Origin of the sequence: Azospirillum sp. RU38E (genome assembly GCF_900188385.1) — a bacterium.
In the GTDB taxonomy this organism is placed as follows: Bacteria; Pseudomonadota; Alphaproteobacteria; order Azospirillales; family Azospirillaceae; genus Niveispirillum.
Genome location: NZ_FZOI01000001.1, coordinates 743,401 through 801,071, shown reverse-complemented (window position 1 = coordinate 801,071; position 57,671 = coordinate 743,401). Strand labels below are relative to the sequence as shown.

General features: G+C 63.5%; 45 protein-coding genes and 1 other RNA gene (2 of these 46 only partly in view). 16 read left to right on the top strand and 30 right to left on the bottom strand.

Annotated features, from left to right (window positions below):
* The 4 genes in view from CHB97_RS03425 to zwf are tightly spaced (at most 55 nt apart) and all read right to left on the bottom strand, a layout consistent with a single transcriptional unit that may run on beyond the window.
* A protein-coding gene (locus CHB97_RS03425; protein ID WP_089286505.1) for a bifunctional 4-hydroxy-2-oxoglutarate aldolase/2-dehydro-3-deoxy-phosphogluconate aldolase crosses the window boundary here: on the bottom strand, positions 1-348 show its 5' portion. 285 nt of this gene lie to the left of the window's left edge; 348 of the gene's 633 nt are visible here — the first part of the coding sequence; its start codon is at positions 346-348; the stop codon falls past the left edge of the window.
* 26 nt (positions 349-374) lie between these two features.
* A complete protein-coding gene (edd, locus tag CHB97_RS03420) occupies positions 375-2,204 on the bottom strand; it encodes a phosphogluconate dehydratase (RefSeq protein ID WP_089286504.1) in 1,830 nt (609 codons plus the stop codon).
* A 55-nt stretch (positions 2,205-2,259) separates the two neighbouring features.
* Positions 2,260-2,964, bottom strand: a complete 705-nt coding sequence (gene pgl, locus CHB97_RS03415) for a 6-phosphogluconolactonase (RefSeq protein ID WP_160105516.1) — start codon at positions 2,962-2,964, stop codon at positions 2,260-2,262.
* Complete coding sequence (gene zwf / locus CHB97_RS03410) at positions 2,951-4,429, bottom strand: glucose-6-phosphate dehydrogenase (RefSeq protein WP_200819817.1); 1,479 nt, start codon at positions 4,427-4,429, stop codon at positions 2,951-2,953. The genes pgl and zwf overlap by 14 nt, the downstream gene beginning before the upstream one ends.
* Positions 4,430-4,860: 431 nt before the next feature.
* Here zwf and hexR point away from each other — a divergent pair, with 431 nt between their 5' ends.
* Together hexR and glgB are read left to right on the top strand one after the other, a co-directional pair.
* Positions 4,861-5,703 (top strand): transcriptional regulator HexR, encoded by an 843-nt coding sequence (gene hexR, locus CHB97_RS03405; RefSeq protein ID WP_089286502.1) that lies wholly within the window; start codon positions 4,861-4,863, stop codon positions 5,701-5,703.
* Positions 5,704-5,777: 74 nt separating this feature from the next.
* The gene (gene glgB, locus CHB97_RS03400; protein ID WP_089286501.1) at positions 5,778-7,994 is read left to right on the top strand and encodes a 1,4-alpha-glucan branching protein GlgB; all 2,217 of its coding nucleotides are present in this window, start codon (positions 5,778-5,780) and stop codon (positions 7,992-7,994) included.
* 63 nt (positions 7,995-8,057) lie between these two features.
* On the opposite strand, the gene CHB97_RS03395 is transcribed toward glgB, so the two are convergent.
* Positions 8,058-9,935 (bottom strand): ABC transporter ATP-binding protein, encoded by a 1,878-nt coding sequence (locus CHB97_RS03395; protein ID WP_160105514.1) that lies wholly within the window; start codon positions 9,933-9,935, stop codon positions 8,058-8,060.
* Between the two features lie 345 nt (positions 9,936-10,280).
* On the opposite strand from CHB97_RS03395, the gene CHB97_RS03390 reads away from it, so the two are divergent.
* From CHB97_RS03390 to CHB97_RS03380, 3 genes are all read left to right on the top strand, one after another.
* Positions 10,281-11,138 carry an MBL fold metallo-hydrolase gene (locus CHB97_RS03390; protein WP_089286499.1) on the top strand — a complete coding sequence of 286 codons (858 nt, stop codon included), beginning with the start codon at positions 10,281-10,283 and terminating at the stop codon, positions 11,136-11,138.
* A 185-nt stretch (positions 11,139-11,323) separates the two neighbouring features.
* A complete protein-coding gene (locus tag CHB97_RS03385; RefSeq protein WP_244559362.1) occupies positions 11,324-13,501 on the top strand; it encodes a TonB-dependent receptor in 2,178 nt (725 codons plus the stop codon).
* Positions 13,502-13,791: 290 nt separating this feature from the next.
* The gene (locus tag CHB97_RS03380; protein WP_244559361.1) at positions 13,792-14,505 is read left to right on the top strand and encodes an EAL domain-containing protein; all 714 of its coding nucleotides are present in this window, start codon (positions 13,792-13,794) and stop codon (positions 14,503-14,505) included.
* A 41-nt stretch (positions 14,506-14,546) separates the two neighbouring features.
* Here the strand turns inward: CHB97_RS03380 and CHB97_RS03375 are convergent, their stop codons facing one another.
* Positions 14,547-15,407, bottom strand: a complete 861-nt coding sequence (locus CHB97_RS03375; RefSeq protein WP_143270685.1) for a tetratricopeptide repeat protein — start codon at positions 15,405-15,407, stop codon at positions 14,547-14,549.
* 484 nt (positions 15,408-15,891) lie between these two features.
* Here CHB97_RS03375 and CHB97_RS03370 point away from each other — a divergent pair, with 484 nt between their 5' ends.
* From CHB97_RS03370 to CHB97_RS03360, 3 genes are all read left to right on the top strand, one after another.
* Entirely contained in the window at positions 15,892-16,455 is a 564-nt protein-coding gene (locus CHB97_RS03370) for a hypothetical protein (protein WP_143270683.1), read from the top strand.
* Complete coding sequence (locus CHB97_RS03365; RefSeq protein ID WP_089286494.1) at positions 16,455-17,954, top strand: PepSY domain-containing protein; 1,500 nt, start codon at positions 16,455-16,457, stop codon at positions 17,952-17,954. The genes CHB97_RS03370 and CHB97_RS03365 overlap by 1 nt, the downstream gene beginning before the upstream one ends.
* A gap of 100 nt (positions 17,955-18,054) precedes the next feature.
* On the top strand, positions 18,055-20,352 hold the full coding sequence (locus CHB97_RS03360; RefSeq protein WP_089286493.1) for a TonB-dependent receptor: 2,298 nt from the start codon (positions 18,055-18,057) through the stop codon (positions 20,350-20,352).
* Positions 20,353-20,515: 163 nt separating this feature from the next.
* On the opposite strand, the gene CHB97_RS03355 is transcribed toward CHB97_RS03360, so the two are convergent.
* Entirely contained in the window at positions 20,516-21,754 is a 1,239-nt protein-coding gene (locus tag CHB97_RS03355) for a pyridoxal phosphate-dependent aminotransferase (RefSeq protein WP_089286492.1), read from the bottom strand.
* Here CHB97_RS03355 and CHB97_RS03350 point away from each other — a divergent pair.
* A complete protein-coding gene (locus CHB97_RS03350; protein ID WP_089286491.1) occupies positions 21,753-23,114 on the top strand; it encodes a M48 family metalloprotease in 1,362 nt (453 codons plus the stop codon). The two genes, CHB97_RS03355 and CHB97_RS03350, sit on opposite strands and share 2 nt — an antisense overlap.
* A gap of 443 nt (positions 23,115-23,557) precedes the next feature.
* A complete protein-coding gene (locus CHB97_RS03345; RefSeq protein WP_089286490.1) occupies positions 23,558-25,633 on the top strand; it encodes a methyl-accepting chemotaxis protein in 2,076 nt (691 codons plus the stop codon).
* A gap of 40 nt (positions 25,634-25,673) precedes the next feature.
* On the opposite strand, the gene CHB97_RS03340 is transcribed toward CHB97_RS03345, so the two are convergent.
* The 3 genes from CHB97_RS03340 to recO form a co-directional block, all read right to left on the bottom strand.
* Entirely contained in the window at positions 25,674-26,933 is a 1,260-nt protein-coding gene (locus CHB97_RS03340) for an ABC transporter substrate-binding protein (RefSeq protein ID WP_089286489.1), read from the bottom strand.
* A 118-nt stretch (positions 26,934-27,051) separates the two neighbouring features.
* On the bottom strand, positions 27,052-29,316 hold the full coding sequence (gene parC / locus CHB97_RS03335) for a DNA topoisomerase IV subunit A (protein ID WP_089286488.1): 2,265 nt from the start codon (positions 29,314-29,316) through the stop codon (positions 27,052-27,054).
* Positions 29,313-30,074: a DNA repair protein RecO gene (gene recO / locus CHB97_RS03330; RefSeq protein WP_089286878.1), complete on the bottom strand. Its 762-nt coding sequence runs from the start codon at positions 30,072-30,074 to the stop codon at positions 29,313-29,315. The genes parC and recO overlap by 4 nt, the downstream gene beginning before the upstream one ends.
* A gap of 129 nt (positions 30,075-30,203) precedes the next feature.
* Between recO and CHB97_RS03325 the strand changes: the two genes are divergently transcribed.
* Positions 30,204-32,672, top strand: coding sequence for a GGDEF domain-containing phosphodiesterase (locus CHB97_RS03325; protein ID WP_089286487.1), 2,469 nt, complete (start codon positions 30,204-30,206; stop codon positions 32,670-32,672).
* 7 nt (positions 32,673-32,679) lie between these two features.
* Here the strand turns inward: CHB97_RS03325 and bluB are convergent, their stop codons facing one another.
* From bluB to CHB97_RS03305, 4 genes are read right to left on the bottom strand one after another with little or no spacing between them, the layout of a single operon-like run.
* The gene (bluB, locus tag CHB97_RS03320; protein ID WP_089286486.1) at positions 32,680-33,315 is read right to left on the bottom strand and encodes a 5,6-dimethylbenzimidazole synthase; all 636 of its coding nucleotides are present in this window, start codon (positions 33,313-33,315) and stop codon (positions 32,680-32,682) included.
* A gap of 14 nt (positions 33,316-33,329) precedes the next feature.
* Positions 33,330-33,761: a type II toxin-antitoxin system RatA family toxin gene (locus CHB97_RS03315; RefSeq protein WP_089286485.1), complete on the bottom strand. Its 432-nt coding sequence runs from the start codon at positions 33,759-33,761 to the stop codon at positions 33,330-33,332.
* 27 nt (positions 33,762-33,788) lie between these two features.
* Entirely contained in the window at positions 33,789-34,781 is a 993-nt protein-coding gene (gene lipA / locus CHB97_RS03310; RefSeq protein WP_089286484.1) for a lipoyl synthase, read from the bottom strand.
* Positions 34,782-34,824: 43 nt separating this feature from the next.
* Entirely contained in the window at positions 34,825-35,835 is a 1,011-nt protein-coding gene (locus CHB97_RS03305; RefSeq protein WP_160105512.1) for an endonuclease/exonuclease/phosphatase family protein, read from the bottom strand.
* Between the two features lie 182 nt (positions 35,836-36,017).
* Between CHB97_RS03305 and CHB97_RS03300 the strand changes: the two genes are divergently transcribed.
* Positions 36,018-37,373 (top strand): hypothetical protein, encoded by a 1,356-nt coding sequence (locus CHB97_RS03300; protein ID WP_143270680.1) that lies wholly within the window; start codon positions 36,018-36,020, stop codon positions 37,371-37,373.
* A 267-nt stretch (positions 37,374-37,640) separates the two neighbouring features.
* Positions 37,641-37,769, top strand: a complete 129-nt coding sequence (locus CHB97_RS26950) for a hypothetical protein (protein ID WP_256387113.1) — start codon at positions 37,641-37,643, stop codon at positions 37,767-37,769.
* A gap of 68 nt (positions 37,770-37,837) precedes the next feature.
* On the opposite strand, the gene lpdA is transcribed toward CHB97_RS26950, so the two are convergent.
* The 11 genes from lpdA to tpiA form a co-directional block, all read right to left on the bottom strand.
* A complete protein-coding gene (lpdA, locus tag CHB97_RS03290) occupies positions 37,838-39,238 on the bottom strand; it encodes a dihydrolipoyl dehydrogenase (RefSeq protein ID WP_089286480.1) in 1,401 nt (466 codons plus the stop codon).
* A 248-nt stretch (positions 39,239-39,486) separates the two neighbouring features.
* Positions 39,487-40,800 carry a pyruvate dehydrogenase complex dihydrolipoamide acetyltransferase gene (locus CHB97_RS03285; protein ID WP_089286479.1) on the bottom strand — a complete coding sequence of 438 codons (1,314 nt, stop codon included), beginning with the start codon at positions 40,798-40,800 and terminating at the stop codon, positions 39,487-39,489.
* 19 nt (positions 40,801-40,819) lie between these two features.
* Positions 40,820-42,190, bottom strand: a complete 1,371-nt coding sequence (locus CHB97_RS03280) for a pyruvate dehydrogenase complex E1 component subunit beta (protein WP_089286478.1) — start codon at positions 42,188-42,190, stop codon at positions 40,820-40,822.
* A 26-nt stretch (positions 42,191-42,216) separates the two neighbouring features.
* Positions 42,217-43,233, bottom strand: a complete 1,017-nt coding sequence (gene pdhA, locus CHB97_RS03275) for a pyruvate dehydrogenase (acetyl-transferring) E1 component subunit alpha (protein ID WP_244559360.1) — start codon at positions 43,231-43,233, stop codon at positions 42,217-42,219.
* 173 nt (positions 43,234-43,406) lie between these two features.
* Entirely contained in the window at positions 43,407-43,799 is a 393-nt protein-coding gene (locus CHB97_RS03270; protein ID WP_200819781.1) for a septum formation initiator family protein, read from the bottom strand.
* Positions 43,800-43,969: 170 nt separating this feature from the next.
* On the bottom strand, positions 43,970-45,250 hold the full coding sequence (gene eno, locus CHB97_RS03265; protein ID WP_089286476.1) for a phosphopyruvate hydratase: 1,281 nt from the start codon (positions 45,248-45,250) through the stop codon (positions 43,970-43,972).
* A 102-nt stretch (positions 45,251-45,352) separates the two neighbouring features.
* Positions 45,353-45,991, bottom strand: a complete 639-nt coding sequence (locus tag CHB97_RS03260) for a lysophospholipid acyltransferase family protein (protein ID WP_089286475.1) — start codon at positions 45,989-45,991, stop codon at positions 45,353-45,355.
* Between the two features lie 129 nt (positions 45,992-46,120).
* The gene (gene kdsA / locus CHB97_RS03255) at positions 46,121-46,957 is read right to left on the bottom strand and encodes a 3-deoxy-8-phosphooctulonate synthase (RefSeq protein ID WP_153202140.1); all 837 of its coding nucleotides are present in this window, start codon (positions 46,955-46,957) and stop codon (positions 46,121-46,123) included.
* A 107-nt stretch (positions 46,958-47,064) separates the two neighbouring features.
* Complete coding sequence (locus tag CHB97_RS03250) at positions 47,065-48,693, bottom strand: CTP synthase (RefSeq protein ID WP_089286473.1); 1,629 nt, start codon at positions 48,691-48,693, stop codon at positions 47,065-47,067.
* 207 nt (positions 48,694-48,900) lie between these two features.
* Entirely contained in the window at positions 48,901-49,233 is a 333-nt protein-coding gene (gene secG, locus CHB97_RS03245; protein ID WP_089286472.1) for a preprotein translocase subunit SecG, read from the bottom strand.
* 155 nt (positions 49,234-49,388) lie between these two features.
* Complete coding sequence (gene tpiA / locus CHB97_RS03240; RefSeq protein ID WP_089286471.1) at positions 49,389-50,141, bottom strand: triose-phosphate isomerase; 753 nt, start codon at positions 50,139-50,141, stop codon at positions 49,389-49,391.
* Positions 50,142-50,394: 253 nt separating this feature from the next.
* Between tpiA and CHB97_RS03235 the strand changes: the two genes are divergently transcribed.
* From CHB97_RS03235 to CHB97_RS03225, 3 genes are read left to right on the top strand one after another with little or no spacing between them, the layout of a single operon-like run.
* The gene (locus tag CHB97_RS03235; RefSeq protein ID WP_089286470.1) at positions 50,395-52,284 is read left to right on the top strand and encodes a peptidylprolyl isomerase; all 1,890 of its coding nucleotides are present in this window, start codon (positions 50,395-50,397) and stop codon (positions 52,282-52,284) included.
* A gap of 6 nt (positions 52,285-52,290) precedes the next feature.
* Positions 52,291-53,805 (top strand): anthranilate synthase component I, encoded by a 1,515-nt coding sequence (gene trpE / locus CHB97_RS03230; protein WP_089286469.1) that lies wholly within the window; start codon positions 52,291-52,293, stop codon positions 53,803-53,805.
* Entirely contained in the window at positions 53,805-54,794 is a 990-nt protein-coding gene (locus tag CHB97_RS03225) for a formyltransferase family protein (RefSeq protein ID WP_089286468.1), read from the top strand. Before trpE ends, CHB97_RS03225 begins: the two co-directional genes overlap by 1 nt.
* 49 nt (positions 54,795-54,843) lie before the next feature.
* On the opposite strand, the gene CHB97_RS03220 is transcribed toward CHB97_RS03225, so the two are convergent.
* From CHB97_RS03220 to CHB97_RS03200, 5 genes are all read right to left on the bottom strand, one after another.
* Positions 54,844-55,686 (bottom strand): TIGR00282 family metallophosphoesterase, encoded by an 843-nt coding sequence (locus tag CHB97_RS03220; protein ID WP_089286467.1) that lies wholly within the window; start codon positions 55,684-55,686, stop codon positions 54,844-54,846.
* Between the two features lie 32 nt (positions 55,687-55,718).
* The gene (locus CHB97_RS03215) at positions 55,719-56,363 is read right to left on the bottom strand and encodes a 5-formyltetrahydrofolate cyclo-ligase (protein ID WP_089286876.1); all 645 of its coding nucleotides are present in this window, start codon (positions 56,361-56,363) and stop codon (positions 55,719-55,721) included.
* Between the two features lie 67 nt (positions 56,364-56,430).
* Positions 56,431-56,589, bottom strand: a non-coding RNA gene (gene ssrS / locus CHB97_RS03210) — 6S RNA.
* A gap of 15 nt (positions 56,590-56,604) precedes the next feature.
* The gene (locus CHB97_RS03205; RefSeq protein ID WP_089286466.1) at positions 56,605-56,973 is read right to left on the bottom strand and encodes a cell division protein ZapA; all 369 of its coding nucleotides are present in this window, start codon (positions 56,971-56,973) and stop codon (positions 56,605-56,607) included.
* A gap of 1 nt (position 56,974) precedes the next feature.
* Positions 56,975-57,671, bottom strand: the 3' portion of a protein-coding gene (locus tag CHB97_RS03200; protein ID WP_089367391.1) for a hypothetical protein. Its footprint extends 107 nt past the window's final position; the window shows 697 of its 804 coding nt (coding positions 108-804); the start codon falls outside the window, past its right edge; it ends in the stop codon at positions 56,975-56,977.

Below are 57,671 nucleotides of genomic sequence, written 5' to 3'. Positions count from 1 at the left end.
TTCCGACGGGGTGGCAACACCCGGCAGATAGGGGATGCCGCTATCCTGCACCGCCGTCACCAGCTCCGGATAGGTGCCGGGGCTGACGATGAACTTGGCGCCGGCCTTGGCCACGGCATCCACCTGGGAGGGCTGCACCACCGTGCCGGCACCGACCACCGCACCCGGCACTTCCGCCATGGCCGCCAGCGCATCCAGCGCGACGGGGGAGCGCAAGGTGACTTCCAGCACCGGCAACCCGCCGGCCACCAGCGCCTTGGCCAGCGGCACGGCATCTTCCAGCCGGTCGATGATGATGACCGGAACGACGGGGGCAAGGCTGCAGATATGGGCGATATCGGTGGTCATTGAGGCTTTATCCAACTGCGTAGAGGTTATACCGGGTTGGCGGTGAAGCAGCTGCCGCCCTGTTCCGCCCCCGTGGCCACGCCACGGAAGGCACCGAACAGATTGCGGCCCATGCCCCATTCATTGCCGGACAGGTCGGGCACCACCACATCGCGGGCGGCAAATTCAGCGGCATCCACCAGCACGTCCAGCGTGCCGGCCTCGGCATCCAGGCGGATGATGTCGCCGTCGCGCACACGGGCCAGCGGGCCACCGGCCAGACATTCCGGGGTGACATGGATGGCCGCCGGCACCTTGCCGGAGGCGCCGGACATGCGGCCATCGGTGACCAGCGCCACCTTGAAACCCTTGTCCTGCAGAATGCCCAGCGAGGGGGTCAGCTTGTGCAGTTCCGGCATCCCGTTGGCGCGTGGCCCCTGATAACGGACCACCACCACCACGTCGCCGGTCAGCTTGCCAGCCTTGAAGGCGGCCAGCATGTCATCCTGGCCATCGAACACCAGGGCCGGCGCCTCAACGATGCGATGTTCCGGCTTCACCGCCGAAACCTTGATGACGCAACGGCCGAGGTTGCCGGTCAGCAGGCGGATGCCACCCGTGGTATCAAAGGCATCAGCCACCGGCCGCAGCACCTTGGTATCGGCGGAAACCTTCACGCCCGGGCGCCACGTGGCCGCCCCGTAATTATCCAGGAACGCCTCCTGGCGATAGGCATCCAGGCCGCCCTCACCCGCCACGGTCTTCACATCGCCATGCAACAGGCCATTATCCAGCAGTTCGGAGATGACGAACTGCATCCCGCCCGCCGCGTGGAAATGGTTCACATCGGCCACGCCATTGGGATAGACGCGGGACAGCAGCGGCACCACCGCCGACAGATCGTTGAAATCCTGCCAGTCGATGGTGATGCCAGCGGCGGCCGCCATCGCCACCAGATGGATCGTGTGGTTGGTCGATCCGCCGGTAGCCATCAGGCCGATCATGGCATTGACGATGGCCTTCTCATCAATGATGTCGGCCAGCGGCGTGTAATCATCGCCCAGCGCCGTGATCTTCGCCGCGCGTTCAGCGGCGGCAATGGTCAGCGCATCGCGCAAGGGCGTGTTGGGGTGGATGAAGCTGGAGCCGGGCAGATGCAGCCCCATGATCTCCATCATCATCTGGTTGGAATTGGCCGTACCATAAAATGTGCAGGTGCCCGGCCCGTGATAGCTCTGCGACTCCGCCTCCAGCAGCGCGTCGCGGCCGACCTTGCCCTCAGCGTACAACTGGCGAACCTTGGCCTTTTCCGGGTTGGACAGGCCGGACGTCATCGGCCCGGCCGGCACGAAGACTGCCGGCAGATGGCCAAAGGCCAGCGCGCCGATGAACAGGCCCGGTACGATCTTGTCGCAGACACCCAGATAGAGCGCGCCGTCGAACATATTGTGCGACAGGGCGATGGCCGTCGACATGGCGATAACGTCGCGGGAGAACAGCGACAGTTCCATCCCGGCCTGCCCCTGGGTCACGCCATCGCACATGGCCGGCACGCCACCGGCGAACTGGGCCACCGCGCCAGCCTTGCGCACCGCCTCCTTGATCAGGGCCGGATAGCGTTCCAGCGGCTGATGCGCCGACAGCATGTCATTATAGGCCGAGACGATGGCCAGGTTCGGCTCCGTCCCGGACTTCAGTTTGGCCTTGTCGTCGGCGGCACAGGCGGCGAAACCATGGGCCAGATTGCCACAGGCCAGCGTGCCGCGGCGCGGGCCGCGCTGCTGGGCAGCGCGCACCTGCGCCAGATAGGCGGCACGGCCGGCGGCACTGCGCTCGACGATACGGTCGGTGACGCGGCGGATGGCATCAATGGTCATGACGGAACTCTCCCCACCCCGGGGACATGGTCAGGTCAGGCAACCCCGCGGGGGTTCAGGGCGCCCACCAGATGGAAACCGGCACCAGATCCTGGTGCAGCACGGAACGCACGGGCAAAGCCTCCACCGGACCCGGCTCCAGCGCCTGATCCAGAACGCGGCGCTTGGCATCGCCGGTGATCAGCAGGGCGATGGCGCGGCTGTCCAGCAGGGCCGGGCGGGTGAGCGTTATGCGGGCGGGGCCGGGAATGGCCGGCACCACGCCAGCCACAGCCAGCCCGCCGGCACCGCTCAGCGCCTGTTCCAGCCCCTCGCCACCGGGGAAGAAGCTGGCGGTATGCCCATCTTCCCCCATGCCCAGCAGCACCAGATCGAAGGGGCAGGCCAGCGTGGCCACCCGCTCATTCGTCGCGTCCAGCCCGTCGGCCACGCTGGCACCGGGGCTTTTCAGCCCCACCAGCCGCGCACCCTTGGCCAATGCATTGGCCAGGGTGCGGCGCACCATCGCCTCATTGCTGGCCGGATCGTCCAGATCCACCCAGCGTTCATCCGACAGCGTCAGGCTCACCTTGTCCCAGGGCAGGTCCATCTGGTCCAGCACAGCGAACAGGTCGGCCGGCGTGGTGCCGCCAGACAGCACCAGCGTGGCCACGCCGCGCGCTGCCACTGCCTGGGTGATCACACCGGCCAGATGATCGGCCAGCGCCGCCACCAGGGCGGGACGGGCATCAAAGCCCTTCAGTTCATTAGAATTCGGCATCGTGCCACCGGCGATTGTCACGGGCCAGCAGCATGGCGGAGCTGATCGGGCCCCAGCTGCCGGCGGAATAGGGTTCGGGGCGCTGTTCGGCATCGTCCCAGCCCTTCAGGATGGTGTCGATCCAGGCCCAGGCGGCATCCACCTCATCCCGGCGCATGAACAAAGACGGGTTGCCCCGCACCGTATCCATCAGCAGCCGTTCATAGGCATCGGGATAGCGATCCTTGAACGTTTCCGCATAGGAAAGGTTCAGCGGTACCGAACGCAGGCGCAGGCCACCGGGGCCCGGCACCTTGGTCATGATGGACAGGTTCACGCCCTCATCGGGCTGCAGGCGGATGACCAGCTTGTTGGCGGTCAATTCACCGGCGCCCTTGCCGAAGACATTGTGCGGGATGGCCTTGAACTGGATGATGATTTCAGAGCAGCGCGTCGGCATCCGCTTGCCAGTGCGCAGGTAAAACGGCACCCCGCCCCAGCGCCAATTGTCGATCTCCGCCTTGATGGCGACCAGGGTTTCGGTGTTGCTGTTGCCATGGCCCAGCTCCTCCGGGTAACCCGGTACGGCCTTGCCGTCGATGACACCCTGGCGATACTGGCCGCGCACTGTCTTGGTCTTCACATCCTGCGCCGTGATCGGGCGCAGGGCGCGGAGAACCTTGATCTTTTCATTGCGGATCATGTCTTCCGTCAGGGACGAGGGCGGCTCCATCGCCACCAGACAGACCAGCTGCAGGAAATGGTTCTGCACCATGTCGCGCAGCGCGCCAGCACGATCGTAATAGTCGGCGCGGCCTTCCACGCCGACCTTTTCCGCCACCGTGATCTGCACATGGTCGATATAGCCGGCGTTCCACAGCGGCTCAAACAGGGCATTACCGAAGCGCAGCACCATCAGGTTCTGCACCGATTCCTTGCCCAGATAATGATCAATGCGGAAAATCTGGTCTTCGCGGAAAATCGCGCCGACCTCATCATTGATGGCGTTGGCCGAGGCGCGATCCTTGCCGATCGGCTTTTCCAGCACCACGCGGGTGCGCGGGCAGATCAGCCCGGCTTCCTTGATATTGCGGCAGATGGCACCGAACAGGGCCGGCGAGGTCGCCAGATAGAAGACGCGCGCCTTCTCCCCGCCATCCTTCAGCGCTTCGGCCAGATCGGCCCAGCCGCCACCGGCCTTGGTGGCGTCCAGCGTCACATAGGTGATGCGGTTCAAGAACCGGTGCAGCACCTCTGCATCAATATCTTCGACCGGGATGAACTTGTCCAAGGCGGCAGCGATCTGCTGGCGGAACTGCTCCGTCCCCTGATCGGTGCGCGAGACGCCGATGATGCGGCTGTCATCGGTCATCTGGTGATCGCGTTCACGGTAATAGAGTGCGGGCATCAGCTTACGCAGGGCCAGATCACCCGTGCCACCGAACACGACATAGTCGAAGGGGGGAACCTGCAGAATTTCAGCCATCATACCCTGCGTCCGCATACCGGATTGATTATAGGCTGCGGTAACCGCCCCATCAGCGCGGGCACCCCAACCTTTTCGTCGACGAATGTAGCAGAATTACAAAACGACACAAGAGGCAGTTACCCACATTGTGACATGTCCGCGTCAGCCTCTGGCGCTGCCGGGTAGAGAAGTTGCGATCTTGCTGCGATGCAGCGTAACTTTACTACGCTTTAGCCCCTTAAGCCCCGGCAGGAAAGCCCATCCTGCGGAACAGGGGAGCCTTTCCGTTACCAACGCAAAGGGGTGCTTGCCAAAAGGCGGGGGATTTCGTGTAATTCCCTTACAGGCGTTACCGAACAGGCAAACGCACAGGAAATGGACATCCAGCCGCCCTGGGGGATCGTGCCCCCCACTGGGCGGCGTCCGAATGGTTGGGGAGTGTACCGGCAGTGCTGGAACGTATTCGGGCCATGCAGGCGGGGTTACGGCGATCGGAACAGAAGATTGCCGAGGTGGTGTTGAAGCGCCCCCATTCCGTGGTCAATGCCTCGGTGGCGGAGGTGGCGCGCGAGGCGCAGGTGAGCCAGCCGACAGTGGTACGCTTCTGCCGCTCCATCGGCTGTGGCGGCTTCCAGGATTTCAAGCTGCGGCTGGCCCAGGATCTCGCCACCGGCACGCCCTATGTGCATGAGGAGGTGCGGCCCGATGATGCGGTGGTGGATATCGCCGCCAAGGTGCTGAACCGCTCCATCGCCTCGCTGACCCGCGTGCGCAACCACACCAATGCCGAGGCGCTGGATGCAGCCGTGACCATCCTGGCGGAGGCGTCACGGCTGGAATTCTATGGCTTCGGTGCGTCCGGCATCGTGGCGGCCGATGCGCAGAACAAGTTCTTCCGGCTGGGTATTCCCTGCGTGGCCTATACGGATTTCCATGTCCAGGCCATGTCGGCCACCCTGCTGGGACCGACGGCGGCCGCTCTGGTCATTTCCCATACCGGACGGACGCGGGAATTGCTGCGGTCGGTCGATCTGGCGCTGGATAGCGGGGCCAAGGTGGTGGCGCTGACCAGCGGCGGCTCCCCGCTGGCGGAACGGGCCAGCGTCGCCCTGCTGGTGGATGTGGTGGAAGATACCAGCATCTATACGCCCATGGTCAGCCGGCTGGCCCATCTGGCCATGCTGGATGTGCTGCAAGTGGCCGTGGCACTGCGGCGCGGGGTCAATCTGGCGGAAAGCCTGGCGCGCTCCAAACGGCCCATCCGTGAACGCCGACTGGTGCAACGCGGCTGAAAAGGCGCATCCTTTCCAGGCCGGCCGCGTTATAAAGCCCATCGCCCCCAACCGAATACCAATAAGGACCGCCGATGTCCCTGGCCCCCTCCCCCGCCATCATCGACTCGGTCATTCAGGCCCGGTGCGCGGATATTTTCGCCATGCTGGGGCCGCATCTGCTGGCCGATGATCCCGGCCGCGCCCGCTTGACCGTGTTCCGCCCGGATGTGGATCAGGTGGTGGTGATCGGGCCGGACGGGGTTGAACGCGCCACGCTGGAGCGGATCGACCCGGCGGGCCTGTTCAGCGCCGACCTGCCGGCGGCGATGCTGACGGGCTATCGCCTGCGCCTGCATCGGCTGGAATCGGTGTGGGAGATTGATGACCCCTACCGTTTCCCGCCCGTGCTGGGGGAGATGGATCGGTATCTGATCGGTGAAGGGCGGCATTGGCGGCTGTATGACCGGCTAGGCGCCCATCCTGATCAGGTGGAAGGGGTGGCGGGTGTGCGTTTTGCCGTCTGGGCGCCCAATGCCCAGCGCGCCTCCGTCGTGGGTGATTTCAACAATTGGGACGGGCGCATCCATATGATGCGCAAACATCCCGGCATCGGGGTGTGGGAAATCTTCATCCCCGGCGTGGCCGCCGGTGCCGCCTATAAATATGAATTCCTCTCCGCCGATGGCGCGCTGCTGCCGCTGAAGGCCGATCCGTTTGCCCAGGCCGCCGAGTTCCGGCCCAGCACCGCCTCCCTGGTGCCTGCCCCGCTGGCGGAGGGCTGGCAGGATCATGACTGGCTGGCCAAGCGCAAGGAACGCAATGCCCGCACCGCGCCCATGTCCATCTATGAGGTGCATCTGGGTTCCTGGCGGCGCGGGGCCGATGGCGGTTTCCCGACATATCGGGAACTGGCGGAAAAGCTGGTGCCCTATGTCAAAGACATGGGCTTCACCCATATTGAGGTGATGCCCGTGCATGAACATCCGTTCGATGGATCATGGGGTTATCAGGCACTGGGGCTCTATGCCCCCACCGCGCGTTTCGGCAGCCCGGCGGATTTCCAGTTCTTTGTCGATGCCTGCCATCAGGCCGGGATCGGGCTGATCATCGATTGGGTGCCGGGGCACTTCCCCACCGATGCACATGGGCTCTATCAGTTCGACGGCACACATCTTTACGACCATGCCGACCCGCGCCAGGGCTATCACCCGGATTGGAACACGGCGATCTATAATTTCGGTCGCAATGAGGTGACCAATTTCCTGATCGCCAATGCCCTGTTCTGGCTGCGCCGATACCATGTCGATGGCTTGCGGGTGGATGCCGTGGCCTCCATGCTGTACCTGGATTACAGCCGCAAGGAAGGCGAATGGATTCCCAACCGCTATGGCGGGCGGGAGAATCTGGAGGCCATTGATTTCATGCGCCGCATGAATGAACTGGTCTATGGCGAGGATGAGGGCCAGGGCGGCGGGGCCATCACCATTGCCGAGGAATCCACCGCCTGGCCCGGCGTGTCCCGCCCCGCCTATGTCGGCGGGCTGGGCTTTGGCTATAAATGGAACATGGGCTGGATGCATGACACGCTGCGCTATATGGCGCGCGACCCCATCCATCGCCGCTTCCACCATAATGACCTGACCTTCGGCCTGCTCTACGCCTTCTCCGAAAATTTCATCCTGCCGCTTTCCCATGATGAGGTGGTGCATGGCAAGGGCTCCCTGCTGGGGCGGATGCCGGGGGATGACTGGCAGAAATTTGCCAATCTGCGCGCCTATTTCGCCTTCATGTGGACCCATCCGGGCAAGAAACTGCTGTTCATGGGTGGGGAGTTCGGGCAGCGGCGCGAATGGAACCATGATGCGGAACTGGACTGGTTCCTGCTGGATGATGCCGCGACCGGCCATTGGCACCGGGGCTTGCGCGATCTGGTGCGCGACCTGAACCATCTCTACCGCGACACCCCCGCCCTGCATGAGCGCGATTGTGAGCCGGAAGGCTTCCGCTGGATCAAGGGGGCGGCCTCGGATGAATCCATCCTGGTCTATAGCCGCCATGGTGCCGCCCCGGACCGGGCGGCGGTGACGGTGGCCAGCTTCACACCCCTGGTGCGGGAGAAATACCGCATCGGCCTGCCCTTCCCCGGCCATTGGCGGGAAGCGCTGAACAGCGATGCCGAATGCTATGGTGGCAGCAATATCGGCAATGGCGGCGGCGTGCTGGCGGAGTCGGTGCCGTGGGACGGGCAGCCCTATAGTGCCGAAATCACCGTGCCGCCGCTGGCGACGCTGGTGTTGGTGCGGGGGTGAGTTTGCTTATCCCTTTCCGTCACCCCGGCCTTCGCCGGGGTGACGGTGGAGGGAGAGCCCCCCTTACTCCGCCGCCGCCAGGAACCCGCCTGACTGGCGGTGCCAGAGCTGGGCATAGCGGCCGCCCAGCGCCAGCAGTTCGGCGTGGCTGCCCTGTTCCACCACCTGACCGCCTTCCAGATAAAGGATGCGGTCCATCTCGGTGATGGTGGAAAGCCGGTGGGCAATGGCGATCACCGTGCGACCTTCCATCAGGGTCCAGAGTGCTTCCTGGATCAGATGTTCGGATTCGCTGTCCAGCGCGCTGGTCGCCTCATCCAGGATCAGGATGGGGCTGTCCTTCAGCAAGGCACGGGCGATGGCGACACGCTGGCGCTCCCCGCCCGACAGTTTCACCCCCTGTTCCCCCACAATCGTGTCATAGCCGGTGGAACGCCGGGCGATGAACTCATGCGCATGGGCCTTGCGGGCGGCTTCCTCCACCTCCTGCTGGCTGGCACCGGGGCGGCCATAGGCGATGTTCTCCCCGATGGTGCGGTGGAAGACGCCGGGCTGCTGCGGTACCTCGGCAATCGCCGCGTTCAGGCTTTCCCGCGCCACATGGGCGATATCCTGCCCATCGATCAGCACCCGGCCATATTGCGGGTCGAACTGACGACGGATCAGCTTCACCAGGGTGCTTTTCCCGGCACCGGAGCGGCCGACTAGCCCCACCTTTTCCCCCGGACGGATGGAAAGGTTCAGCCCGTCAAACACCTTGGTACCATCGGGGAAGCTGAAATGGATTTCCCGCAGTTCAATCCCCCCCGCCGGCACCCGCAGGGCCGGGGCCCCCGGCACATCGGTGATCTCATGCGGGGCCGACACCAGATCCAACGCCTCCGACAGGGTGCCCAACTCCTCAAAGAAGTTCAGCATCCGGTCGGACAGATGCCAGACCGTATTGGAAATCTGGAAGGCCAGCGTGAAGACCAGGGTGAATTCACCAACCGTCATCGCGCCTTGCAAGGTGCGGGCAATGGCCACCCAGACCAGCACCCCCAGCAGCCCCATGATGGACAACATCTGGAAGATGCGCATCACCACCAGGAACCAGCGCAGCCGGCGCGACCGGAACCGTTCCGCATTCAGGTAATGGCCCAGGAAGGTCCGTTCGAACGCCGTGCGGGCGAAACCCCGGATCAGGTCGGCATTGGTAACCGCATCAATGATGCGGCCGGAACTGGTGGAAACCGCATCGCTCATCGCCTCCGACAGGCGGAAGCAATGGCGCGACAGCCAGAAGGAGACGGCGACGTAGAGCACCATCCACCCCGCCAGCACGGCGGAGAATAAAGGTGATGCCGTCCAGAGCAGGCCCAGCGCCACCACCAGCAGCACAATGACCCGCAGCACATCCCACATCAGGATTTCCACCAGGGACAGCACGGCATTGGCGCCCTGCTTGATCTTCTGGCCCAGCTTGCCGGCGAAATTATCCTGGAAATAGCGCGGGCTGTGGCCCAGCAGCCAGCCGAACATCCGCTTCTGCGCCAGGGCCCGGATGGAAGGCGAGGTATAGATATCGACGATCTGATAGACGCGATACATGCCCATGCTGCCCAGCCAGATACCCAGCAGCACCAGGAACCAGCCGCCCACGCCCAGCCCCTGCACGCCCGTCGCCGGGTCGCCGCCGGTGGCCGCCGTCAGCGCATCCACCACTGCCTTCAGGGCATAGGGCTCGAACGCCTCAATCCCCTGCCCGATGCAGACGGCCAGAGCCAGCAGCAGCACACGGCCGCGAAACTTCTCCCGCAGCAGGCCAATGGCAAAGGCAAAGGGTTTGGAAGGCAGGGGCCGGGGCGGCTCGCTATCCTCCCAGGCGAAGTCACGGTCCTGCACGGACTGATCATCAATGCGGACAGCGCGCATGGAGGCGCGCAGCAGGGCGGAAAACATGTGGGAACGACTCCAGACGCGAAATCGGATGAGCAGCACCGGGGCGGGTGGCATCAATTCATCCGATATCGGATTAGATGACGGAACGTTAAGTTTCTGTCAACCGCGAAAAAACTTGTCCCATGCATCAGATGGCTTTGGGCATGGAAACGCGGCGGTTCTGTTTCAAAGGCATGACAGAACAGAGCCGGCATGAGCTTTTGCGCGCCGTTCCTGTGTTCCCCGTCACATGTACACAATGCTGGTCCGCTTATTTTTCTGGAACCTTTCCACTGAGTATCGGAATGTATCCGGTATCTGGATGGGTGAAGGCCCGGGCCCTTTGCCCGGCGCCAAGGGGCGGATATGGAGTTCAAGGTTAAATTCTGGGGCGTGCGCGGCACTTTCCCCTGCGCTTACGCTTCCCATCTCACCTATGGCGGCAATACCAGCTGCCTGGAGGTAACGGCCGGCGGCCAGACGCTGATCCTGGACGCGGGCACCGGTTTGCGCGCCCTGGGCAAACGGCTGAAGCGCGACCATGTACGCAATGCCACCTTGCTGCTGAGCCATGCGCATTGGGACCATATCAATGGTTTCCCTTTTTTTGAGGCTGGCTACTGCCCGGATTTCAGCCTGAATGTCTTCGCCCGCGATCTGACCGGTTGCGAATGCATCGGCGAAGTGTTCACCAGCTGCATGGAAAAGCCGCTTTTCCCCGTGCCGCTGAAGACCATGCGCGCCAAGATCGATTTCAACAACCTCCATGCCGGCGACCGGCTGGACCTCGCCCCCGGTCTGGTGGTGAAGACGGGGGAGCTGAACCATCCCGGCGGGGCCGTCGGCTACCGAATTGAGTTTGGCGGCAAGGCTTTCTGCTACATCACCGATACCGAACATGTCGCCGGCCAGATCGACCAGAACATTCTGGCCCTGATCGATGGCGCCGACATGGTGGTTTATGATGCCACCTACACGGATGAGGAATATGCCACCCGCCAGGGCTGGGGCCATTCCACCTGGAGTGAGGGCGTGAAGCTGGTGAAGGAGGCGGGGGCCAAGCATCTCTGCCTGTTCCACCATGACCCCGACCATGATGATACAGCCATCGCCGCCATTGAGCGCGATGCCGCCCGCGCCTTCAGCGGTGCTTTTGCGGCCCGCGAAGGCACCGAACTGGACATGCTGAACCTGTCCCTGCCCTTTGCGGTGGCGGCGGAATAAAGGCCGGTTTTCTGCGGGCTATCATACAGACGGCGCGGGCAAAACCCGCGCCGTTTTGCTGATCCCCCGCCCCGCCCATGGCGCAGGGCTGCCATCCGGGGGAGATGCCGTGCTTGCTTTAGCGAACGATTTCAAAGATTGAGGCGCGGAACCCAGATCGAACCCCATACATTGGTTCCGCAACCATGCAAAAACCCCAACGCCTTTACGCCCGTATTGCGTCGATGACCGCCCTGGTAGCGCTGTCACTCACCGCCCAGCCGGGCAAGGCGCAGGAGACGCAAGCCGCCTCCCCTATTGACGAGATCATCGTCACCGCCACCCGCCGCGCCACCGCCATCCGCGACATTCCCGCCTCGGTATCCCGCGTGGACCGGGCGGATTTCGAGCCCAAGGCCACCCGTTTCATCGGGGAAGAGCTGCGCGGCCTGCCCGGCATCAATGTGCGCACCAATGACCAGGGCACCTATACGGATATCAGCATCCGTGGCGTGCCCAACCGCATCCATAACGACACGGTTGTCGTGCTGCTGGATGGCGTGCCCTTCGTCACCGGCGATGACGAGGGCGATATGGAACAGCTTCCCTTTGGCGCTGTCGGCCAGGTGGAAGTGGTGCGTGGCCCCACCTCAGCCCTTTACGGCCGGGGCGCCATTGCCGGCACCATCAATTATGTCACCCGCGAAGTGACGAATGAACCGCAGGCGGCCGCCCAGGCCGGCATCGGTTCCGATGGCTGGCGGCAGGCCGCCGCCATGATCCAGCGCCCGACCGGCGATGTCGGCGCACTGCTGCTATCGGCCGAATTGCAGCGGTCCGACGGCTGGCGCGACCGCACCGGCCGGAATGAGGAGAATATCTTCGCCAAGCAGCGGCTGGACCTGAACGAACGGCTGCGCCTCAACCTCACCGGCACTTACGTCAACACCAAGCAGGATCTGGCAGGCGAGCTGCCGACCGATCAGCGCGGCACCCCGATTGCCCTGCCCGGCGGGCGGGATGGCAATTGGAACAATGACGGGGCCGGTTTCTACAAGCGCATGTGGACCAGCACCGCTGTGCTGGAGGCCGATGTCACCGATAGTGTGACATCCACCACCCGCCTGCATTACCGCCATGCCAATACCCGTGCGGTACAGGGTGCCTTCCAGCGCTTCACCCCCGGCGACAGCACGGTGAATTTCAGCGGCTTCCGCGTCGATGGCAGCACGGACACCTATTTCGCGGAACAGCAGGTCGATTGGCGGATCGATGATCATTGGCGGCTGCTGGCCGGCGGTTCGGCCGAACGCATCAACGCCAATCACATTGAAAGCTGGAGCGGGGAATTCGATTTCGGTCCCCTGTTCTATATCCGCCGCCGCGATGTGGCCACGGGCTCCTATATCAATCAGGGCGACTGGCTTTATAGCCGGCTGATGGATGCCCATGCCCGCAACGAAACCCAGGCCGGTTTCGCCCAGGCGGATTTCAGCTGGCAGGCCCTGACCCTGACGGCCGGCGCCCGCTATGACCGGTTCCAGCGCAAGGTCTTCTACGGTCCGTCGGGCAGCGGCTATGGCCCGGACCCGGAGGTAACCGTGAAGGACAGCGACAGCCGGCTCAGCCCCAAGCTGTCGGTGCGCTGGCAGGTGGCGGAAAACGTCACCGCCTATACCACCTATGGCGAAGGGTTCAGCCCGGGTTTCGGCCCGCTCTGGTCCTTCCGCAACCGCGACACCAATCTGGCGCCCGAACTGGCCAAGAATATCGAAGCCGGTATCAAGGCCACCCTGCTGGATAACCGCCTGACCGGCACCTTGAGCCTGTATCAGCTGAAACGCAGTGACCTGCTGCAGCTGCTGCCGGTGGGGGCATCCGCCCGCACCATCAATTCCGGTCGCCAGCGCTCACGCGGGGTGGAGCTGGAGGCCAATGCCGATCTGCGGGATATCAATCCCGGTCTGGCACTGGCGCTCAGCTATGGTTTCACCGATGCGGTCTGGACGCAGAACGCCTTCCTGGAGCCGGACACCAACATCCCCTATGATTTCACCGGCAAGGATGTGGCGGGCGTGCCGCGCCATAGCGGCCGGGTGGAAATCAGCCAGCGGCTGGATCAGCCGGCGCTGACCCTGCGCAGTTGGGTGGATGTGTCGGGCGATTATGCCTATGACGGGGCCAACAGCCGCAAGGCCGGCGGCTATGCCCTGGTGAATGCCGCCATCACCTGGGCCCCGATGGAGGCGCTGGAACTGACCCTGACCGGGCGCAACCTGTTCGACCGCAAGGTGAACAGCGTCGTCGCCAAGAGCGACGGGCCTTACGCCTATTATCCGCAGGCCCCCCTGCAATGGATGCTGAGCGGGACGGTGAAGTTCTAGAGCCGGGTGCGTTTAAACGGAAACGCACCCGGCTCTAAGTCCTTGTTCAGCGAGCGGATTCACGCTCCAAAGCGATTCCGCTTTTCCGCGATCCGCTCTAAGGTCGATGGAAAGACCTTAAGACGCGCTTGCCGACGGGCAAGCGCGTCAATAGAGTCCGGACAATCAAGGCTGGCGGGTTACCATAACCGCCAGCCACTCCCATCGTCTGGACCGGATGCGCCCCCATGGACAGCCCGCATGATCAACAACCCGATTTTGATCATTGTGGCGGCAAATGCCGGACACCCATGACAATACCCATCACCATGGCATTCCAGCCCATCGTCGATCTGGCGCAGGGGACGATCTTCGCCCATGAAGCCCTGGTGCGGGGGACGGAGGGCCAGTCGGCCCAATGGGTTTTGGATCAGGTCAATGATGATAACCGCTATAGTTTCGATCAGACCTGCCGGGTAAAGGCGATCGAAATGGCGGCAGCGCTGGGGATGCGGGAAAAACTGTCGGTCAATTTCCTGCCCAACGCCGTCTATCAGCCGGCCACCTGCATCCGCACCACGCTGGAAACGGCACGCCGCACCGGCTTTCCCATTTCACAGATCATGTTCGAAGCCACAGAGGCGGAACGGGTGGAAGATGCGCCGCATCTGCGCCGCATCCTGACCGAGTATAAGCGCCAGGGCTTCACCACCGCGATTGATGATTTCGGCGCTGGCTTTTCCGGGCTGAACCTGCTGGCGGAGTTTCAGCCGGATATTGTGAAGATCGACATGCAGCTGACGCGCGGCATCGAAGCTGACCGTATCCGCCGCGCCATCGTCGGCGGCATCCTGTTCGCCTGCCGGGAAATCGGCATCACCGTCATCGCCGAAGGGATCGAGACGGCGGAACAGGAAAAGGCACTACGGGAAATGGGCATCAGCCTGATGCAGGGCTATCGCTACGCCCGCCCCGCCTTTGCCGCCATGGCTGAGCGGATCGACCATCTCCACCCGCAGGATTGATACAGCCGGCGGGAAGCCCCCACCGGCTGCACCTTAAAGAATCAGGCCTCTGCCGGACCCTCTGCCGCCGGCGCGGCCAGCCGTTCGTCCAATTGCGGGGCCAGCGGGTGGCCGGGATGGGCCGCCTTCCAGCGATCCACCAGGGTCAGGGCCTTCGCCCGATCCTGTTCAGCAATCGCCAGCACCAGATTGGCGAACTGCACATGCGCCACCTGGGCCTGCGGGGCCAGCGTGGTGGAGGAGAGATAGCGTTCGGCCGCCCCTTCCAGATCGCCCAGCACTTCCAGCGTGCGACCCAGGGCGAAAATCGCCTCCGGGAAGGGCGGGCGCAGGGTCAGCACCTCAGTGAAGGCGACGCGCGCCTCTTCCACCTGGCCCAGCCGGAACAGCAGGTTGCCCAGGTTGAAGCGCGGATCGACGGCGCGCGGGTCGGCAGCGGCGGCACTGCGATAGGCTTCCACCGCCAGCGGCAGGTCGCCCATCTGTTCACGCACCAGGGCCAGACCGACCCAGGCATTGGTGAAAGCCGGGTCCAGTTCCACGGCGCGGGACAGGCTTTCCAGCGCCTCCTCGAACTTGCCCTGCTGGGCCAGCGCCATGCCGAGATTATGGTGCGGCGGCGGGTGATCCGGCTTCAGGGCGCGGGCCTTCTTCAGGGCCGGCACCGCCTCATCCAGCTTGCCCAGACCCTGCAGCGTGGCGCCCAGGTTGGACCAGGCGACGCGCACATCCGGATGGTCAGCATAGACCTTGGTGATCTTGCGATAGGTATCCGCCGCTTCCTTCAGCCGGCCCTGACGATGCAGTTCCGTCGCCGCGCGCATATCGGCGGGAAAGGCGGACCACATCGCATCGGTCTTGCTGATGTCGGCGATCTTGCGGCGGCGGTCGTGGCGGTTCATCGAAAGGGACACCCGGAATTCTTGGTTACGCACGGTGGCACTGCCGGCCTTGATAGCAGCGTCACGGACAAAACGGAACAAATTGCAGCGGTCTGGTCACAAGAGAGCGGACACAAGGCAGCAAAACAGAAAAGAACGGGGCCGGCCCCATCGCTGGTGCCGGCCCCGCCCCCTACGGTAGCCGTAGACGATCCGCTTGGCGGTTAAGAACCCGCCGGCGGACCCAATCCGTATCAGCCGAGGATAAGCCCGGTGACGGAGAGATCCGCACGGGTCCGCAAAGTGGAACGAGACATCGGATCACCTCCTTTCATTGGTTACAGGGACAAGGGAGAGTATGGGCATTTCCCTTCCCCCCGTCAAGGCAATTAATCCGAACCCGGATGCATTGCCGCAGATTCAAATGAGAATTGTTGTCATTCCTATTGCGTAAGCGCCCGGCTGGCGTATGTTTCCCGGCAATTCTGGTTGGGGAACCATTGCGATGACATGGATGGCGGGTCTGGGCTTTGTCCTGTCTGCGGCGGCATTGGCGGGCTTCCGCCTTGCCTGGGCGCGGCAGGATCAAGCCCGCTGGGCGGCGCTGGCGCTGGGGATTGCCCTGGTGCTGGCGACCCTGTGGGCATGGTCGATGGCGGCTGGGGCAGAGGTGGGGATTCCCCTGGGCATCACCTGCCTGTGTCTGGCCGGCTATCTCTTCGTTGGTGCCAATATGGAAATCCGGCCGGCGCGGGCCCGCCGGGTCACCGCCACGCCGGAGGAGCGCAAGCCGAAATTCGGCCGCGGTGTCGTGCGCTTCATCCTGGCGGGGCCGCTGGGGGCTGTCGCTTCCATCGGCATTGGCATTGCGGTCGCCATGCAGGCGCCGATGGTGGAACAGACGCGGCTGGTGATCGGCGCCACGCTGGTGCCGCTGGTCTGGGCTGGCTGCATGGCCTGGACCCTATGCGATGGCCGCGTCATCCGCTCTGCCATGGTGCTGAGCGGTACGGCCATTGCCGGCTATGCCGTCGCCCTGCTGCCGCTACTGTTTAAGGGAACCGTTTGATGAGCCGGATCACACAAAACCAGGAGGCCGGCAGCAGCTTCGTCCGCTCCATGCTGGCCGGCCATTCGGCCCTGGGCATCGCCTTTGCCGCCCTGATCCTGCTGGTCTGCTTCTCCGGCACGGTGGCCGTGTTCCATGAGGAATTGCTGCGCTGGGAGGAACCGGACGCCCCCCTGGTGACGAATGCCGACGACGTTGTCATCCAGCGAACGCTTGATCACATCGTGGCCAAGGCCCGTGAGGATCAGGCATTGCATGAAGTCACCCTGCGCCTGCCCAGGGCGGAGCTGCCCCGGCTGAGTGCCGAATATCACGATCATGATAGCGGCAAGGAAGCGCATTGGTATGCGGATGCCGACGGTAATCTGACCCGACCGCAGGTGGAGGGCTGGACGGAATTCATGCGCCGGCACCATTATTCCTTCCATGGCGGCAGCTGGGGCATCTATCTGGTCGGCATTTCCGGTGTGGCCCTGCTGTCACTGGTGATGTCCGGCATCATTTCGCATCCGCGCATTTTCCGCGATGCCTTCTCCCTGCGGCTGGGCGGCTCCCGCCGCCTGCAGGAAGCCGATATCCATAACCGCCTGTCGGTCTGGGGCCTGCCCTTTCACATCGCCATTTCCCTATCCGGTGCCTTTCTGGGACTGGCGGGGCTGGTAACGCTGGTGCTGGCCTATGCCGCCTATAATGGCGATACGGAGAAGGCCATTCTGGCGGTTTTGGGGCCGCAGGCGACGGAAGATGAACGCCCTGCCCCCATTCCCGCCGTGGCGCCGATGCTGGCCCAGATGTGGGAGCGCGCGCCCGATGCGCGACCGGTCTTCCTTCATATCGATCATGTCGGCACCGCCGGCCAGATGGCCATGATTGCCGCCCATGACCCACACCAGCTTGCCTATACCGACCGCTACCGCTTCGATGCGGCCGGCAAGCTGATCTGGGTTGGCGGCTATGACAAGGGGACGGTCGGGATGCAGACCCTGGCGGCGATGCAGCCGCTGCATTTCGGCAGTTTCGGTGGATTGCCGGTAAAGCTGGCCTATGGCGTGCTGGGCATCGCCATCTGTCTGGTCACCTCCACCGGCATCACCATCTGGCTGGCGCGCCGGCGCGACCGGGGCAATCCGGCCCCACATTGGGAACGGGTCTGGGCCGCCATCTTCTGGGGCCAGCCCATCGCCTTCACCGTTTCCGCCCTCACCGCGCTGGCGGCGGGCTGGCCGCCCATCCCGGTTTTCTGGGCCAGCACCCTGGCCGTGCTGGCCCTGGCCGCCCTGCGCTGGGAGGCGGCGCTGCTCTCCTTCCGGCTGCGGCTGGTCACCGCATTGCTGCTGGTCCTGCTGGCGGTCAGCCATGGGCTGCGCTGGCAGGGGGCCGGCGACCCGATGATGTGGTGGATCGATGGCGCCCTGCTGCTGGCCGCCGGTGCCATCGGCCTGACCCTGGCCTGGCAATGGAAGGGTGGCACGGCACTGGCCCAGACCGGCCGGGCCTGAGACGGCGAATAACCAAATAAACAGCGGGCCGGTGGCAGCGGCCCGCCTCAATCTCGCATGGCCGGAAATTGCGACTGACAATCAGAACAAGTCGCCCACCATGCACCTCATACAGGAGTGGGAATTGCAGAAGAACCTGATGCGGGCCGGTGCGGCCCTTGTCGCCCTGTTGGCCGGTGTGATCGCCCAGGCGCAGGAAACCCAGGTGGCTGAAGCCGGCGCCGTAGAAGAAATCATCGTCACCGGGGAAAAACAGGCCCGATCGGTGCAGGACACGCCCACCAGCGTGAAGGTCATCGGCAAGGAGCAGATCGAGAATGAGCTGCTGACCAGCCTGAACGACGTGCTGCTGCGCGCCGCCAATGTGGCCGGGCGCGAAGGGCGCGGCTTCTCCATCCGGGGCATGGATAGCTGGAACGTCTCCGGTGCCGGGTCGGGGTCGATGGCGACGGTCTATGTTGATGGGGCGGCAATGCCGCGCCGGGCCATCACCTTCAATTCCATCAATATGTGGGATGTGAAGCAGGTAGAAATCCTGCGCGGGCCGCAATCCACCATGCAGGGCCGCAACGCCCTGGCGGGGGCGATCATCGTCACCACCGAAGATCCCAACTTTGATTACAAGGGCAAGGCCCGGCTGATCGTTGGTGAAGGCGGCCGGCGGGAATATGCCGCTGCCGTTGGCGGCGGTCTGGTGGAAGATGTGCTGGCCTTCCGCCTGTCTGCCGAACGGGCGGACAGCGACGGCTATATCCGCAACGTCACCCGCAACGACCATGCCGATTACAAGCGGCTGGAAAATTACCGCGCCAAGCTGCTGTTCACCCCGGCGGGCCTGCCCGATCTGGTGGTGAAGCTCAATGCCAGCCACGCCAAGAATTTCCTGGGCGAGAATTACACTGATATCAGCACACCCAACCCGTTCAAGGACCGGCTGGCCTTTTTCGATGCCGAGACCCGCACCAAGGTCGGCACCGACATGGCCACGCTGGATGCCAGCTACAGCCTGTCCCCGGAAGTCAGCCTGACGGCGCTGACCACCTGGAGCCTGGTGAAATATAATTATGCCAGCGACAATGACCGCACGGCCAAGCCTGAGGCAACGGGCGTTCTGGGGGATCGTGCCCGCAGCCTGTCGCAGGAAGTACGGGCCAATCTGGATCTTGGCGGGTTAACCGGTGTGGCCGGGCTCTATTACGCCAAAAGCCGCAGCCATGATAAATCCGACACCGGCGTCGGGCTCAGCCTGGCCCGGGCCGGCCTTGCCGGCCTGCTGGTGGCCCCGCCGGCGCAGGGCGGCTATGGCCTGCCGCAGAGCTTGGCCAACAGCGTGATCGCGCTCTACCCCACCGATGTCCGGCTGCGCTCGCTGCAAGACACGCCCGAGGATGTGGAATCCTATGCCCTGTTTGCCGACGCCACCTATACGGTGACCGACAAGCTGAAGCTTCTGGGCGGCTTCCGCTGGGATAAGGAGAAGCAGACGCGCAGCGTGGATAACAGGGTCACCATCCTGTCCACCCTGCCCAACCCGGCCGGCTTCACCGCCCCGGTCAGCACCATCATTACTGGCATCAATGGCGAACTGGCACGCCAAGCCCGCGCCGCCAGTTCCACCCAGCCGGAAAAATCAGTGGATTTCGGGGCCTTCCTGCCCAAGGCCGGCGTCACCTATGAATGGACACCGGACCTGTCCACCAGCTTTGTCGCCCAGCGCGGCTATCGTTCCGGTGGCGTGATGATCAATACCGCCCGTGCTTCGGTGGTGGAGTATGATCCGGAATATGTCTGGAACTATGAATTGTCGCTGCGCAGCCAATGGCTGGACAAGCGGCTGACGGTGAATGCCAACGCCTTCTATATGGATTTCAAGGATCAGCAGGTCTCCATCCAGCTGTCCGGCAATGTTTATGACACGCAGACGGAAAATGCCGGTTCCTCCCACCTCTATGGGGCGGAGTTGGAGACCAATTACATCGTCTCCGATGCGCTGTCGGTCTATGGCTCGGTCGGCTATACCCGCACCAAGTTTGATGATTTCTCCTATGGCAGCGGGCTGACCGCCCGCAACTTGGCCGGATATGAATTCCGCTTTGCCCCACACTGGACGATTGCCGGTGGCGGCACCTGGCGGGATGAAAGCGGCCTCTATGTCAACGTGAACGCCAATTACACCACCGATTCCTATTCGGAAATCGCCATCCAGGATGACCGGCTGAACAGCGCCCGTCTGCTGGTGGGCGCCAAGGTCGGGTACGAGACGGAGCAGTTCGGCGTCTATGCCTATGTCACCAACCTGCTGGACCAGGATTATTATTCCGGCCGCTATGTCAATTATCAGTGGGCCAATCTGGGCGACCCGCGCGCCTTTGGCGTGGTGGGGGAGGTGCGGTTTTAAAGAAGATTGGGGCGGAAGGCGGCAGCGTCTGTCGTTTTCAGGTTGAGTACCCACCGTCACCCCGGCGCAGGCCGGGGTCCAGGGGGCACAAGCGCTTTGCTCTACGAACCTGGACCCCGGCCTGCGCCGGGGTGACGGAAAGGGAAAGCATTTCAGACAGACTCTACCGCCGCCATGCCACCAGCCGGCGGGCGGCCTCCGCCACCTCCGCTTCCGACGCAGCGAAGCTGATGCGCAGAAAATGGCGGCCGCGGGCGGGATCGAAATCCAGACCCGGCGTCAGGGCCACCCCGGTTTCAGCCAGAATGCGGCGGCAAAACGCCTCGCTGTCATCGGTCAGACCGCTGATATCGGCATAAAGATAAAAGGCCCCGTCGGCCGGGGCCAGCCGGTCGAAGCCGGCCTTTGGCAATTCGTTCAACAACAGGTCGCGGCTGCGGCGATAGCGGGCAACATGGCCGTCGGCCTCCGCCACACTGTCGAACGCCGCCACGGCGGCATATTGCGACAGGGTGGGGGCGGAAATATAGAGGTTCTGCGCCAGACATTCGGCCGCCCGCACCAGTTCCGGCGGCACAACCATCCAGCCCAGCCGCCAGCCGGTCATGCTGAAATATTTGCTGAAGCTGTTGATGATGATGGCACGGTCGGAAAAAGCCAGCGCCGTCTGGGCCGGCACCGGGCCGAACTCAATCCCATGGTAAATTTCATCACTGACCAGCCGGACACCATTTTCTTCGCACCAGTGCGCCAGTTCGCCCAGCGCCGCCGGGGACAGCATGGTGCCGGCGGGGTTGGACGGGCTGGCCACGATCAGCCCGCGCACCGGCCGGTCCAGTGCGGCCAGTTGCGCCGGGGTGGGCTGGAACCGGGTGTCCGGCCCCGTCTCAATCTCCACCGCCTCCAGCCCCAGGGCCTTCAGGATATTGCGATAGGCGGGATAGCCGGGGGACGCCAGGGCCACCCGATCCCCCGGCTCGAACGCCGCCAGAAAGCCCAGCAGGAACCCGGCCGATGAACCAGTGGTGACGGCGATGCGCTCGGCCGGTACCGACACGCCATAGCGATCACGGTACCAGCGGGCAATTGCCTCGCGCAGCACCGGCACGCCGAAGGCATCGGTATAGCCGATCTTGTCGGCATCCAGGGCGGCCCGCGCCGCCGCAATCACCTTGGGCGGGGCGGGCGTGCTGGGCTGGCCGATTTCCAGATGCAGCACGTCACCGCCGGCCGCCGCCCGCTCATTGGCGGCGCGCATCACCTCCATCACGATGAAGGGTGCGACAGTACCGCGCGCCGATGCCGCCCAATTCGTCCCCTGCCCCTTGAACTGCGCCCTTCCCTCGCCCCAATTTTCATGGCTAGTGTCGGGCTGAGGGGCGTTGGCAATGGATAGACTCATGTTTGCGATTCCAAAGCGGATTGCCAGGACGGCCGTGGCCTTGCTGATCTCGGCGACCCTGATCGTGCAGCCAGCGATGGCGCAACAGTCGATCAGTTTCATCCGCGACACCGAAATCGAGCATATATTGCGCGACTACGCCACCCCCATCTTCAATGCCGCCGGCGTGGTGCCGGAGGCGGTGACGATCGGGCTGGTGCGGGCGGATTCGCTGAACGCCTTCGTCGCCGGCGGACAGAACATGTTCTTCCATACCGGCTTCCTGATGGATACCACCCTGCCGGAACTGATCGGGGTGACGGCGCACGAGACGGGCCATATTGCCGGCGGCCATCTGGCCCGCAGCAGCGATGCCATGTCGGACGCCGCCACCATCGCCACCATCTTCACCCTGTTGGGTCTGGCGGCAGCCCTGGGCGCCGGCCGGTCGGATATCGGCATGGGCGTGCTGGGCGGCGGGCAGGAAGCGGCGATGCGCACCTTCTTCGCCTTCACCCGTGCCCAGGAAGGTTCCGCCGACGCCGCCGCCACCGTCTATCTGGAAAAGAATGGCTGGAGCTCGGAAGGGCTGCTGGCCATGATGCAGAAGCTGGCCGGGCAGGAATTGCTGCCGGAAAACCGGCAGGTTGAATTTGTCCGCACCCACCCGCTGACCCAGAATCGTATCCAGGCCATCCGTTATTTCGTGGAAACCCAGTCGAAGAATAACGGCAAGCGCTTCCCGGAGGAATTCTACGACAAGCATGAACGGATGGTGGCCAAGCTGATGGGCTTCCTGCGGCCCGATCAAGCGCTGCGCCATTATGATGCCAAGGATAATGCCTTGCCCGCCCGCTATGGCCGGGCCATCGCGCTCTACCAGAAGGGCCGCACCAGCGAGGCCCTGAACCTGACCGACGGGCTGATCGCCCAGGAAAAGAACAACGCCTATTTCTATGAATTGAAGGGGCAGATCCTGTTTGAGGATGGCCGCCCCGCCGATGCCGTGATCCCTTATCGGGAATCGGTGCGGCTGGACCCGGAATCCGGCCTGCTGCGCGCCTCGCTCGGTCATGCGCTGCTGGAGGTCGGGGATGACCGTTTCCTGGATGAGGCCATCGGCCACCTGAATGCCGCCGCCCGCCAGGAACCCGGCTCCGCCCTGGTCTGGCGCCTGCTGTCCAGCGCCTATAGCCGGGCCGACCGGCAGCCACAGCTTGCCTATGCGCGGGCGGAAGAGGCGCTGGCGCGGGGCGATATCCGCGCCGCCAAGTTCCACGCCGACCGGGCCGAACGGCTTTTGCCGGCCGGATCGCCGGAATGGATTCGCGCGCAGGATATCAGGGTGATGGTGGAAAGCAGGGCGGGGATGACCAACTGAGGCATCCTTCCGCCGCTGGCTGCGGCGGCATTCCCCTGTAGATATGCCGTGTGCCCCGACTGACCAAAGGCGCAGAAACCTGCGACTCTGCTTTTTTATGAAGAACAGAGCGGGTGCACGACGCAAGACACCCACCTGACTGATTGGCATATCTATCATTAAATGCCGAGGCGATTGATCGGGTTGCTTGGAGAAAGGGCCATGACGGGTACCGTCATGGCCCTTTCTCCTTTCGACTGAGTAGAAATAGATTTTCAAACGAACGATTATATTTCGTAAATAAATAAATTAATGAAATATTAAAGGCAGGATAATGGCTGCGACAGAAGGGGCGCTTATTTAATCGGTAGCCGATATGCAAATTCAAAAAGAGAAAAGTCATTCACGCGGTGCCATAAGGAGCCTAATTTCTTCTCTTACCCAGGTCGACGGAACCCAGAAAGATGCGGGTTAAGAATTTCTTCATCATTTGTGTATCGATCACCGGCATGATTGCCATCATCATGTCGTTGCTGGTCCTAAGCAGCCAGATCGCCCGCTACAATGCCGGGAGTGAGGCTCTGAAGCAGATTGATGCGGCTGGCAAGCTGGTTAAGGTGTTGGAACTGGTGGCGATTGAGCGCGGCAGCATCAATCTGGCGTTGCTTAACGAAAAGCCGGCGGAAGAGACCCTGCGCAAGGCAATGACGGAACAGGTCACAGCCAGCCGGAATGCCACGGAGGCCGCTGCCGAGGTCATGCAGAATCTGGCCAATGCGGCAAAGGCGCGTACCGCGTTCGACAATTTCCGTCGTGATGTGGAAACGCTGCGCAGTGCCGCCATGGCAGAAGGGCTCAAGCCTGCCGACCAGCGCGACCAGAATATGGTGAAGAATTATTCCAACCGCCTGACGGTGCTGCTGGATTCCCTGGGGGCAGCGCTGGACCAGGTGGAAACCAACATCAACGAATTTGACGATTCCGCTGGGGATTATGTCTCCACCGCCCGTGTGGCAATGGATATGCGCCTGGCCCTCGGGGCGAAAAGCACGCTGATGACCCAGTTCGTTACCATGCGCGCGCCCGCCAAACCGGAACAGCTTGAAAAGCTGGCCGAACTGAGCGCCCGCGTCGACGAACTCTGGCGGCGCACCAAGCTGCTGGCCGGTCAGGTTGACCGCCCCGAAGCCCTGGCACCGGCTGTAGACCAGGTGGTGGCGAAATACATCACCGCCCAGGGGGAGATTTACAAGAAGGTCGAAGCCGCCATGCGCCGCGACGGTCAGACCGGGCTGGAGGTTGCCCCCTTCCGCACGCTGCAATCTTCCAATCAAAGCACGGTCATCAACTTGCGCGATACGGCCCTGACCGCTGGCCGCGACTATCTGACCGGGGAAGTGGCCTCAGCGCGGACCAATATCATCCTGGACATTTTGCTGTGTCTGGCCATTGCGGCGGCCGTGATCACCCCGGCGACCTTGTTCACCCGCCGCGTGGTTAATCCGCTGGCACGCATCACCCAGGCCATCAACCAGATGGCCGGCGGCAATCTGACGGTTGCCATCGAAGGGGCCGAGCGCTCGGACGAGGTGGGGGACATTGCCCGTGGTCTGACCGTGTTCAAGCAGGGTGCCCTGGAACAGCGCCGTCTGGAAAGTGAAGCCGCCGCCGCCGCGGCGGCCCGTGACCAGCGCGTCGCCCGTCTGGAAGCGCTGATCGCCCGGTTCGAAGGCCAGTCGGCAGAAACATTGGGGATGCTGGCCACCGCCGCGGTGGAGCTGGACAGCACCGCCCGCACCATGTCCGGTTCCGTGGAACAGACGACGCGCCAGGTGGCCATGTCGGCCGCCGCCGCCGGCCAGACGTCGGCCAATGTGCAGACCGTGGCTGCCGCCACGGAAGAACTCGCCTCCTCCAGCCAGGAAATCGGCCGGCAGGTGGCGGAAAGCGCCAAGATCGCCGGCACCGCCGTTGGTGAGGTCCGTCAGGCCGGCGCCACGGTGCAGACCCTGGCCGATGCCGCCCAGCGCATCGGTGAGGTGGTGCAGCTGATCACCGATATTGCCGGCCAGACCAACCTGCTGGCCCTGAACGCCACCATCGAGGCTGCCCGCGCCGGGGAGGCCGGCAAGGGCTTTGCCGTGGTGGCCGGTGAGGTGAAGAATCTGGCGGGCCAGACGGCCCGCGCCACCGACGATATCTCCAGCCAGGTGGCGCAGATTCAGTCGGCGACAAACGGCGTCGTCTCCGCCATCAGCGATATCGAAGACACGATCCGGCGGGTCAGCGAAATCGCCACCACCATCGCCTCTGCCGTGGAAGAACAAGGTGCCGCCACGGCGGAGATCGCCCGCAACGTGCAGCAGGCCGCCCATGGCTCGCAGCAGATTTCCAGCGGCCTGATTGAGGTGAAACAGGCGGCGGAAGATACCGGCGATGCCGCCGGCAATGTGCTGACCGCGTCCGGCAAGCTGGCCCGCGATGCGGAAGAGCTGCGGGAGGAAATTGGCCAGTTCCTGAGCAATATCCGCGCCGCCTGACCCCTGGCGCACGGGCACCCGCCGGTGCCCGTGCCGCCCCTTACGGCAGCCAGGGTTTGGCCCCGTCGGTATTCAAGGTGTGTTCGATATTCAGGCCAATCGTCAGCCCACCGGCAACACTGCCCGGCTCCTTGCCGGGCAGGGCGAAACTGGCCTGAACACTGTACTGGCTGGTCGATTCATCAAAGCTGATGGCATCGACGAAGATGCTGTCCGACCCCTTGGGCACCGTCTGGCTGAACTTCGCTTCATCCGCCTGCCAGAGATCACTGGGCAGCGGATCGGCTGCCAAGGTGAGGCCGGCATTGTCGAACAGTTGAATTTCAGCCACCTCCCCTTTCGATGCGGCACGCAAGCGCGCCAGCAAGGCCGAGAGCGGATGGTCCCGCACGGCCCGCACCAGTGGATGGTTCATGGTGGTGCGGTGCCGCTGATAGAGACCATCCCGCTCCAGGATTTGCGGCACGGACAGGCCGGCACTGGCCTGATCTGCCAGCAACAAGGCGGGCAGCAGGCGCGGTTCTGCCAGCAGCATTTCCTGGATATGGCGGGCAGCCGCCAATACCGCCCGCCGCTCCATCGGGGAAAGCGACATGCTGCTGGAAGGGCATGCCGCAATCTCCCGGTTGAACCGCTCCAGAAAGCCTGGATTCGCATCAAGAAAGGCGTTGGAGAAATAGACACCCAGCGGCATATAGCGTTCGAAGGAAACCGCCAGTGCCGTGGGATCGACCCCGGCTTCCTGCCAGGCGATATGCAATTCCGCCTCGTCCACCAGCACCGCATCAACCCGTCGGGCCGCCAGCATCCGCAACAGCTGCACCGTCGAACGGGCACCGCCACCGATATTTGCCCCCTGCCCTTCCAGCCATTTCAACTGGTTGGAGCCCAGCACCGCCGCCACCCGCTGATCCTTCTCCAGGGCAAAGCGCATCGGCTTCACGCCCGTCAGGGTCACCCAGACCCAACGTTCCAGCGCCAGGGGCAGCGACAGCCGGCCATTGCCGCTCTGGTTGTCAAAATCCGCCGCCACGGAAAACAGGCCCTGGGCGGCGCCATTGCGCACCTGTTCCCGGGCGCGCAGCCAGGGGGCAAGGTCCACCTCATACCGCTGATTCAACCGGGTCATCACGCAGGATAATGTGCGCATGGAACTGCCATCCAAGGCACCATCCACCATTTCCTGATAAGGCGGGGCGATATTGGTCAGGAACTGCAAAACGTCCGAGGCACGCACCGGCACAGTAATGGCAAGGCATGTTGAAAATGCCGCCAGCAGGTGCTGCGTCCTTCCGGCCATGCGCTTCGTCACTCCCCTGCTCACCGGTCTGGTTGCCGGTTCTTAACGGGAGTGAGTCTAGTCCCGGCCGGACCTTCTGCAAATCTATCCAGAAGGTCCGGCCGGGATTTCACCATATTCAGTCCGTGAATTTATTGTTCTTGGGGAAGCCGTTGGGCGGCAGCTTGCCGGGTGTGCCGCGGAAGGCCACCCAGCCGGACAGTTCCGGCATGGCAACAGTGCGCATCCGGCCTTCCGTGCCACCCAGCTTCCAGCTCAACCCGTCTGCCAGATTGAACAGTTTCAAATCCGACAGGCTGGCATCTTTGTATTTCTGCAGGGCGACACCTTTGCCGCGCGCCAGGATGGGCACTTCTTCCAGCTTGAACACCAGCAGGCGACGGTTATTGCCGATCACCGCCACGGCATCGCCTTCCACCGGCACGGCCAGCACGGCGGTGGAGCCATCGCCCGTGTTCAGAACCTGTTTGCCGGCGCGGGTCTGTGCCACCACATCATCAGCTTCCACCTGGAAGCCGCGCCCGTCGCTGGAGGCCACCAGCAGACGGGTGCCGGGCCGGTGGCGCAACATGCCGATAATTTCCGCCTCGCCCAGATCGATCATCAGGCGTACCGGCTCACCAAAGCCACGGCCACGCGGCAGCTTGTCCGCGCCCAGCGTATAGAATTTGCCGTTGCTGGCGAAGATCAGCAGCTTGTCCACCGTCTCCGCGTGAAGGACAAAGCCTTCCTTGTCACCTTCCTTATATTTGGTCTCCGCCGTCTCCGCCGGGCCCAGATGCTTGGAAACGGCCCTGATCCAGCCCTTTTCCGACAGGAAGATGGTCAGCGGCTCCCGCTCAATCATGGCTTCCACCGGCACGGCGAGGTCAGCCGGGGCTTCCCCGATCTCCGTCCGTCGTTCGCCCAGCTGGGTGGAGCGGCCGAATTTCTTGTCCATCTGCTGCACTTCCGTGCGGATGGCCTTCCAGCGCTTGCCCTCATCCTCCAGCAGGCTGGCCAGCGTGGCCCGCTCCGCCGTCAAGGAATCGTGTTCCTTCTTGATCTCGAACTCTTCCAGCCGGCGCAAGGAACGCAGCCGCATGTTCAAGATGGCTTCGGCCTGCACATCGCTCAGGCTGAAGGTGCGCATCAGTTCCTTCTTCGGCTCATCCTCTTCCCGGATGATGCGGATCACCTCATCCAGGTTCAGATAGGCAATCAGATAGCCGCCCAGCACTTCCAGCCGATGGTCGATCTCCCCCAGCCGGTGGCGCGACCGGCGGATCAGCACCTCCTGCCGGTGATCCAGGAAGGCCTTCAACACCTCGTGCAGATTCATGACACGGGGGATCAGCCCGCCATCCAGCACATTCATATTCAGGCTGAAGCGGGTTTCCAGATCCGTGTTGCGGAACAGCTGTTCCATCATCACGGCCGGATCGACATTCCGGCTCTTCGGGATCAGGACAAGCCGGATATCTTCGGCCGACTCGTCGCGCACATCTTCCAGCAGCGGCAGCTTCCGCTCTGCCAGCAGTTCGGCGATCTTTTCCACCAAGCGCGATTTCTGCACCTGATAGGGGATTTGCGTCACCACCACCTGCCAGGTGCCCTGGCCCAGCATTTCCTTGGTCCAGCGCGCCCGGGTGCGGAAGGCCCCGCGCCCGGTGCGATAGGCCTCGATGATGTTGGCGCGGCTTTCCACCAGCACACCGCCGGTGGGGAAATCCGGCCCGCGCACCCAGCTGACCAGCTCATCCACCGTCACCGGACGGCGCTTTTCCGGGACGGGCAGCAATTCCCGCTCGATGATCAGGTTCAGGGCGCCGCAGATTTCACCGACATTATGCGGCGGAATGCTGGTGGCCATGCCGACCGCGATACCCGCCGAGCCATTGGCCAGCAGGTTGGGGAAGGCCGCCGGCAGAACGATGGGTTCCTCGCCATCCCCGTCATAGGTGGGGCGGAAATCGGTGGCGTCCTCCTCGATCCCCTGCATCAGGGCCTTGGCCACCTCGGTCAGCTTGGCCTCGGTATATCGCATGGCGGCGGCGTTATCGCCGTCGATATTGCCGAAATTACCCTGGCCTTCCACCAGCGGGTAACGGCTGGCGAAATCCTGCGCCAGCCGCACCAGCGCGTCATAGACGGACTGGTCGCCATGGGGGTGGAACTTACCGATCACATCGCCGACCACGCGGGCCGATTTCTTCGGCATCGTGTTCGGGTCCAGCTTCAACTGGCTCATCGCGAACAGGATGCGGCGATGCACAGGCTTCAACCCGTCGCGCACGTCGGGCAGCGAGCGGGAGACGATGGTGGAGAGCGCGTAGGACAGATAGCGCTCACCCAATGCATCGGCGAGGCGCTTGTCCACGATTTCAAAAGCAGCGTCGGTCATGCGCCATCCATACCAGATATGGTTTGCTGACGGGTATAGCGTTCTACGAAGCGCCGCCGGGCCGGCGGCAGATCGACATGGCGCTGGGCGAAGACAAAACGTTCCAGGAAATAGCCCGTCAGGTCCAGCCCCTGCTTCACCTCTTCATAGCCGCCCGCCGAAAGCCCCAGCAGAAAGGGCGGCAGCGGCAACAGCTTATCCTTGAACGGCTCCGCAGCACTGGTGCTGACGGCGCGGCCGGTGCGGGGGCTGATATGGGTGAGGGTTTCATTGCCCAGTGCTGCCAATTCCCGCCCGGTGGCGGCACAGCGGGAAAAATCCAGGCCGAATCCGGCCAGCTCCAGCAACCCCACCTCCCAGCGGACATAGACCTCCGCCCAAACATCCAGCAGCAGCGCATCGAACAGGGCCAGCGTGGCCTCATAAAGCGCGGGGTGCGGTTCGCGTTCCGGCAGAATCGTATCGACCAGGGCGCAGGCGGAGATCAGACAGGCCAGCCGGTCCGGCTCATCCAGCAGCTGGGCTGCCGTGGCCCGCTCCAGTTCCAGCGCATAATGGCCGAGCTGGTCCGACAGACGCGCCCGCCAATGGGCAGCAACACGGGAACCCGGTTCCAGCGCCGCACGGTGGCGGCCGGACTGGCCGCCATGTACCAGTCCGGCATGGCGGCCATGGTCGCGCGTCAGCAGCACCGCCAGGGCGGCGGTCTCCCCATAGGGGCGGGCACTGAGCATGATCGCCTGATCCGTCCATTCCATGAACGGCAGTTTAATATAAATTCGAACAAAAGCGAACATACGTAGCGAAGGCGCCATCCAATGGTATAATATCTTCGTCTGACCCAATCTTCCGGCCCCGCTTCCTTGCCCGACTCCCCAGAAGACACCATGGCCCAACGCTATATGCTGGCTGCTTTCGCCAGTGGTGAGGCTATCTGGGATTGGGATGTTGGGAGTGATCGGCTGTTCCTCTCCCCTGGCTTCAGGGCCTTTCTGCCGGTGCCGGCAAACGGGCAGGATATCTGCCTGGGCTTCTGGTTTTCCCACGTCCATCCCGATGATCTGCCCTGGCTGGAGGCGACCTTGCGGTCGCCTGACCGGCTGGCCGGGCGTCGGGTGGTCATTGAACATCGGGTGCGCAGTCCCAAGGGGGACTGGACCTGGCTGATGCTGCGTGGGGCCGTTCAGGCCGGGTCGGATGGCTGCGTCAACCGGCTGATCGGCACCGCCATCGACATTACCGAACGCAAGCAGGCCGAAGAAAAACTGCGCCTGTCAGAGGAGCGGCTGGCCCTGGCGGCCGCCGCCACCAATGACGGTCTCTATGACTGGGATCTGCGCACCGACCGGCTTTATTATGCCCCCCGCTGGAAGGCCCTGATCGGCCATACGGAGGAAGAGATCGGCGACGGGCCGGAGGAATGGTTGAACCGGGTGCATCCGGAAGACCTGATCTGGCTGCAGGCCACCCTGGATGCCCAGGTCTCCGCCGGGGCCAAGCCGTTCCAGATTGAGTACCGAATCCAACATGCCAGCGCCGGCTGGCGCTGGATGCTGTGCCGGGGCATCGCGGTGATGGATGCGTCAGGGGAGCCGCTGCGCCTTGTCGGCTCACAATCCGACATTACCGACCGCAAGGTGGCCGAGGAACAGCTGCGCATCAGCGAGGAACGCTATGCCCTGGCCGCCCAGGGCGCCAATGACGGGTTGTGGGACTGGCGGATCAGCGAGGGCGATGTTTATTACTCCCCCCGCTGGTCGGACATGCTGGGCCTGCCGCATGGCGAATGGACCGGCACGATTGAGGATTGGTTTGCCCTGATCCATGCCAGCGACCTGCCGGGCCTGCGCGCCGCCTTTTCCCTGCATCTGTCCGGCGGGACGGAGCATCTGGAACATGAGGTGCGCATCCGCCATGACAGTGGCGGGGAGCTGTGGGTCTTGATCCGGGGTGTCGCCATCCGCGATGCGCTGGGCGATGCCATCCGCATGGCCGGATCGATGACCGACATCACCGACCGCAAACGTGCCGAACAGCAAATCCTGTTCGATGCCTTCCATGATGGCTTGACCGGGCTGCCCAATCGCTCCCTGCTGCTGGACCGTATCAGCCAGACGCTGGGCCGGCGCCGCCGGCCGGACGATCCGCCCTGCGCCGTCATCCTGTTCGATCTGGACCATTTCAAGCGGGTCAATGACAGTCTGGGGCCGCTGGCCGGGGATGAAGTCCTGCGCCTGCTGGGCCAGCGGCTGGAACGGGAGCGGCGGGCCGGCGACACGGTGGGCCGCATCTCCGCCGATGAATATGCCGTGCTGATGGATGGGGTGGTGGATGTGAAGGCGGCCCTGTCCGCCGCCACCCGGCTGGCCGCCCGCATTGCCGAACCGCTGCAGCTGACCAGCGGCGAACGGGTGGTGCTGACGGTATCGGGCGGCATCGCCATGTCGCACACCGGCTATACCCAGGCGGCCGACATGCTGCGCGATGCCAGCCTGGCCATGTTCCGCGCCAAGGGCGATGGCCGCAACCGGGTGGAAATGTTCGACGAGGCGCTGCGTGACCGCGCCATGTCCCGCCTGCGCACGGAAACGGACCTGCGGCAGGCGGCCGATCTGCAGCAGCTGGCCCTGCATTACCAGCCCATCGTCCGCCTGTCCGATGGCAGCATCGCCGGGTTCGAAGCGCTGATCCGTTGGAACCATCCGGAGCGCGGCATGATCGCGCCTTCCGAATTTGTCCCGCTGGCCGAAGATACCGGCCTGATCCTGCAAATCGGCCGCTGGGCCTTGGGGGAAGCGACGCAACAGCTGGCGCGCTGGCAGAAGGCGCATGGCAGCGGCCTGTTCATGAGCGTCAATGTCTCCGGCCGGCAGATGCTGGATGATGATATTGTCGGCCATGTCCGTGCCGCCCTGGCCGCATCCGGCATCGCGCCGGAGACCTTGAAGCTGGAGATCACCGAAAGCCTGCTGATGGATGATCCGGGGCGCGTGGTGGTGCTGATGCAGCAGATCCGCGATCTGGGGGTCGGCCTGTCGCTGGATGATTTCGGCACCGGCTATTCCAGCCTCTCCTATCTGCACCGCTATCCGGTCGGTACCCTGAAGATCGACCGCGCCTTCGTGCATGGGACCGGTGAGAATGACCGGCGGGAGGAGATTTCCCGCATCATCCTGCTGCTGGCCAAAAGCCTGGATATGGATGTGGTGGCCGAGGGGATTGAAACGGCGGCAGAGGTACAGTTCCTGCGCGGGCTGGAATGCCGCTATGGCCAGGGATTTTATTTCTCCCGCCCCCAGCCGGCCGGGGTGGCAGAGGCGCTGCTCTCCTTGCAGAGCCTGCCGAAAGAAATGTAGGGCGCGGTTACCGGCGCAGCCAATGAGCTTCCGGCGGGCGGCGGTGCTCCCAGCCTTCCCGCTCCAGCTCCGGCCGGCCCTCCTCCGTCGCCGGATAGCCCAGGCAGAGATAGCCGACCAGCCGCCAGCCCGCCGGCACATCCAGCAGTGCCGTCACGGTGTCGGGGTCCAGGATGGAGACCCAGCCCAGCCCCACCCCATGGGCGCGGGCCGAGAGCCAGAGGGTGAAAATCGACATGGCGGCGGAATACAGCACGGTTTCCGGCATGGTGCGCCGACCCAGCCCGTGACCCTGCTCGGGATCGGTTTCCGCGAACACGGCCAGATGTACCGGGGCTTCCACCAGCCCCGCCAGTTTCAGCCTTGCATAATCAGACCCGCGCCCGCCCTGCGCCTGTGCGGCCAGCGCATCGGCATTGGCATGGCGGAAATCATCGATCACCGCCTGCCGCCGGGCCGCATCTTCCACAATGACAAAGCGCCAGGGCTCCGACAGGCCGACGCTGGGGGCCAGACAGGCATCGGAAAGCAATTGTTCCAACAGGCCTTCCGGCAGTGGATCGGTCTTGAAATGGCGTACATCGCGGCGCCAGCGCAGCAGCTGGCGGAACCGGTCACGGAAATCGGCATCGAATTCCGGCATGTTGCGCCCCTTCTTTACCCGTAAAGCTGCTTCGCCCGCGTCTCGAACGCCGCCACCATGCGTTTCACCGCCTCATTGAACAGGGCGCCGATGATGGTCTGCAGCATCTTGTTGCGGAATTCGAAATCCACATAAAAATCAACGACGCAGCCCAGCTCGTGCGGTTCAAACACCCAATGATTGTTGAGGTGGTGGAACGGCCCCTCGACATATTCGACATGGATGGACAGCTTGTCCGGGTCCAGCGTCACCTTGCTGGTGAATTTTTCCCGGATCAGCTTGAAACCGATCACCAGATCGGCCCAGATCAGCCGTTCCTGCCGCTTGCGGATGCGGCAGGCCACGGCCCAGGGCAGAAATTCCGGATAGCGCTCCACATCGGCGACAAGATCATAGAGCTGCTGCGGCGTGTAGGGCAGTACACGCCGCTCGGCATGGGTCGGCATCTCTCTGGCGCTCCGTTCGATCCCGCCTTACAGCGACGCCTGACCGGTTGCCAGGGCAACAATATTGATGGCGGGTGCCTGTGCAGCCAGCTTGGCCTCCCGCGCGGCGCGCAGCTTCCGGAAATCATCCCCGGCATGGTAGGAGCTGCGGGTCAGCGGGCTGGACGACACCATCAGGAAACCCTTGCCACGGGCAATGGTTTCATAAGACGCGAACTCTTCCGGCGTGACAAAGCGATCCACCGCCGCATGTTTGGGCGTCGGGGCCAGATATTGGCCGATGGTCAGGAAATCCACGTCGGCGGCGCGCAGATCGTCCATCACCTGCCCCACCTCCTCCTTCGTCTCCCCCAGACCGACCATGATGCCGGACTTGGTGAAGATGGAGGGATCAACCTCCTTCACCCGCTGCAACAAAGCCAGCGAGGTGAAATAGCGCGCGCCCGGCCGGATGGTCGGGTACAGGCGCGGCACGGTTTCCAGATTATGGTTGAACACATCCGGCCGCGCCTCGGCCACCAGCTCCACCGCCCCCGGCTTGCGCATGAAATCCGGCGTCAGGATTTCAATGGTGGTCTTCGGTGCCGTCTGGCGGATGGCGCGGATGGTGCGGGCGAAATGGTCGGCACCGCCATCGGGCAGATCGTCACGATCGACCGAGGTGATGACGACATGTTCCAGATCCAGCCCGCCCACGGCTTCGGCCACCTTTTCCGGCTCATGCGGGTCGAGCGCCAGCGGCTTGCCGGTGGCGACATTGCAGAAGGCGCAGGCGCGGGTGCAGATGGCACCCAGAATCATGAAGGTGGCGTGCTTCTTCTTCCAGCACTCCCCGATATTGGGGCAGGCCGCCTCCTCGCACACGGTATGCAGCTTCAACCCGCGCATCAGGTCGCGGGTTTCCGCATATTCGCGGCTGGTCGGCGCCTTCACGCGCAGCCATTCCGGCTTGCGCAGGATCGGGTTATCCGGACGGTGCGCCTTTTCGGGGTGGCGGACGCGGGGTTCTTCGATCGTCATGGCCCTGACCTTGGGGATTGCCTTGGCCGTCCAAGATAAGGCGTCAGGGCGTGGGAACCAAGGCCGCTGTGCCGCCACCCTCCCCCGCAGGCTTTGCAGGGCCAACAGCTTGCGGCGTCAAGGCGATCTCCGCCAGCAGCGCCAGATGGTCGGACCCGAAGGGCGGCAGACGGCGGACATTGGCGGCCGACACGCCGGGCCCGCCCAGCATATGGTCGATGGGAATGCCAAACGGGTTCAGGGGACCAGATGGCCAGGTGGGGCCGGTCCGGGCGATGCGGGTGATGCCCGCCTGCTGTTCCAGCTTGCGGATCAGGGGCGACCAAGGCGCGGAATTGAAATCCCCCGTCACCACCAGCGGCGGCGGCAAGGTAAGCAGATAGCGGGCCAGCCAGGCCCCTTCCTGGGCCTGGAACACAGGGTCGAAAGGCTGGGCCAGATGGGTGGCGACCAGGGTGAAATCCCCCGCCGGGTGATGCACCCGCACGGCCAGCGTGGCCGGCGATCCTTTTGCATTAAACCAGGAACTATTCTGGCCCAAAATGGTCAGCGGCCAGCGCGACAGGATCAGGTTGGCGCAGCCAGCGGCGCCGCAATCCGCACGATAGGGCCAGTGCAGGTCCAGCGCCGGCAACCAGGGCTCCTGCAGACCATGAAAGGTTTCCAGCATGACGGCGATGTCCGGCCTCTCCCGGTTCACCATCGCCGCAATGGCATCGGTCGTCGGGTTGCGGTTCCAGATATTGGCGTGCAGCAGGGTGAAGTGCTGGGCGGCTGGCGGGGGTGCACCCCGGTCCAACGTTAAAAACGTGGGCAGCAGATAGAACAGATTCAGAAACGCAATCAGGCCAAAAACCAGCGCCGCCAAGAACCGCCGCAAAGGCAGGGTCACCATCAGCAAACCAATGGAAAGCCAAGCAAAGCCAATACGCAGATGTTCAAGGGGAGCCAATTGCGGCGTTACAGACTCACCCCAGATGGGAAGACTGGCAATGCCGAGCAAAATGCCGATCACTCCCAGCATCACGCTCAAGAAATGATGCCCGAAGCGCATAAGCAACACCCTTCGTTCAACCGAACCCCGGCTTCCCTCCATAACAGCAGAAGGCACGTCAGCCTAGGAGGATAATTCCCCCACGACGGGCGAGAGATATCCCATACCAAAGAAATAGGTATAATGTCTTATATTTCAGATGGGGTTCCGGCCTTGCTGAAAAGGTGATTTTTATCCTATATATGCCAAGCCAATTTCGGCAAATATTCTCATTGCGAGGAAACAAAATGTCGACCTACACCACGGTGCTGGATTATGGTGCGGATGCCACGGGCACCAATGATAGCACCACCCAGATTCAAAACTGCATCAATAACCAGGGGACTATTATCATCCCCGATGGGAATTACCGGATTGACGGGAAAATCACGGTTCACTCTGGCAAAGCCGTCAAGGCTTATGGTGGCGCCAGGCTGTTCCGCCCCGCAGGCAGTACGAACACCGATGCCCTGGTGCTGTTGCGGGATAACTATTCTCAATGGGATGGCGGCAAGATTGAAACCTTGGTCAACCACCCCAATGGCATTGTGCAGCTGGGTCATGAGAATGCGACCAGCAGCAACTGGAATTCGCTCTACTGGAAATTCCAGAATGTGAATTTGATCGGCAAGCAGGCCGCGGGAAATGTTGGGATTTACATCCCAAATTCTCAGGTCACACTTGGAAGTGCCTATGCCAACTATTTTGGCGCTGTGGAAAATGTCTCCATCCTCAACAGCGATGTGGGTATCTTCCTGCCGGAAATCTCCAACGCCCATCATTTTTCCAATGTCAGCTTCTGGAACATGATGTCGGCCGCTTATAAGCTCCGCGGGGTTTATGCCTGCAGCGTCTTTGGCGGCTTCCTGCACACCAGTCTTAACGGCGTGATTGGCGTCTGGCTGATGAACCGAACCGTCGGCACCGACCATCATTCCGAATCCAACAGCTTCTATGGGTTCGGTATTGAACCGGGCGGTGCAAGCTCCCGGGCCCTGGTCATTGAAAGTGCGTGCGCCCGCAATGATATCAATATCTCCGACAACACTTCCGGCGGCAGCACCATCGGCAACTTGAACAACAATATCAACACCAAGGCCCAGCTGGTTTTCCGCGGCGGTCAGTATAATGATGTCAGCGTCCTTGACAGCTTGGTGGTGCGGCCGGGGGCTGTGCAGCGGCAGCAGAACCGTTTGACCAAGAGCTATAATGGCACGGTTGCCGAAGCCGCAACCGCCACAGCGGCCAACGTCACCCTCAATAGCGGCCGCTACAGCGCCATTGTGCAGGTTACGGTGACGGGCCGGAGTGCGGCTGGCCTTCCCAATGGTGGCGGTCTCGGTACCTTTGCGATTACCCGGGTCGATGGGGGAGTCTCGGTGACTGAATTGTCACGCAATAACAGTGGCTCGGGCGTCATTCTGCAGCCCTGCATCACCAGCGGCAATACCGTATCGGTCCGTGTCAGCGGCTTCAACAATGGCACCGGCACAAGCTATAATTATACAGCTGAAGTGTCGGTCGTGGTGGAGAATTTTGACGCCATTACCCTGAGCTGATCACCGATCAGTAAAGCGCGCCATCCCTGGCGTTTCCATCGGAGCGCCAGGGATGTACCCTGTCAGCCGTCAATGCCGCAGGCCTCTCGCCTCACCTTGAAGCCATTTTCGGTTGACCGGAAACAGCGCCGGCGCGCAAGCTGGCTTGCTATCAATGAAGTTGACTGGCGCGCACGCCAAAGCGGAGAACCCGCTGGAGAGAGGATCAAAATGCGGATCATTGCGCGGATGTGGATTTTGATCCCATGCATGGTCTTTGGATGCCTTTTGTCCGCCTGCTCCGTCGTCGGTACCGCCGCCTCCGTTACCGGCAGCGTGGTGGGCACGGCGGTGGATGTGACCACGACGGCCGTCAGCACAACGGCCGATGTGGTGACAAGCCCCGTGCGGGACTGAAATAGCAGCGCCAATAAAAAGGGCGGCCACCGGGGCCGCCCTTTCCACATCAGAACCAAACGCGCCGATCAGTAATGGATGGCGCGGCCGTAAGCGGCCAGCACCGACTCATGCATCATTTCTGACAGCGTCGGATGCGGGAAAACGGTGTGCATGAACTCGGCTTCCGTCAGTTCCGCCGTCTTGCCGATGGTGTAGCCCTGGATCAGCTCGGTCACTTCCGCACCGATCATGTGGGCGCCCAGCAGCTCCCCGGTCTTGGCGTCGAACACGGTCTTGACCAGACCTTCCGGCTCACCCAGCGCGATGGCCTTGCCATTGCCGATGAACGGGAAGCGGCCGACCTTCACCTCATGCCCGGCGGCCTTGGCCTTGGCTTCCGTCAGGCCGACAGAGGCGACCTGCGGGAAGGAATAGGTGCAGCCGGGGATGTTGGTCTTGTCCATCGTGTGAACATGCGGCAGGCCCGCGATCTTCTCCACGCAGATGATGCCTTCATGGCTGGCCTTGTGTGCCAGCCAGGGGGCGCCGGCCACGTCACCGATGGCATAGACACCGGGCTCGTCCGTGCGGCCATAGCCGTCATTGACGATGTGGCCGCGGTCCAGCTTGACCTTGGTGTTTTCCAGCCCCAGCCCTTCGGTGTTGGCGACGATACCAACGGCAGAGATGATGCGGTCAACCGTGACCGTCTCCACCTTGCCGGCGATATCAATATGGGCCGTCACGCTGTCGGCATGGCGGTCCAGCTTCACCACCTTGGCACCGGTCTTGATCTTGATGCCCTGCTTGGTGAAGGCCTTGGCGGCAAAGGCGCTGATTTCCTCGTCTTCCACCGGCAGGATGCGGTCCAGCACCTCAACCAGGGTCACATCAACGCCCATCGCCTTGTAGAAGCAGGCAAATTCCACGCCGATGGCACCGGTGCCGATGACCAGCATCGACTTCGGCGTCGCCGTCGGCACCATGGCTTCCTTATAGGTCCAGACCAGCTTGCCGTCCGGCTCCAGGCCCGGCAGTACGCGGGCACGGGCACCGGTGGCGATGATGATGTGCTTGGCCTCGGCGTCGGTCACCTTGCCATCCTTGGCGGTGACGGCGATCTTGCCCTTGCCCAGCAGCTTGGCCGAGCCGTCCAAGACGGTGACCTTGTTCTTCTTCAACAGGCCCTTGACGCCGGCGGAAAGCTGGTTGGCGACACCGCGCGAGCGCTTGACGATGGCTTCCACATCCAGCGTCACGTTGCCCTCGACCTTGATGCCGTAAGCCTGGGAATGCTGGATGTAATGCGCGATCTCGGCGGAGCGCAGCAGCGCCTTGGTCGGGATGCAGCCCCAGTTCAGGCAGATGCCGCCCAGATGCTCACGCTCCACCACGGCGGTCTTCATGCCCAACTGGGCGGCGCGGATGGCGGCGACATAGCCGCCGGGGCCGGCACCGATGACGATGAGGTCGAAATTCTCGGCCATGATCTTGGTCCTTCGTGTCAGGGCACGGGGGCCGTTGATGGGAGACGACGTGCCTCGACCATCACTCCCCCCCTCCGTCATCCCGGCGACAAGCCGGGATCCAGGGGCCACAAGCCCAACGTTTCAGCAGCTTTGATCGGAAAAACCCTACCGTAGTGCCCTTGGCTCCTGGATCCCGGCCTTCGCCGGGATGACGGTAAGGTAAGATGGAAACGGGGTGGAAGCCATCCGCCCCCACCCCTCCCACATCACAGCATCAGCGTGATCGGGTCTTCGATCAGGCCCTTCAGCAGCTTCAGGAACTCCGCACCCACGGCACCATCAACCGAACGGTGGTCGACGGTCAGGGTCAGGGACATGACGGTGGCAATCGCCAGCGCGTCGCCCTTGACCACCGGGCGCTTCTCACCCGCACCGACCGACAGAATGCAGCTCTGCGGCGGATTGATGATGGAGGTGAAGCTCTTGATGCCGAACATGCCCAGGTTGGACACAGAGAAGGTGCCGCCCTGGAATTCTTCCGGCTTCAGCTTGCCTTCCTTGGCCTTCTTCGCCAGTTCCTTGACCTCGGCGGAGATAGTGGCCAGGCCCTTGCGGTCGGCATTCTTCACGATGGGGGTGATCAGACCGCCATCGGTGGAAACAGCGACGGAGACGTCGACATTCTCATACTGAAGAATGCCATCCTCGTGCCAGGACACGTTGGCCGCCGGGAAGCGAGCCAGCGCGATGGCCACCGCCTTCACCACGAAATCGTTGACGGAGATCTTCTCCCCCGACTTCGCGTTCAGTTCGGCGCGCAGCTTCAGCAGGTTGTCGATTTCGCAATCAACAGCCAGGCCAAAGTGCGGGATGGTCTGCCAGGCTTCGGTCAGGCGCTTGGCGATGGTCTTGCGCATCCCGCTGTTGGGCAGAACCTTGTACTTCATGCCCAGCTTGTCGGCCAACGCCTTGGCATCCACACCCTTCGGTGCAGCGGCCACGGGGGCCGGGGCTGCTGCCGGGGCGGCGGCGACCGGTGCAGCGGCGGCGGGTGCCGCAGCGGCCTTGGGCGCACCGCCCTTCAGGGCTGCTTCCACATCGGCCTTGACGATACGGCCATGCGGGCCGGTACCGGCCACGGCCTTCAGGTCCAAACCACCCTGGGACGCCAGACGGCGGGCCAGCGGGCTGGCGAAGACGCGATCACCAGAGGCCGCAGCAGCCGGGGCCACCGGAGCGGCGGCAACCGGGGCCGGGGCAGCAGCGGCGGCGGGAGCCGCAGCAGCAGCCGGGGCAGTAGCGGCCTTGGGTGCGGCGGACAGGGCGGATGCATCCTCCCCATCTTCCAGGATGATGGCGATGCGGGTATTCACCGCCACACCCTCGGTCCCTTCAGCCACCAGGATCTTGCCCAGCGTGCCCTCGTCCACGGCCTCCACTTCCATGGTGGCCTTGTCGGTTTCGATTTCGGCCAGCACGTCGCCGGACTTGACCTTATCGCCTTCCTTTTTCACCCACTTCGCCAGCTTGCCTTCCGTCATGGTCGGCGAGAGCGCGGGCATCAGGATATCAACGGGCATCTAAAAGCCTCCCTCTGCCTTATTTGCGGTAGGTGACGGACTTGACGGCGGCCACGACATCGTCGGGCTGCGGCAGGGCCAGCTTCTCCAGGTTCGCCGCATAGGGCAGCGGCACATCCTTGGCGCAGACGCGGACCACCGGTGCATCCAGATAATCGAAGGCGTGTTCCATCATGACAGCGGCCATTTCGGAACCGATGCCGGCAAACGGCCAGCTTTCCTCGACCGAAACCAGACGGTTGGTCTTCTTCACGCTCTCGACAATCGTGTCCACGTCCAGCGGACGGATGGAGCGCAGATTGATCACCTCCGCGCTGATCCCTTCCGCCGCCAGCTTCTCCGCCGCGGCCAGGGCATGGCCGACGCAGATGGAATAGGCAACGATGGTCACGTCGGTGCCGGCGCGCTCGATCTTCGCCTTGCCGATGGGCAGGATGAAGTCCGGATCGGTCGGCACGTCGAAGCTGTGCCCGTACATGATCTCGTTCTCAAGGAACACGACCGGGTTCGGGTCACGGATGGCGGCCCGCAGCAGACCCTTGGCGTCAGCGGCGCTGTAGGGCGCCAGAACCTTCAGGCCCGGCACATGGGCGTACCAGGAGGCATAGCACTGGCTGTGCTGGGCACCCACGCGGGCAGCGGCACCGTTGGGGCCGCGGAACACGATGGGGCAGCCCATCTGACCGCCGGACATGTAGAGCGTCTTGGCGGCAGAGTTGATGATGTGGTCGATGGCCTGCATCGAGAAGTTCATGGTCATGAACTCCACGATCGGGCGCAGACCGCCGAAAGCGGCACCGACGGCCAGACCGGCGAAACCATGCTCGGTGATCGGGGTGTCGATCACGCGCTTGGCGCCGAATTCCTGCAGCAGGCCCTGGGAGATCTTGTAGGCGCCCTGGTACTCGGCGACCTCTTCACCCATCAGCAGCACGGTTTCGTCACGGCGCATTTCTTCGGCCATGGCGTCGCGCAGGGCTTCGCGGACGGTCTGGGTTTTGACCTCCTTGAAGAAGCGGTCCTCGTCGCTGGCCGGGCTCTTGGCCTGGGCCGGCACCGGGGCGGGCGCGGCGGCGGGGGCCGGGGCTGCCGCTTCGGCGGGCTTGGCCGCAACCGGGGCCGGGGCGGGCGCGGCGTCAGCGCTCTCACCCTCTTCGCCGATGCTGGCGATGGGGGTGTTCACGGCAACGTTTTCAGTGCCTTCCGGCACCAGGATCTTCAGCAGCGTGCCTTCATCGACGGCTTCCACTTCCATGGTCGCCTTGTCGGTTTCAATCTCGGCCAGAACGTCACCGCTCTTCACGGTGTCGCCTTCCTTCTTCAACCACTTGGCCAGCTTGCCTTCCGTCATGGTCGGCGACAGGGCCGGCATCAGGACCTGTACGGGCATATTCTATCCTCCGGTGACGGCAGATTTCAGGCTTCCACGAGAACATCCGTCCACAGTTCGGACGGATCGGGCTCGGGGCTGGTGGTGGCGAAATCGGCCGCCTCGGTGACGATATCCTTCACCTCACGATCGACGATCTTCAAGCTCTCCTCATCGGCATAGCCCTTTTCGAGCAGCAGCTTCTTGAGGTTGTCGATCGGATCGCTTTCCGACCGCATCTTGTTGACCTCTTCCTTCGTCCGGTACTTGGCCGGATCGGACATGGAATGGCCGCGATAGCGGTAGGTCTGCATTTCCAGGATCACCGGGCCGTTGCCGGCACGGATATATTCAATGGCCTCATGGGCGGCGGCGCGGACTTCCAGAACGTCCATGCCGTTGACCTGCTTGCCCGGAATGCCATAGGCGCTGCCGCGTTCAAACAACTCACCGGCCGAAGCGCGGGCCTGGGCGGTGCCCATGGCGTATTTGTTGTTCTCAATCACGAACAGGGTCGGCAGCTTCCACAGGGCGGCCATGTTGAAGGTCTCATAGACCTGACCCTGGTTGATGGCGCCATCGCCCATGTAACAGGCGTTGAAGCCACCATCATTCAGATACTTGTGGGCAAAGCCCAGGCCGGCGCCGATCGGCACCTGTGCGGCAACGATGCCATGGCCGCCGTAGAATTTCTTCTCCCGGCTGAACATGTGCATGGAGCCGCCCTTGCCCTTGGAGTAGCCACCGGCACGGCCGGTCAGCTCCGCCATCACGCCCTTGCTCTCCATGCCGCAGGCCAGCATATGGCCATGGTCACGGTAACTGGTGATGACGCTGTCGGCAGGGGTCATGCAGGACTGGATACCGACAACAACCGCTTCCTGGCCGATATAGAGGTGGCAGAAACCACCGATCAGGCCCATGCCGTAAAGCTGGCCCGCCTTTTCTTCGAAACGGCGGATCAGCAGCATTTCGCGGTAGTAGCGAACAAGTTCTTCCTTGCTCGGCAGGGTCGGGGCTTCGGGGGCCGCTGAACGGGTGGTGCGGCGCTTCGTGACTGCCACTGGCTCCTCCCAGAAATGAGATGGGGCGCAATACGCCATTCGCATTGCGTCTGCGAAACAACAGGTAACCCCCATCGCCGCTGATAGCAAGCACGTGTGCGCTGCAATATACTGTTTTATTTGAGAAATTTACCCTTAACCTAAATCAGGCTAATTCGCCTGATATCAGCCACTTACCGACCTTGGTCGGGGGTGGAACGGGCCGGTTCCGGCGTGCCCTGCGTAGATTGCGTGGCAGCACGTCGCGGAAGCAGGATGATCAACTCATCCGGGTGGGAATAGTTGAGTACTGCACGCGCCCGTTCTTCCAGCAGATCGGGGTCCAGATTGTCCCGGCGCAGCATGTCGGCGCGGCGCTCCATCTCCTGCTTCTCCGCACTCACCTGCGCCAGGGTGGCGCTGGCTTCGGCGACCTGATCCTGCAGGCGCGTCAGCGCCACCAGCCCGCGATCACCATGCACGGTATGATAGGCGAAATAGCCGACCACGCAGACGCCAACCAGCGGCCCCACGATCTGACGGAGGGCACGGAAGGCAGCTTGGCGAAGGGTGTAGAGCATCGACATGGCAGAGATGGAATCACAGGGCCGAAGGAAGGGTCAAATGGAATTTCGTGACATAAGCGGAATTGATCTTGCCCCTATTCCGTCACTCAAAAAGAAAAGGGCGGCCCCGGAAGGGACCGCCCCAATCATATCACCAACCGCGTACAAAAAATCGGTGCGGCAAAAATAAATCAGCCCCGCTTCAGCGCATCGCGGCCCGGATAGACAGCCGCGCCGCCCAGACCTTCCTCGATACGGATCAGCTGGTTGTACTTGGCAATCCGGTCCGACCGGGACAGGGAGCCGGTCTTGATCTGACCGCAATTGGTGGCCACGGCCAGATCGGCGATGGTGCTGTCTTCGGTTTCGCCCGAACGGTGCGACAGAACGGCGGTGTAGCCAGCATTCTGGGCAATACGCACGGCTTCCAGCGTTTCCGTCAGGGTGCCGATCTGGTTGACCTTTACCAGAATGGAATTGCCCACGCCCTTCTTGATGCCATCGCTCAGGCGGGCCGGGTTGGTGACGAACAGATCATCGCCGACCAACTGCACCTTGGAACCGATGGTGTCGGTCAGCAGCTTCCAGCCTTCCCAATCATCCTCGGCCATGCCGTCTTCGATAGAAACGATCGGGTACTTGGACACCAGATCGGCCCAGTAGGCGACCATTTCCGCCGGGGTCAGGCTCTTGCCCTCGCCTTCCAGCTCGTACTTGCCGTTCTTGAAGAACTCGGTGGAAGCGGCATCCAGCGCCAGCAGCACATTCTCACCGGCCTTGTAACCGGCATCGGCAATGGCGGCGACGATGAAGTCCAGCGCGTCGGTGGCCGACGACAGGTTGGGGGCGAAACCACCCTCATCACCCACGGCGGTGTTGTGGCCGGCGGCCTTCAGCTTCTTCTTCAGGGCGTGGAAGATTTCCGCGCCCACGCGGATACCGTCGGCGACCGTTTCGGCGCCCACCGGCATGATCATGAATTCCTGAATGTCGATCGGGTTGTCGGCATGGGCGCCGCCATTGATGATGTTCATCATCGGCACCGGCAGGATGCGGGCATTGGCGCCACCGACATAGCGGTACAGCGGCAGGTCCAGCTCATCCGCCGAGGCCTTGGCCACGGCCAGCGACACGCCCAGAATGGCGTTCGCACCCAGGCGGGCCTTGTTCGGCGTGCCGTCCAGATCGATCATCGCCTGATCGATGGCAACCTGATCGGTCGATTCCAATCCTGCCAGCGTGTCGAAAATCTCGCCATTCACGGATTCGACGGCGCGCTGCACGCCCTTGCCCAGATAGCGCGACTTGTCGCCGTCGCGCAGTTCCACCGCCTCATGCGCGCCGGTGGAGGCGCCCGACGGCACGGCGGCGCGCCCAAAGGCCCCCGACTCCAACCGAACCTCAACCTCGATGGTCGGGTTGCCGCGGCTGTCCAGGATTTCGCGCGCGTGAATGTCGATGATGGCTGACATGGTGCCTCTCTCTTCCGTGGGCAGAAATGCCTTGCACCCGTGAAGGGTGCTTACAGGGTCAAGGGGATACCGCCAGAAGCCATCCGCAGACAAGCGACGCTTTCAGGGCGCCGGCTTTTGTGTCGCCCTGTCCTTGCCCACCGGGATGGTCGCCGGCAATTGCCGGCGCGCGCCCTTTACCCCGCCATAGAAGGCGGAAAGCTTGGTAAAATCCGCCTCTATGCTGGGCGTCGTCTCCACCGCTTCGCCGATACGGATCGTGCGTGTCGCATAATCCAGCGCGACAGGTATGATCGGAACGCCGGCCTGCCGCGCAATATGCCAGAAGCCTGTCTTCCACCCTGCCCCCGCTTTGGGCATCCTTGTACCCTCCGGTGCAACACCGACCACCATGCGGTCAGCCGCCCTGATCGCCGCTACGCATTCACCCACCACGCCACCCGCCGCGCGGCGGTCAACCGGCAGCACATCGCACCAGCGCATGATCGGTCCCAACGGTCCGCGGAACAGGGTGTGCTTGCCCAGGATATGGATGCGCAGATTGGTCGCCATGACCGTGGCCATGGCGATGATGAAATCATAGTTGGAGCTGTGGGGCGCCCCGATGGTGACGAACTTTTCCAGGTCGGGAAAAGCCCCGCTCACCCGCCAGCCCAGCAGACGCAGGGCCACACGGCCGACGAAACGGGAAACCGGGCCACCCCGCTGCGGAGAGCGGGGGCCCAGGGGCGGTATGGACATGGGTGCTGGGTTCCTCAAACCACGGGCCGGGTCGCGCGCCCGGACCTTTTATTTTCGGCCCATGGTTAAGGCCAGTGCTGCGGCTTTGTCAAAGCAGCGGAAGGTCACATTTGCAGCACGCGGCAGAAATCAGATGTGGACCGGGTTCGCCTTGGCGATCCGGTCAAACGCCAGCAACGTGGACAGCACGCCTTCCATCTGGTCCAGTGGCACCATGTTGGGGCCGTCGCTGGGGGCGCCATCGGGGTTCTCGTGGGTTTCCATGAACACCGCCGCAACCCCGATGGCGATGGCAGCACGCGCCAGCACCGGCACGAATTCCCGCTGGCCGCCGCTGCTGGTGCCCTGCCCGCCCGGCTGCTGCACCGAATGGGTGGCATCGAACACCACCGGGTAACCCGTCTGCGCCATGATCGGCAGGGAGCGCATGTCGCTGACCAGGGTGTTATAGCCGAAGCTCGCCCCACGCTCGCACAGCAGCACATTATGGTTGCCGGTGGAGGCGATCTTGGCGGCGACATTCTTCATGTCCCACGGCGCCAGGAACTGGCCCTTCTTCACATTGATCGGCTTGCCCGTTTCGCCGGCCGCCAGCAGCAGGTCGGTCTGGCGGCAAAGGAAGGCCGGGATCTGCAGCACATCGACAGCTTCCGCCACCGGGGCGCATTGATCGGCGCTGTGGATGTCGGTCAGCACCGGGCAACCGAATTTCTCCCGGATTTCCGCCAGGATCGGCAGGGACTTGTCCATGCCCAAGCCACGCTGGGCGGAAACGGAGGTGCGGTTGGCCTTGTCGAAGCTGGTCTTGTAGATCAGCCCGATGCCCAGCTTGCCCGTCAGTTCCGCCAGGGCCGCCGCCATGGTCATGGCATGGTCGCGCGATTCAAGCTGGCAGGGGCCGGCGATCAGCACGAAGGGCTTGTCATTGGCGATGGAAAGCGGGCCGACTTTGACGGTGCGGTTCATGGAAATCTCCTTTGAACCCGATATGGGAAGCCAGGGGTCTGAAAACCAGACAGCCGGGGAAAGGTCTCCCCCTCCCCGGCTGTCTGTTCTGCATCAACGCAACAGGATCAAACCAGCCGGCTCTGTGCGATGGCGGCGGCGATGAAGCTGGTGAACAGCGGATGCGGGTCGAACGGCTTGGACTTCAGTTCCGGGTGGAACTGCACGCCGATATACCAGGGGTGATTCGGCAGCTCCACGATCTCCGGCAGAATGCCATCCGGCGACAGGCCGGAGAAGGTCAGGCCCGACTTCTCCAACTGCTCACGGAAATTGATGTTCACTTCATAGCGGTGGCGATGGCGCTCGATGATATCGTCGCTGCCATAGATTTCGCGCACCTTGGAACCGGCGGTAAGGTGGCAGTTATAGCTGCCCAGGCGCATGGTGCCGCCCAGATCGCCGCCCTCCTGGCGCTTGACCAGCTGGTTGCCCTGCACCCATTCCGTCATCAGGCCGACAACGGCCGGGTCGGGCTTGCCGAATTCGGTGGAGCCAGCGTTGGGCAGGCCCGCCATGTGGCGCGCCGCCTCGATCACCGCCATCTGCATCCCGAAGCAGATGCCGAAATAGGGGATATTGTGTTCACGGGCAAACTGGGCCGCGCGAATCTTGCCTTCCGTGCCACGTTCGCCAAAGCCACCGGGCACCAGGATGCCATGCACATGTTCCAGCCGCTGAATGGCATCGCCGCTTTCAAAGATTTCAGCGTCGATCCAGTCCAGCTTGACCTTCACATGGTTGGCGATGCCGCCATGGGTCAGCGCCTCGCCCAGCGACTTATAGGCGTCCAGCAGACTGGTATATTTGCCCACCACGGCGATGGTGACGGTGCCTTCCGGGTTGCGCACCCGGCGGACAATCTCTTCCCAGCGCGACAGGTCCGGCGTGCCCTCGCAGGGCATACCGAAATATTTCAGCACCTGATTGTCGAACCCCTGCTCGTGATAGGAGATCGGCACCTGATAGATATTGTCCACATCCAATGCTGCGATGACGCGCTCTTTCTGGATGTTGCAGAACTGGGCGATCTTGCGCCGCTCATTCTCCGGAATGTCGCGGTCGGCACGGCAGAGCAGCATCTGCGGCTGAATACCGACAGACAGCAGCTCCTTCACGGAATGCTGGGTCGGCTTGGTCTTCAGCTCACCCGCCGCCGGAATGTACGGCACCAGGGTGACATGGCAGAACAGCACCTTTTCCGGGCCGTAATCATTGCCGAACTGGCGGATGGCTTCCAGGAAGGGCAGCGATTCGATATCGCCGACGGTGCCACCCACCTCGCACAGCACGAAATCCTCACCATCCAGATCGGCGGCGATGAAATCCTTGATGGCGTCGGTGATGTGCGGGATCACCTGCACCGTGGCGCCCAGATAGTCACCCCGGCGTTCCTTGGCCAGCACGTTGGAATAGATGCGGCCGGTGGTGATATTGTCGGACTTGGTGGCGTGAACGCCGGTAAAGCGCTCGTAATGGCCCAGATCCAGGTCGGTTTCGGCACCGTCATCGGTGACGAACACTTCGCCATGCTGATAGGGGCTCATGGTGCCGGGATCGACATTCAGGTACGGGTCCAGCTTGCGCAGGCGGACCTTGTAGCCGCGCGCCTGCAGCAGCGCGCCGAGTGCTGCGGAAGCCAAGCCCTTGCCAAGGGACGAAACCACACCGCCGGTGATGAAGATGAAGCGCGTCATGGAACCCTAACCTTACGTCCGTGCCGATGGTCCTGGGCCTTGATGGCCCATCCGCAATCCGGGAACGGGCCGAACGGCCCAATAAATTGATCATCCGGGGCCGTGTGCCCCGTACTCCACCATATTCATGCCCTAACGGAAAGAGGCGGCATTTCCGCCGCCTCTTCACCTATCCGTCAGGCTAAAGCCACGCCGGTGGCGCCGGCCTTACTGGCCGACGGGAACCGTGGGCTGAGCCGGGGCGGCGGGCGCAGTGCTGGCCGGCTGCTCGGCGGCGGGCGCCGGCAGACGATCGAACATGCTGCTGCTGCCACCCTTGGTGCCGGCCATGATCGCCAGGATCAGGCTGGTGCAGAAAAAGGCCGCCGCCAGAATGGCGGTGGTGCGGGTCAGCAGATTGGCGCTGCCACGGGCGGTCATGAAACCACCCATCGTGCCGCCCCCAATCCCCAGGCCACCGCCCTCGGACTTCTGCACCAGTACAACGCCGATCAACGCGACCGTGATCAGCAGATGCACCACCAGGACTACCGTTTGCATCCGCAATTCCCCAGAGACATTTTTGCCATGCCGCAGGCGCACCGTGCACCCATAGAAGCGGCCGGCCGCCCCCTGGGGGGAGCAGCCGGCGCTGCAACGTCATGAAACTCGCCGCCTGTTTAACCGCTCACGCCGCGACATGCCAGAGCGAAGTGTCACAGGCAGGATTGCGCAATGGACCAGAACTCATCCGCCTTCAGGCTGGCACCGCCAACCAGGGCGCCATCCACATCGGCCACGGCCAAGATTTCGGCGGCATTGCTGGCCTTGACCGAGCCGCCATAGAGAATGCGCACCCGCTCCGGCTGCTCCACCAGCCCCGCCAGGGTGCGCCGGATGGTGGCGTGCATGGCTGCAATGTCGGCAATTGTCGGGGTACGGCCAGTGCCGATGGCCCAGAGCGGCTCATAGGCCACCACCAGATTATCGGCATTGGCACCGGCGGGGATGGAGCCCGTGACATGGGCAATCACCACCGATTCCGCCTGCCCGGCATCGCGCTCCGGCTCCGTTTCGCCCACGCAGACAATGGCGGTCAGGCCGGCGCGGAGTGCTGCGGCGGCTTTGGCCTTCACCTGCGCATCGGTTTCCCCGTGATTCTGCCGGCGCTCCGAATGGCCGACAATCACGAAACGGGCCCCCAGATCAGCCAGCATTTCAGCAGCGATATCGCCAGTATGGGCGCCCTGCGCGTCGGCATGGCAATCCTGCCCGCCCACCAGAACAGCACTGCCGGCAACGGCGCGGGTCACCGTTTCCACCAGGGTCGCCGGCGGGCAGAGCAACAGGTCGAATCGCGGATGCGGGGCAGCCCCCGCCTTCTCCGCCAGCGCCTGGGCCAGGGCAAAGCCGTCCTGCCGACGGCAATGCATCTTCCAATTGCCGGCGATCAGATAACGATCGGTCATTTCAAGATCCTCACTTATTATGGGGACCGGGCAGACCGGCCCCTTTATTCGGCTTTTGCCGTTTTGTGACACCCGGTTTACCAGCCTGGGGCTTGAAACGCCATGCGAGGCAAATCGGCTACGCCCATGTTTCCCCCAGGCTTGCCGCCGGCGCCCCCCTTCCCTATGATGCCGCGCTCCCCGGCTGCCATGCCGGGGCGGCGGATGCGCGATCCTGCGTACCGCTCCTTACGGAAACCATGCGTCAGCCTCCATGCTCCAGATCATCCGCAGCACCGCCGGCTCCTGGGTCGTCAAGATCCTGTTCGTCGTCCTGATCATCAGCTTTGCCGTCTGGGGCATCGGCGACATCACGCGCGGCGTGCAGACCGGTGTCGCCAAGGTGGGCGATACCAACATCACGCCGCAGGAACTGGACCGCGAGTTCAAGGCGGAGATCAACCGCCTGCGTCAGGTGATGGGGCCGGACTTCGATGAAGCCAAGGCCCGCCAGCTGGGTCTGGTGGACCGGGCCCTGGAACAGCTGATCCAGCGCACCCTGCTGCTGAAGGCGGCGGAGGATGCCGGCATCCGCATCGCCGACCAGACCGTGGTGGACATGGTTTCCAAGGTGCCGGCCTTCAAGAACGGGCTGGGCCAGTTCGACCCGGCGCTGATGCGCGCCCTGCTGGCCCAGAATGGCTATACCGAGCATGGCTTTGCCGAGCAGGTGCGGGCCGATCTGGCGCAGGGTGACATTGCCGGCGCCATCACCGCTGGCACGACCGTGCCCCGCGCCCTGGCCGAACAGCTGTTCCGCTATCGGGAGGAGGCCCGGCGTTTCGATCTGGTGACCATTCCCAACACCGCCATGCCGGACGCGCCCGCCCCGGAAGAGGCGGTGCTGGCCCAGTTCCACCAGGACAAGGCCGTGCGCTACACGGCACCGGAATATCGTGACCTGACCATCGGTCTGATCGAAGCCTCGGCCCTGGCCAAGGAAATCCAGGTCAGCGATGAACAGCGCCAGGAATATTATGACGCTCACCAGGCTGACTATGTGACGGCTGAGCGCCGGACCCTGACCCAGATCGTCTTCCCGGACAAAGCCGCTGCCGACAAGGCGCTGGCCGCCATTCAGGGCGGCAAGACGCTGGAACAGGTGGCCAAGGACGCCAAGCAGGAAGCCGTGAAGCTGGACGATGTGCTGAAGGCCGACCTGCCGGCGGAACTGGCCGAGCCGGTCTTCACCGCCGAACAGGGCAAGCCCGTCGGCCCGGTGGAAAGCGCGTTTGGTTTCCACGTCGCCCTGGTCAGCACCATCAAGGCCGGTGGTACCCGCACCCTGGCGGAAGTGAAGGACGAGGTGACCGCCAAGGTCCGTCAGGAAAAATCCATCGACAAGCTCTATGAAGCCTCCACCAAGCTGGAGGACGCCCTGGCCAATGGCACCCCGGTGGCCGATGCCGTGAAGGAGTTCGGTGGCCGCACCATCAAGCTGGATGGCGTGGACAACCAGGGCAAGGACAAGAAGGGCGTGGCGAAGACCGACGGTCTGCCGACAGCGGACGCCATTCTGACCAACGCCTTCTCCCTGCCCGAAGGCCAGAATGGCAGCGTGGCAGAGGCTGGCAGCGATGCCTTCTATGTCGTGCATGTCGATGCCGTCACCCCGTCGGCCGTGAAGCCGCTGGCAGAGGTAAAGGGCCAGGTTCTGGCCGATTGGCAGGCCGAGCAGAAGGCCGCCACGGCCAAGAAGAAGGCCGAGGAAGTGGCCGAGAAGCTGCGCGCCGGGGCAACGCCCAAGGATGCCGCCGCCGGCATCACCGGTGCCCTGGTCCAGCGCAGCGAACCGATGCGCCGCGCCGGTGGCCCCAACCTCTCCCTGCCGGCCAGCCTGTTTGAACCGATGTTCGCCGCCAAGCCCGACACAGTTGCGGTGGGGGCCAGCAGCAGCGGCCAGGTGGTGGCCAAGCTGGTGGAAATCATCCCCGCCGATCCGTCCCTGGTGCAGGCTGCCACAGCCATCAATATGCTGAGCAGCAACATGGCGGAAGCCATGGCCTCGGACCTGATGCTGCAATATCTGGCTGGTCTGCGGGCACGCTACGGCGTCACCATCAACCGGTCGGTCATCGACACCATGTATCGCCCGCAGGAGTAAGCGGCCGTGCGCACCTTCCCCGACGAAAGCGCTTTTATCCGCAGCTACGAATCCGGCCAGGCCCAGGTTCTGTGGACGCGACTGGTCAGCGACCTGGACACGCCTGTCTCCGCCATGCTGAAGCTGGGGCGCGGCCGCGCCAACAGCTTCCTGCTGGAATCGGTGACCGGCGGGTCGGTGCGCGGCCGCTATTCCCTGATCGGATTGAAGCCGGATTTGATCTGGCGCTGCCGGGGTACGGCGTCGGAGATCAACCGCAACGCGGCGGCCGATCCCGACAGCTTCACCCCATGTGCGGGCGACCCGCTGAAGGTGCTGGCCGCCTTGCTGGACGAATCGCGCATCGACCTGCCAGCGGAACTGCCGCCCATGTCGGCCGGGCTGTTCGGCTATCTGGGCTATGACATGGTCCGGCTGATGGAACGGCTGCCGGACAGCAACCCCAATGAGCTGAATGTCGAAGACAGCATCATGATCCGCCCGACGGTCATGGCCATTTTCGACGGGATTGAGAATGTGGTGACGGTAGTGACGCCGGTGCGGCCGGTGGCCGGCCTGTCCGCCGCCGATGCCTATGCCGCCGCCCGCACCCTGCTGGCGGAAACCGTGGCCGACCTGGAAGGCCCGGTTCCCGCCGCGCATGAGACGACGTTGGAGGTGACGGCGCTGCCGGCCCCCAGCTCTAACACGGCGGTGCAGGAATATTACGGCATCGTGGAGAAGGCGAAGGAGTATATCCGCGCCGGCGACATCTTCCAGGTCGTGCCCAGCCAGCGTTTCTCCGTGCCCTTCGCCCTGCCGCCCTTTGCGCTGTACCGCGCGCTGCGCCGGCTGAACCCGTCGCCCTTCATGTTCTTCCTGGATTTCGGGCACCTGTCGGTGGTGGGCTCCAGCCCGGAAATCCTGGTGCGGCTGCGCGACGATACCGTTACCATCCGCCCCATCGCCGGCACAAGGCGGCGCGGCAAGGATGCGGCGGAGGATAAGGCGCTGGCGGCCGACCTGCTGTCCGACCCCAAGGAACTGGCCGAACATCTGATGCTGCTGGATCTGGGCCGCAATGATGTGGGCCGGGTGGCGCAGACCGGCACCGTGACGGTGACGGAGAAATACACCATCGAATATTACTCCCACGTCATGCACATCGTCTCCAACGTGGAAGGCAAGCTGAACCCGAAATTCACGCCGATTGAGGCGCTGGTGGCGGGCTTCCCGGCGGGCACCGTGTCAGGGGCGCCCAAGGTGCGGGCGATGGAGATCATCGACGAGCTGGAAAAGACCCGGCGCGGCATCTATGGCGGCTGCATCGGCTATTTCGCCGCCAATGGCAGCATGGATACCTGCATCGCGCTGCGCACCGCCGTGCTGAAGGACGGGGTGATGCATGTGCAGGCCGGCGGTGGCGTGGTGGCCGACAGCGATCCGGAGGCCGAGTATCAGGAAACGGTGAACAAGGCCAAAGCCCTGTTCAAGGCCGCTGAGGAGGCCGTGCGCTTCGCCCAGGAGCGAGGGTCCATTTGATGGACGAGGTGCTGGCAGAGGTAGCGGCTCCTTCCCCGTCGCTGGACGCGCTGGTGCTGCTGTCACCGCCGCATCTGGCGACAACCGCCGCCCAGCTGCTGGCAGCGGCCAATCCGGATATTGCCATTACCCTGGCGCATGATCTGGCCGGGCTGGATGCTGCCTTGACGGCATCGGAAGGCCAGCGGGTGCGGCTGATCACCATCTGCTTCGGGCAGGTGGTGCCGGCGGCATTGCTGGCACGCTGCACCGCGGGGGCGGTCAACCTGCATCCGGCACCGCCGGAATATCCCGGTTCCGGTGCCCTGCATCTGGCCCTTTACGAAGGGGCCGCCAGCTTCGGCGCCACGGCGCACCTGATGCAATTGCCTGTCGATTCCGGCCCCATCCTGGCGGTGGAACGTTTCGCCATCCCTGCCGGCATCGGCCATCGCAGCCTGTCCGATCTGGCCCTGGGGGCCGTGCTGAACCTGCTGGAACGGCTGGCACCGGCCCTGACCGGGGAGCTTCCGCCCCCCTGTGGCGAAGGCTGGGCCGAACGGCCGCACCGTCTGGCCGATGTCATGGCCCTGGCCAAGCTGACACCCTATATGCCGGCCGATGAAGTGCGGCAGCGCTGGCGGGCCTTTCGGGATGGCCCGGAAAGCCCGCTTTATATGGATTTCCAGGGGCTGCCGCTGCATTACCGGGCACCAGGCCGCATCCAGGGTTGGTTTGACGGCATCCAGGATGGTCATGCCCATGGCTGGGCCTATGATCCGGCCGGTGGCCCGGTGCGGCTGCGGCTGGTGGTGAATGATGGCGCGGGGATGGAAATGCTGGCCACCCTGCCCCGGCCGGATGTCGCCGCCGCCGGCTATGGGGATGGCCAATGCGGTTTCGCCCTTCCGCTGGAAGGGCTGCTGCCAGCGGAAGGGCCGGCCAGCATCGACATCCTGCTGCCCGACGATGAATGGCGCCGCCTGCCGGGGGCGCCACGGATTTTATAGACTTGGCCCCTGAAAGGCCGGCGATTGCCGGCCCGCGGGCTGAGGGAACTTATAAAACCGGCATGGACTGGCCGAGCCGACCGCCAATGCGGATCGGTTCGGCCCGCTTTGCCAGACCGGTACGGTCATCGGTCTCCACAAACACGCCGCAGACACTCACCGTCGCGTCATTTTCACCGGGGGAATAGCGCTCACCGGGGATCTTGCGCAGCATCTTGTGGATGGCGGCTTCCTTTTTCATGCCGATGACGGTGTCATAGTCACCGCACATGCCGGCATCCGTCTGATAGGCCGTGCCGCCATTGAGGATCTGCAGGTCGGCGGTGGGCACATGGCAATGGGTGCCGACCACCAGGCTGGCGCGACCATCCAGCACATGACCCATGATCATCTTTTCAGAGCTGGCCTCGCCATGGAAATCCATGATGATGGCATCCACCCCGGCCGGCCCCATGCGGGCCCCGCCCAGCTGATGGATTCGCAGCAGCTTTTCCACCGGGGGGAACGGATCATCCAGCGGGTCCATGAAGACACGGCCCATGGCATTAATCACCATCACCTTGTGCCGGCCATTCTTGGCCGGCAGCACCGTATAGCCACGCCCCGGCGTGCCATCGGGGAAGTTGATCGGGCGGACCAGCTGGGGGATGCGGTCGATCTGCGACAGCAATTCCTTCTGATCCCAGGCATGGTTGCCCAGTGTCACGCAATCCACCCCGGCAGCGAACAGTTCCTGCGCGATCTTGTCGGTGATGCCGAAACCACCGGCGGCATTCTCGCCATTCACCACGATGAAATCGGGCTTCAGCTTCTCCCGAAGGGCGGGCAGGTGCCGCAGCACCCCTTCCCGCCCGCTGCGACCGACGATATCGCCGAGGAAAATCAAACGCATAAGAACAGTGCCTTTCGTACCGCCGGTATTTTTTATGGCTGGGTGGGGGCGAACCGGCTCACCCCTTTTTCCGTGACCAGCCAGTCCAGTTGCTGATCATACGGGTCGCGCGGCACGCTGGGCACTTCCTGGCCCGCATAGGCGATACCCACCGCCGCCACCGGTGCGCTGTCGCGCAACACCGCCAGCGTGCGGTCATAGAAACCGCCGCCATAGCCCAGCCGCCAGCCGTCCTTGTCAAAGGCCAGCAGCGGCACCAGCACGATGGAAGGCTGGGCCAGCGGCGCATCGGCCATGGGTTCCATGATGCGGAACGATCCCGGCACCAGCGGATGGCCGGGCCGCCAGAGCCGGAACAGCAGCGGCCAGGCCACGCCTGAGACGACGGGCAGGCAGACGCCATGCCCGGCCAGGGCCAGCATCTCCAGCGTGGGGCGCAAATCCAGCTCATCCCCCTTGGGCCAATAGCCTGCCACCGTGGCGGGACCGGTGGGGGAAAGCTGCGCCACTAGATCATGCACCCGCCCGGCCAGCTGTTCGGCCGCGTCGCCCGCCGCCGCGTGACAGGCGGCCCGGGTGGCGCGGGCGGTGCGCCGTGCCTCCCGCTTGGCGGCAACGCTGGCCTCCACCTCCTCGGCAAGGGCCTGCGGGTCCACGGGATGGGCGCTGTCGGACATGGGGAATGCCTTGGCCTGGATGGCAAAACGGCCCCATATACGGGGCCGTTTCAACAGGATGTGTGGGAAGGTGGCCACCTTGGCCGTTGGCGTAAGCCATCCCTCGTGACCTGCTCAAGCAGGTGGGAGCCATATACCGGCACCACGGTGCCGACAGGGACAGCCCCCAGAGGTAATGATTATCGGCCCCGGGGATAAAGCAGCCTGACGCACCAGGCAGCCAGCCTTCCTGTTACCTAATCTAGGTGCGTTCGAGCCGCGCTGCAATGTCTTCTATACGTTTTGCCAAACCATCGACGGCAGCAATCACCACAGCATCATCCGATGGACGGGAAACCGGGGCCGGAATGGGGGCCGCGGGCTGCGACAGGGACGGCAAGGTCACCACATTCCCCCGCCGCTGCACCTCAGCCCGCGCCTCCTGCAACTCGTCCGCCAGCACCATACAGGTGACCAGCAGGTTCTGCACATCATTGCCGCCGGCACCACCGGTGATTTCCCGCATCCTTGTATCGATATAGGCGGCCAGATCAGCGACCCGCTTTTCCTGCCCATCTTCGCAATTCAGCGAATGGCTGCGCCCATTCAGGGTAAAATCGACCCGCCGCATCTCAACCTTCCTCCAACACGCCCTGCAGGCCGTTAATGGCAGCATCCAGCCGGGCCCGCACGGCGCGCGCCTGATCCTGGGCCCTGCGTTCCCCGTCGCGCGCCTGCGCCAGCTCCCGCAGCAGCTTGTCATGCTGCTGCTGAAGCGCATCCTTCTCCCCCGCCAGCCGGTCGGCGGTCGCCTTCAGCGTGCTATTCTCTTCCTTCAAGGGCGCCGCAGCTTCCTGTGCCTGCGCCAGTTCCAGTGTCAGCTGGTCATGCCGCTGCCGAAGCGCGTCCTTCTCCCCGGCCAGCCGGTCGGCGGCTGCCTTCAGCGCGCTGTTCTCTTCCTTCAAGGACGCCACGGCTTCCTGCGCCTGCGCCAGTTCCAGTATCAGCTGGTCATGCCGCTGCTGAAGCTGGTCCTTCTCCGCAGTCACACCATCGGCGGCCACCTTCAGCGTGGTAAGCTCCACCGTCAGCCGCCCCATCGCCTGCTGCGTCTGCTCCAGCGTCTGCGTCAACTGGTAGCACTGAAGCTGAAGCCGGTCCTTCTCCCCCGCCAGCCGATCAGCGGTGGTTTTCAGCCCGGCATTCTCGTCGATCAGGCGTGCCGCCGCCTGCTGCGACTGATCCCGTTCCAGGGTCAGGCGGCTGGTTTCTTCCGTCAGCCGGGCATTTTCGGTTTCCAGCCGGGTCCATTCGGCCAGCATGGTGCTG

Excerpts from the sequence above, each read along its gene's own strand:
- CHB97_RS03380 (WP_244559361.1), top strand. The coding sequence starts at position 13,792 with ATGACAATACCCATCACCATGGCATTCCAGCCCATCGTCGATCTGGCG.
- CHB97_RS03355 (WP_089286492.1), bottom strand. The coding sequence starts at position 21,754 with ATGAGTCTATCCATTGCCAACGCCCCTCAGCCCGACACTAGCCATGAA.
- lpdA (WP_089286480.1), bottom strand. The coding sequence starts at position 39,238 with ATGGCCGAGAATTTCGACCTCATCGTCATCGGTGCCGGCCCCGGCGGC.
- bluB (WP_089286486.1), bottom strand. The coding sequence starts at position 33,315 with ATGCCGGAATTCGATGCCGATTTCCGTGACCGGTTCCGCCAGCTGCTG.
- pgl (WP_160105516.1), bottom strand. The coding sequence starts at position 2,964 with ATGCCGAATTCTAATGAACTGAAGGGCTTTGATGCCCGTCCCGCCCTG.
- recO (WP_089286878.1), bottom strand. The coding sequence starts at position 30,074 with ATGGAATGGACGGATCAGGCGATCATGCTCAGTGCCCGCCCCTATGGG.
- CHB97_RS03205 (WP_089286466.1), bottom strand. The coding sequence starts at position 56,973 with ATGCGGCGGGTCGATTTTACCCTGAATGGGCGCAGCCATTCGCTGAAT.
- eno (WP_089286476.1), bottom strand. The coding sequence starts at position 45,250 with ATGTCAGCCATCATCGACATTCACGCGCGCGAAATCCTGGACAGCCGC.
- edd (WP_089286504.1), bottom strand. The coding sequence starts at position 2,204 with ATGACCATTGATGCCATCCGCCGCGTCACCGACCGTATCGTCGAGCGC.
- CHB97_RS03375 (WP_143270685.1), bottom strand. The coding sequence starts at position 15,407 with ATGAACCGCCACGACCGCCGCCGCAAGATCGCCGACATCAGCAAGACC.
- CHB97_RS03270 (WP_200819781.1), bottom strand. The coding sequence starts at position 43,799 with ATGTCGATGCTCTACACCCTTCGCCAAGCTGCCTTCCGTGCCCTCCGT.
- CHB97_RS03300 (WP_143270680.1), top strand. The coding sequence starts at position 36,018 with ATGCCAAGCCAATTTCGGCAAATATTCTCATTGCGAGGAAACAAAATG.
- CHB97_RS03220 (WP_089286467.1), bottom strand. The coding sequence starts at position 55,686 with ATGCGTTTGATTTTCCTCGGCGATATCGTCGGTCGCAGCGGGCGGGAA.
- CHB97_RS03360 (WP_089286493.1), top strand. The coding sequence starts at position 18,055 with ATGCACCTCATACAGGAGTGGGAATTGCAGAAGAACCTGATGCGGGCC.
- CHB97_RS03395 (WP_160105514.1), bottom strand. The coding sequence starts at position 9,935 with ATGTTTTCCGCCCTGCTGCGCGCCTCCATGCGCGCTGTCCGCATTGAT.
- CHB97_RS03305 (WP_160105512.1), bottom strand. The coding sequence starts at position 35,835 with ATGCGCTTCGGGCATCATTTCTTGAGCGTGATGCTGGGAGTGATCGGC.
- parC (WP_089286488.1), bottom strand. The coding sequence starts at position 29,316 with ATGACCGACGCTGCTTTTGAAATCGTGGACAAGCGCCTCGCCGATGCA.
- CHB97_RS03365 (WP_089286494.1), top strand. The coding sequence starts at position 16,455 with ATGAGCCGGATCACACAAAACCAGGAGGCCGGCAGCAGCTTCGTCCGC.
- secG (WP_089286472.1), bottom strand. The coding sequence starts at position 49,233 with ATGCAAACGGTAGTCCTGGTGGTGCATCTGCTGATCACGGTCGCGTTG.
- CHB97_RS03260 (WP_089286475.1), bottom strand. The coding sequence starts at position 45,991 with ATGTCCATACCGCCCCTGGGCCCCCGCTCTCCGCAGCGGGGTGGCCCG.
- CHB97_RS03350 (WP_089286491.1), top strand. The coding sequence starts at position 21,753 with ATGTTTGCGATTCCAAAGCGGATTGCCAGGACGGCCGTGGCCTTGCTG.
- tpiA (WP_089286471.1), bottom strand. The coding sequence starts at position 50,141 with ATGACCGATCGTTATCTGATCGCCGGCAATTGGAAGATGCATTGCCGT.
- CHB97_RS03225 (WP_089286468.1), top strand. The coding sequence starts at position 53,805 with ATGGACGAGGTGCTGGCAGAGGTAGCGGCTCCTTCCCCGTCGCTGGAC.
- CHB97_RS03390 (WP_089286499.1), top strand. The coding sequence starts at position 10,281 with ATGGAGTTCAAGGTTAAATTCTGGGGCGTGCGCGGCACTTTCCCCTGC.
- CHB97_RS03235 (WP_089286470.1), top strand. The coding sequence starts at position 50,395 with ATGCTCCAGATCATCCGCAGCACCGCCGGCTCCTGGGTCGTCAAGATC.
- CHB97_RS03370 (WP_143270683.1), top strand. The coding sequence starts at position 15,892 with ATGACATGGATGGCGGGTCTGGGCTTTGTCCTGTCTGCGGCGGCATTG.
- CHB97_RS03385 (WP_244559362.1), top strand. The coding sequence starts at position 11,324 with ATGCAAAAACCCCAACGCCTTTACGCCCGTATTGCGTCGATGACCGCC.
- CHB97_RS03285 (WP_089286479.1), bottom strand. The coding sequence starts at position 40,800 with ATGCCCGTTGATATCCTGATGCCCGCGCTCTCGCCGACCATGACGGAA.
- kdsA (WP_153202140.1), bottom strand. The coding sequence starts at position 46,957 with ATGAACCGCACCGTCAAAGTCGGCCCGCTTTCCATCGCCAATGACAAG.
- CHB97_RS03315 (WP_089286485.1), bottom strand. The coding sequence starts at position 33,761 with ATGCCGACCCATGCCGAGCGGCGTGTACTGCCCTACACGCCGCAGCAG.
- CHB97_RS03250 (WP_089286473.1), bottom strand. The coding sequence starts at position 48,693 with ATGACGCGCTTCATCTTCATCACCGGCGGTGTGGTTTCGTCCCTTGGC.
- lipA (WP_089286484.1), bottom strand. The coding sequence starts at position 34,781 with ATGACGATCGAAGAACCCCGCGTCCGCCACCCCGAAAAGGCGCACCGT.
- CHB97_RS03215 (WP_089286876.1), bottom strand. The coding sequence starts at position 56,363 with ATGTCCGACAGCGCCCATCCCGTGGACCCGCAGGCCCTTGCCGAGGAG.
- zwf (WP_200819817.1), bottom strand. The coding sequence starts at position 4,429 with ATGGCTGAAATTCTGCAGGTTCCCCCCTTCGACTATGTCGTGTTCGGT.
- glgB (WP_089286501.1), top strand. The coding sequence starts at position 5,778 with ATGTCCCTGGCCCCCTCCCCCGCCATCATCGACTCGGTCATTCAGGCC.
- CHB97_RS03280 (WP_089286478.1), bottom strand. The coding sequence starts at position 42,190 with ATGCCCGTACAGGTCCTGATGCCGGCCCTGTCGCCGACCATGACGGAA.
- CHB97_RS03340 (WP_089286489.1), bottom strand. The coding sequence starts at position 26,933 with ATGGCCGGAAGGACGCAGCACCTGCTGGCGGCATTTTCAACATGCCTT.
- CHB97_RS03345 (WP_089286490.1), top strand. The coding sequence starts at position 23,558 with ATGCGGGTTAAGAATTTCTTCATCATTTGTGTATCGATCACCGGCATG.
- CHB97_RS03325 (WP_089286487.1), top strand. The coding sequence starts at position 30,204 with ATGGCCCAACGCTATATGCTGGCTGCTTTCGCCAGTGGTGAGGCTATC.